General features: G+C 52.8%; 54 protein-coding genes (1 of these 54 running past the window's edge). 22 read left to right on the top strand and 32 right to left on the bottom strand.

Going from position 1 to position 57,671, the window contains the following annotated elements; genetic code table 11:
* The coding region (locus tag AB1N33_RS12265; protein WP_411271847.1) for an IS3 family transposase at positions 1-657 on the top strand (657 nt) is incomplete at its 5' end.
* A 60-nt stretch (positions 658-717) separates the two neighbouring features.
* Here AB1N33_RS12265 and guaA read toward each other — a convergent pair.
* Both guaA and guaB read right to left on the bottom strand, forming a co-directional pair.
* Positions 718-2,292, bottom strand: coding sequence for a glutamine-hydrolyzing GMP synthase (gene guaA / locus AB1N33_RS12270; RefSeq protein WP_411271848.1), 1,575 nt, complete (start codon positions 2,290-2,292; stop codon positions 718-720).
* Positions 2,293-2,367: 75 nt separating this feature from the next.
* Entirely contained in the window at positions 2,368-3,837 is a 1,470-nt protein-coding gene (gene guaB, locus AB1N33_RS12275; protein WP_411271849.1) for an IMP dehydrogenase, read from the bottom strand.
* Positions 3,838-3,940: 103 nt separating this feature from the next.
* Here guaB and xseA point away from each other — a divergent pair, with 103 nt between their 5' ends.
* Complete coding sequence (gene xseA / locus AB1N33_RS12280) at positions 3,941-5,302, top strand: exodeoxyribonuclease VII large subunit (RefSeq protein WP_411271850.1); 1,362 nt, start codon at positions 3,941-3,943, stop codon at positions 5,300-5,302.
* A 210-nt stretch (positions 5,303-5,512) separates the two neighbouring features.
* Entirely contained in the window at positions 5,513-6,592 is a 1,080-nt protein-coding gene (locus AB1N33_RS12285) for a hypothetical protein (RefSeq protein WP_411271851.1), read from the top strand.
* Between the two features lie 27 nt (positions 6,593-6,619).
* On the opposite strand, the gene der is transcribed toward AB1N33_RS12285, so the two are convergent.
* The 18 genes from der to iscR form a co-directional block, all read right to left on the bottom strand.
* Positions 6,620-8,068, bottom strand: coding sequence for a ribosome biogenesis GTPase Der (der, locus tag AB1N33_RS12290; RefSeq protein WP_411271852.1), 1,449 nt, complete (start codon positions 8,066-8,068; stop codon positions 6,620-6,622).
* 112 nt (positions 8,069-8,180) lie between these two features.
* Positions 8,181-9,422, bottom strand: coding sequence for an outer membrane protein assembly factor BamB (bamB, locus tag AB1N33_RS12295; RefSeq protein WP_411271932.1), 1,242 nt, complete (start codon positions 9,420-9,422; stop codon positions 8,181-8,183).
* A gap of 45 nt (positions 9,423-9,467) precedes the next feature.
* Positions 9,468-10,088, bottom strand: a complete 621-nt coding sequence (locus tag AB1N33_RS12300; RefSeq protein WP_411271853.1) for a YfgM family protein — start codon at positions 10,086-10,088, stop codon at positions 9,468-9,470.
* 79 nt (positions 10,089-10,167) lie between these two features.
* Complete coding sequence (gene hisS / locus AB1N33_RS12305) at positions 10,168-11,436, bottom strand: histidine--tRNA ligase (RefSeq protein ID WP_411271854.1); 1,269 nt, start codon at positions 11,434-11,436, stop codon at positions 10,168-10,170.
* An 85-nt stretch (positions 11,437-11,521) separates the two neighbouring features.
* On the bottom strand, positions 11,522-12,643 hold the full coding sequence (gene ispG, locus AB1N33_RS12310; protein ID WP_411271855.1) for a flavodoxin-dependent (E)-4-hydroxy-3-methylbut-2-enyl-diphosphate synthase: 1,122 nt from the start codon (positions 12,641-12,643) through the stop codon (positions 11,522-11,524).
* 3 nt (positions 12,644-12,646) lie between these two features.
* On the bottom strand, positions 12,647-13,687 hold the full coding sequence (locus AB1N33_RS12315) for a RodZ domain-containing protein (protein WP_411271856.1): 1,041 nt from the start codon (positions 13,685-13,687) through the stop codon (positions 12,647-12,649).
* Between the two features lie 8 nt (positions 13,688-13,695).
* Entirely contained in the window at positions 13,696-14,901 is a 1,206-nt protein-coding gene (gene pilW / locus AB1N33_RS12320) for a type IV pilus biogenesis/stability protein PilW (RefSeq protein WP_411271857.1), read from the bottom strand.
* Positions 14,902-14,928: 27 nt separating this feature from the next.
* Positions 14,929-16,047, bottom strand: a complete 1,119-nt coding sequence (rlmN, locus tag AB1N33_RS12325; protein ID WP_411271858.1) for a dual-specificity RNA methyltransferase RlmN — start codon at positions 16,045-16,047, stop codon at positions 14,929-14,931.
* A gap of 306 nt (positions 16,048-16,353) precedes the next feature.
* Positions 16,354-16,785, bottom strand: a complete 432-nt coding sequence (gene ndk, locus AB1N33_RS12330) for a nucleoside-diphosphate kinase (protein WP_411271859.1) — start codon at positions 16,783-16,785, stop codon at positions 16,354-16,356.
* Positions 16,786-16,910: 125 nt separating this feature from the next.
* Complete coding sequence (locus AB1N33_RS12335; RefSeq protein WP_411271860.1) at positions 16,911-17,321, bottom strand: SufE family protein; 411 nt, start codon at positions 17,319-17,321, stop codon at positions 16,911-16,913.
* A gap of 20 nt (positions 17,322-17,341) precedes the next feature.
* A complete protein-coding gene (gene sufT / locus AB1N33_RS12340) occupies positions 17,342-17,875 on the bottom strand; it encodes a putative Fe-S cluster assembly protein SufT (RefSeq protein ID WP_411271861.1) in 534 nt (177 codons plus the stop codon).
* 12 nt (positions 17,876-17,887) lie between these two features.
* On the bottom strand, positions 17,888-18,244 hold the full coding sequence (locus AB1N33_RS12345; RefSeq protein WP_411271862.1) for a HesB/IscA family protein: 357 nt from the start codon (positions 18,242-18,244) through the stop codon (positions 17,888-17,890).
* Positions 18,245-18,253: 9 nt separating this feature from the next.
* Positions 18,254-19,471 (bottom strand): aminotransferase class V-fold PLP-dependent enzyme, encoded by a 1,218-nt coding sequence (locus tag AB1N33_RS12350; protein WP_411271863.1) that lies wholly within the window; start codon positions 19,469-19,471, stop codon positions 18,254-18,256.
* The gene (sufD, locus tag AB1N33_RS12355; protein WP_411271864.1) at positions 19,468-20,727 is read right to left on the bottom strand and encodes a Fe-S cluster assembly protein SufD; all 1,260 of its coding nucleotides are present in this window, start codon (positions 20,725-20,727) and stop codon (positions 19,468-19,470) included. The genes AB1N33_RS12350 and sufD overlap by 4 nt, the downstream gene beginning before the upstream one ends.
* Positions 20,724-21,476 (bottom strand): Fe-S cluster assembly ATPase SufC, encoded by a 753-nt coding sequence (gene sufC / locus AB1N33_RS12360; protein ID WP_411271933.1) that lies wholly within the window; start codon positions 21,474-21,476, stop codon positions 20,724-20,726. The genes sufD and sufC overlap by 4 nt, the downstream gene beginning before the upstream one ends.
* An 11-nt stretch (positions 21,477-21,487) precedes the next feature.
* A complete protein-coding gene (gene sufB / locus AB1N33_RS12365; RefSeq protein ID WP_411271865.1) occupies positions 21,488-22,924 on the bottom strand; it encodes a Fe-S cluster assembly protein SufB in 1,437 nt (478 codons plus the stop codon).
* 286 nt (positions 22,925-23,210) lie between these two features.
* Positions 23,211-24,371: an IscS subfamily cysteine desulfurase gene (locus tag AB1N33_RS12370; RefSeq protein ID WP_411271866.1), complete on the bottom strand. Its 1,161-nt coding sequence runs from the start codon at positions 24,369-24,371 to the stop codon at positions 23,211-23,213.
* A 6-nt stretch (positions 24,372-24,377) separates the two neighbouring features.
* The gene (gene iscR, locus AB1N33_RS12375) at positions 24,378-24,854 is read right to left on the bottom strand and encodes a Fe-S cluster assembly transcriptional regulator IscR (protein ID WP_411271867.1); all 477 of its coding nucleotides are present in this window, start codon (positions 24,852-24,854) and stop codon (positions 24,378-24,380) included.
* Between the two features lie 185 nt (positions 24,855-25,039).
* On the opposite strand from iscR, the gene AB1N33_RS12380 reads away from it, so the two are divergent.
* A complete protein-coding gene (locus AB1N33_RS12380; protein WP_411271868.1) occupies positions 25,040-26,173 on the top strand; it encodes a DmpA family aminopeptidase in 1,134 nt (377 codons plus the stop codon).
* Positions 26,174-26,230: 57 nt separating this feature from the next.
* Here the strand turns inward: AB1N33_RS12380 and AB1N33_RS12385 are convergent, their stop codons facing one another.
* From AB1N33_RS12385 to trmJ, 3 genes are all read right to left on the bottom strand, one after another.
* The gene (locus AB1N33_RS12385; protein ID WP_411271869.1) at positions 26,231-27,367 is read right to left on the bottom strand and encodes a GGDEF domain-containing protein; all 1,137 of its coding nucleotides are present in this window, start codon (positions 27,365-27,367) and stop codon (positions 26,231-26,233) included.
* A 91-nt stretch (positions 27,368-27,458) separates the two neighbouring features.
* Complete coding sequence (gene cysE, locus AB1N33_RS12390) at positions 27,459-28,277, bottom strand: serine O-acetyltransferase (RefSeq protein WP_411271870.1); 819 nt, start codon at positions 28,275-28,277, stop codon at positions 27,459-27,461.
* Between the two features lie 2 nt (positions 28,278-28,279).
* The gene (trmJ, locus tag AB1N33_RS12395; protein ID WP_411271934.1) at positions 28,280-29,011 is read right to left on the bottom strand and encodes a tRNA (cytosine(32)/uridine(32)-2'-O)-methyltransferase TrmJ; all 732 of its coding nucleotides are present in this window, start codon (positions 29,009-29,011) and stop codon (positions 28,280-28,282) included.
* A 262-nt stretch (positions 29,012-29,273) separates the two neighbouring features.
* Here trmJ and AB1N33_RS12400 point away from each other — a divergent pair, with 262 nt between their 5' ends.
* Together AB1N33_RS12400 and suhB are read left to right on the top strand one after the other, a co-directional pair.
* Positions 29,274-30,266 (top strand): proline iminopeptidase-family hydrolase, encoded by a 993-nt coding sequence (locus AB1N33_RS12400; RefSeq protein WP_411271871.1) that lies wholly within the window; start codon positions 29,274-29,276, stop codon positions 30,264-30,266.
* Between the two features lie 123 nt (positions 30,267-30,389).
* Positions 30,390-31,166 (top strand): inositol-1-monophosphatase, encoded by a 777-nt coding sequence (gene suhB, locus AB1N33_RS12405; RefSeq protein WP_411271935.1) that lies wholly within the window; start codon positions 30,390-30,392, stop codon positions 31,164-31,166.
* A gap of 57 nt (positions 31,167-31,223) precedes the next feature.
* Here the strand turns inward: suhB and secF are convergent, their stop codons facing one another.
* The 6 genes from secF to AB1N33_RS12435 all read right to left on the bottom strand — a co-directional run bounded on the left by secF (position 31,224) and on the right by AB1N33_RS12435 (position 37,741).
* Positions 31,224-32,165, bottom strand: a complete 942-nt coding sequence (gene secF / locus AB1N33_RS12410) for a protein translocase subunit SecF (protein WP_411271872.1) — start codon at positions 32,163-32,165, stop codon at positions 31,224-31,226.
* A gap of 10 nt (positions 32,166-32,175) precedes the next feature.
* Entirely contained in the window at positions 32,176-34,020 is a 1,845-nt protein-coding gene (gene secD / locus AB1N33_RS12415) for a protein translocase subunit SecD (protein WP_411271873.1), read from the bottom strand.
* Positions 34,021-34,071: 51 nt separating this feature from the next.
* Entirely contained in the window at positions 34,072-34,407 is a 336-nt protein-coding gene (gene yajC / locus AB1N33_RS12420; RefSeq protein WP_411271874.1) for a preprotein translocase subunit YajC, read from the bottom strand.
* A 23-nt stretch (positions 34,408-34,430) separates the two neighbouring features.
* Positions 34,431-35,543: a tRNA guanosine(34) transglycosylase Tgt gene (gene tgt / locus AB1N33_RS12425; protein WP_411271875.1), complete on the bottom strand. Its 1,113-nt coding sequence runs from the start codon at positions 35,541-35,543 to the stop codon at positions 34,431-34,433.
* Between the two features lie 561 nt (positions 35,544-36,104).
* Positions 36,105-37,148: a tRNA preQ1(34) S-adenosylmethionine ribosyltransferase-isomerase QueA gene (gene queA, locus AB1N33_RS12430; protein ID WP_411271876.1), complete on the bottom strand. Its 1,044-nt coding sequence runs from the start codon at positions 37,146-37,148 to the stop codon at positions 36,105-36,107.
* Between the two features lie 320 nt (positions 37,149-37,468).
* Complete coding sequence (locus AB1N33_RS12435; protein WP_411271877.1) at positions 37,469-37,741, bottom strand: DUF6471 domain-containing protein; 273 nt, start codon at positions 37,739-37,741, stop codon at positions 37,469-37,471.
* 178 nt (positions 37,742-37,919) lie between these two features.
* Here AB1N33_RS12435 and AB1N33_RS12440 point away from each other — a divergent pair, with 178 nt between their 5' ends.
* From AB1N33_RS12440 to AB1N33_RS12495, 12 genes are all read left to right on the top strand, one after another.
* Positions 37,920-38,309 carry a DUF2170 family protein gene (locus tag AB1N33_RS12440; RefSeq protein WP_411271878.1) on the top strand — a complete coding sequence of 130 codons (390 nt, stop codon included), beginning with the start codon at positions 37,920-37,922 and terminating at the stop codon, positions 38,307-38,309.
* Between the two features lie 23 nt (positions 38,310-38,332).
* A complete protein-coding gene (locus AB1N33_RS12445; RefSeq protein ID WP_411271879.1) occupies positions 38,333-39,013 on the top strand; it encodes a PspA/IM30 family protein in 681 nt (226 codons plus the stop codon).
* 63 nt (positions 39,014-39,076) lie between these two features.
* Complete coding sequence (locus AB1N33_RS12450) at positions 39,077-40,129, top strand: potassium channel family protein (RefSeq protein WP_411271880.1); 1,053 nt, start codon at positions 39,077-39,079, stop codon at positions 40,127-40,129.
* A gap of 11 nt (positions 40,130-40,140) precedes the next feature.
* Positions 40,141-40,785 carry a YjfK family protein gene (locus tag AB1N33_RS12455; RefSeq protein WP_411271881.1) on the top strand — a complete coding sequence of 215 codons (645 nt, stop codon included), beginning with the start codon at positions 40,141-40,143 and terminating at the stop codon, positions 40,783-40,785.
* 16 nt (positions 40,786-40,801) lie between these two features.
* Complete coding sequence (locus AB1N33_RS12460; RefSeq protein ID WP_411271882.1) at positions 40,802-41,218, top strand: DUF350 domain-containing protein; 417 nt, start codon at positions 40,802-40,804, stop codon at positions 41,216-41,218.
* Between the two features lie 8 nt (positions 41,219-41,226).
* Complete coding sequence (locus AB1N33_RS12465; protein ID WP_411271883.1) at positions 41,227-41,835, top strand: DUF1190 family protein; 609 nt, start codon at positions 41,227-41,229, stop codon at positions 41,833-41,835.
* Between the two features lie 3 nt (positions 41,836-41,838).
* Complete coding sequence (locus AB1N33_RS12470; RefSeq protein ID WP_411271884.1) at positions 41,839-43,005, top strand: glutathionylspermidine synthase family protein; 1,167 nt, start codon at positions 41,839-41,841, stop codon at positions 43,003-43,005.
* Positions 43,006-43,014: 9 nt separating this feature from the next.
* Positions 43,015-43,581 (top strand): rhomboid family intramembrane serine protease, encoded by a 567-nt coding sequence (locus tag AB1N33_RS12475; protein ID WP_411271885.1) that lies wholly within the window; start codon positions 43,015-43,017, stop codon positions 43,579-43,581.
* Between the two features lie 29 nt (positions 43,582-43,610).
* Positions 43,611-44,309 (top strand): VC0807 family protein, encoded by a 699-nt coding sequence (locus AB1N33_RS12480; RefSeq protein ID WP_411271886.1) that lies wholly within the window; start codon positions 43,611-43,613, stop codon positions 44,307-44,309.
* A 61-nt stretch (positions 44,310-44,370) separates the two neighbouring features.
* Positions 44,371-45,036 carry an ABC transporter ATP-binding protein gene (locus tag AB1N33_RS12485; RefSeq protein WP_411271887.1) on the top strand — a complete coding sequence of 222 codons (666 nt, stop codon included), beginning with the start codon at positions 44,371-44,373 and terminating at the stop codon, positions 45,034-45,036.
* Positions 45,037-45,112: 76 nt separating this feature from the next.
* Positions 45,113-47,464, top strand: a complete 2,352-nt coding sequence (locus AB1N33_RS12490) for an ABC transporter permease (protein WP_411271888.1) — start codon at positions 45,113-45,115, stop codon at positions 47,462-47,464.
* Positions 47,461-48,528: a lipocalin-like domain-containing protein gene (locus AB1N33_RS12495; protein ID WP_411271889.1), complete on the top strand. Its 1,068-nt coding sequence runs from the start codon at positions 47,461-47,463 to the stop codon at positions 48,526-48,528. Before AB1N33_RS12490 ends, AB1N33_RS12495 begins: the two co-directional genes overlap by 4 nt.
* 34 nt (positions 48,529-48,562) lie before the next feature.
* On the opposite strand, the gene glsB is transcribed toward AB1N33_RS12495, so the two are convergent.
* From glsB to AB1N33_RS12510, 3 genes are all read right to left on the bottom strand, one after another.
* A complete protein-coding gene (gene glsB / locus AB1N33_RS12500; protein WP_411271890.1) occupies positions 48,563-49,471 on the bottom strand; it encodes a glutaminase B in 909 nt (302 codons plus the stop codon).
* 81 nt (positions 49,472-49,552) lie between these two features.
* On the bottom strand, positions 49,553-51,010 hold the full coding sequence (locus tag AB1N33_RS12505) for an alkaline phosphatase (protein WP_411271891.1): 1,458 nt from the start codon (positions 51,008-51,010) through the stop codon (positions 49,553-49,555).
* Positions 51,011-51,099: 89 nt separating this feature from the next.
* On the bottom strand, positions 51,100-52,056 hold the full coding sequence (locus AB1N33_RS12510; protein WP_411271892.1) for a chemotaxis protein CheV: 957 nt from the start codon (positions 52,054-52,056) through the stop codon (positions 51,100-51,102).
* A 242-nt stretch (positions 52,057-52,298) separates the two neighbouring features.
* Here AB1N33_RS12510 and AB1N33_RS12515 point away from each other — a divergent pair, with 242 nt between their 5' ends.
* From AB1N33_RS12515 to AB1N33_RS12530, 4 genes are all read left to right on the top strand, one after another.
* Positions 52,299-53,894 carry an isocitrate lyase gene (locus AB1N33_RS12515; RefSeq protein ID WP_411271893.1) on the top strand — a complete coding sequence of 532 codons (1,596 nt, stop codon included), beginning with the start codon at positions 52,299-52,301 and terminating at the stop codon, positions 53,892-53,894.
* A 282-nt stretch (positions 53,895-54,176) separates the two neighbouring features.
* On the top strand, positions 54,177-55,121 hold the full coding sequence (locus AB1N33_RS12520; RefSeq protein ID WP_411271894.1) for a LysR family transcriptional regulator: 945 nt from the start codon (positions 54,177-54,179) through the stop codon (positions 55,119-55,121).
* A 247-nt stretch (positions 55,122-55,368) separates the two neighbouring features.
* Positions 55,369-57,549, top strand: coding sequence for a malate synthase G (locus tag AB1N33_RS12525; RefSeq protein WP_411271895.1), 2,181 nt, complete (start codon positions 55,369-55,371; stop codon positions 57,547-57,549).
* 101 nt (positions 57,550-57,650) lie between these two features.
* Positions 57,651-57,671, top strand: the beginning of a protein-coding gene (locus tag AB1N33_RS12530; RefSeq protein ID WP_411271896.1) for a patatin-like phospholipase family protein. 867 nt of this gene lie beyond the right edge of the window; the window shows 21 of its 888 coding nt (coding positions 1-21); it begins with the start codon at positions 57,651-57,653; its stop codon lies off the right edge, out of view.

Raw genomic sequence — 57,671 nt, forward strand, 5'->3', positions numbered from 1 at the left:
TACGCACTGAGGGCGATGGGGATGCTTATCAACCATAAACGCGTGCAGCGCCTGATGGCGGTCTTAGGTCTCAAATCGAAGGTAAGGCCGAAACGTTACAGGTCTTACAGAGGCGATGTCGGAAGCATCGCAGAGAATGTGCTTAATCGCGATTTTACTGCAAAAAGACCCAACCAAAAATGGGTCACTGATGTGACAGAATTCAAGGTGAATAATCAGAAGGTCTATTTATCGCCGGTGATTGACTTGTTCAACCAGGAGGTTGTGAGTTACGAGGTGCGTAAGTCTGTCGCATTACCCCTGGTAACCGATATGCTGAGACGTGCAACATGCAAGCTGAAGCCACATGAGAAACCCGTCGTTCACTCTGACCAGGGGTGGCAGTACCAAAATAAGCGGTACCAGCGTCACCTTAACGAAAACGGTTTACAACAGAGCATGTCGAGAAAAGGAAACTGTTTAGACAATGCCGTTGCAGAGAACTTCTTTGGCATATTAAAAAGCGAGATGTATCACGGAGAAGTCTTCAACAGCGCAGACGAACTGATTGAAAGCATTAAGGAATACATCGACTATTACAACAACGAACGTATTAAGCTGAAACTAAAAGGCCTGAGTCCGATACAATATCGAAATCAGGCCTTGGTCGCCGCTTAGAAATGAGTCCAACTTTATGGGGTCACTTCAATTATCCTGCCTTTTTTGTCCAAAAAACGATTATTCCCACTCAATCGTGGCAGGCGGTTTGCCCGAAATGTCATAAACGACACGGGAGATGCCATCCACTTCATTGATGATGCGGTTAGACACCTTACCAAGGAAATCATAAGGCAGATGTGCCCAGTGTGCTGTCATAAAGTCTATGGTTTCCACCGCTCGCAGTGACACAACCCAGTCATATTTACGCGCATCGCCCATCACACCAACCGAGCGAACCGGCAGGAACACCGTGAAGGCCTGCGATACTTTATGGTACAAGCCTGCCGCATGCAGTTCTTCAATAAAGATGGCATCGGCACGACGCAGCAGGTCGCAGTATTCCTTTTTAATTTCGCCCAGCACGCGCACACCCAGGCCAGGACCCGGGAACGGGTGGCGGTACAGCATGTCGTACGGCAGGCCCAGTTCGAGGCCAATTTTACGCACTTCATCCTTGAACAGTTCGCGCAGCGGTTCTACCAGACCCAGCTCCATATCTTCAGGCAGGCCGCCAACGTTGTGATGCGATTTAATCACATGTGCCTTACCGGTGGCTGATCCCGCAGACTCGATCACGTCAGGATAAATGGTGCCCTGAGCAAGCCACTTGGCATTGGACAACAATGCTGCCTGTTCATCGAACACGCGTACAAACTCATTACCGATGACTTTGCGTTTGGCTTCAGGGTCTTCCACACCGGCCAGTTTCTCAAGGAAGCGCGCTTCGGCATCAATCTTCAGGATATTCAGACCGAAATGGTCACCAAACATTTCCATCACCTGGCTGCCTTCGTTCAGACGCAGCAGACCGTTGTCCACAAATACACAGGTAAGTTTGTCACCAATAGCACGGTGCAGGAGCATCGCCGTCACCGACGAGTCAACACCACCAGACAGCCCAAGAATGACCTCGTCATCGCCGACCTGCGCCTTAATTTTTTCAACCGCATCCTCGATGATAGCGTCCGGTGTCCACAACTTTTCACACCCACAAATGTCCATCACAAAGTGGCTGAGCAGGCGCATGCCCTGGCGGGTATGGGTCACTTCCGGATGGAACTGAACGCCGTAGAACTGTTTGTCGGCATTGTACATCGCAGCATGGGGACATGATGCCGTCTGCGCAATGGTTTCAAAGCCATCAGGAATAGCCGACACCTTATCACCATGACTCATCCAGACATCCAGCAGCGCGTTGCCGTGGTCGCTGATGGCATCTTCAATCTTAGACAGCAGCGGACTGGGCTTGATCACCTCAACCTGCGCATAGCCAAACTCCCGCACATCTGAACCAAGAACACCGCCACCCAGCTGCTCTGCCATGGTTTGCATACCATAGCAAATACCCAGCACCGGCACGCCGGCCTCAAATACATACTGCGGTGCGCGTGGCGATCCGGCTTCAGTGACCGACTCCGGGCCACCTGACAGAATAATGCCCTGCGGATTAAATTCACGAATTTGCGCTTCGGTGACATCCCACGCCCACAACTCACAGTACACACCGATTTCACGCACACGGCGGGCGATAAGCTGGGTGTATTGAGAGCCGAAATCAAGAATGAGAATGCGTTGATCATGGATATTGGTCATGCTGGTACCTGTCAATCAGAAAATACAAAGGCTGGTGAATCACCAGCCTGTCGTAGTAAATGCTTACCGTGGGCGTTAGCCTAAACGGTAGTTAGGCGCTTCTTTAGTGATGCTGACATCATGCACGTGCGACTCGCCCATACCGGCAGCAGTAACACGAACAAACTGTGCTTTGGTGCGCATTTCTTCAATGGTTGCACAGCCGGTCAGCCCCATGGCTGAACGCAGACCGCCCATTTGCTGGTGAATGATGTTCGCAATCGGTCCCTTGTACGCGACACGCCCCTCAATGCCTTCCGGCACCAGTTTCTCGGCATTGCTGCTGTCCTGGAAGTAACGGTCTGATGAACCATGACTTTGGTTCATCGCCCCCAGCGAGCCCATACCACGATAAGACTTATAATAACGTCCCTGGTACAGTTCGACTTCGCCAGGCGCTTCCTCAGTACCTGCCAGCATGCTGCCTACCATTACACAGCTTGCACCGGCCGCGATGGCTTTTGCGATATCACCTGAGAAGCGAATGCCGCCATCTGCAATCACTGGCACGTCGGTGTCTTTCAGCGCTTCTACTGCGTCAGCCACGGCAGAGATTTGTGGTACACCGCAGCCGGTAACGATGCGTGTTGTACAGATTGAGCCCGGACCAATACCGACTTTTACCGCATCGACACCAGCCTCAACCAGCGCCAGTGCGCCAGCCGCGGTTGCCACATTACCGGCAATCAGTTGCAAATCAGGGTAAGTCTTACGCACCGCTTTAACGCGGTCAATCACACCTTGCGAATGGCCATGAGACGTGTCAATCAGCAGCACGTCGACACCGGCCTCAACCAGCATCGCAATGCGTTCGTCAGTCCCGGGACCCACTCCGACTGCAGCGCCAACCCGCAGGCGACCCAACGAGTCTTTACAGGCGTTTGGTTTGTTTTCCGCTTTCTGGAAGTCTTTTACCGTGATCAACCCTTTCAGTTTAAAGTCGTTGTCGGTAACCAGAATTTTTTCGATACGGTGCTCATGCATAAGCTCAAGCACTTCATCTGAGCTTGCCCCTTCTTTCACCGTGACCAGGTCATCCTTCCCGGTCATCACATTACTGATGGGCAGCTCAAGACGCTTTTCAAATCGCAGATCCCGACCGGTAACGATACCGATCAGGTTACTGTCTGCATCGGTGACCGGAAAGCCGGAGTAGCCAAGACGTTTTGACAGCGCGATAACATCGCCGATGGTGGTTTCCTGATTAACCGTCACCGGATCTGACACCACGCCGCTCTCATATTTCTTAACTTCACGTACGTGCTTTGCCTGCTCTTCAGGACGCATATTCTTGTGGATGAAGCCCATGCCGCCTTCCTGCGCCAGCGCAATTGCCAGACGAGCCTCAGACACGGTATCCATAGCTGCAGAAACCATAGGAATATTCAGCGTCACGCCGCGGGTCAGACGGGTTTGAAGATTGGCAGTATGAGGAAGGACATTCGAGTAGCCGGGAACCAGCAACACATCGTCAAATGTCAGCGCTTCTTGGATGATTCGGAGCATGCAACAACACCTATTCAGTTGAGGGTTAATTGCGGCGCAATTGTAGTGTTTTTTGGTTTTCAGGTAAACTCTATTCGTAGTAAACCTGATGAATTTTTGTTGTATGTATCAAACACCGCCTGCAAACCCGCGCCAAATCCTGACTGTGACCAAACTCAACCGGCTTGCCCGTACCCTTTTAGAGAGCGAAATGGGACTGGTCTGGTTGTCTGCGGAGGTGTCGAATTTTGTCAGTGCGTCGTCCGGTCACTGGTACTTTACATTAAAAGACAATAAAGCCCAGGTGCGAGCAGCCATGTTCCGTAATGCGAACCGGCTGGTACGTCAGCGCCCGAAAGAAGGCGACAAAATTCTGGTGCGCGCCTCGGTTGGTCTGTATGAGGCGCGAGGAGATTATCAGCTGATTGTTGAGCACCTTGAGGATGATGGTGAAGGACGGTTAAAGCAGGCATTTGATGCGCTAAAAGCAAAACTGCTGGCGGAGGGGTTGTTTGATACCGCGCGAAAATGCCCTTTGCCTGCCTCGGTGTCCAGACTCGGGGTGATTACCTCAGCTACCGGAGCGGCCCTGCATGATGTACTGAGCGTGCTGGCGAGGCGCAGTCCATCGACCCAGGTCATCGTGTACCCGTCGATGGTACAGGGCGAATCAGCCCCGGCCCAACTTATCCGGGCTATTGAAACCGCAAACCGTCGAAATGAAGTAGACGCGCTGCTGCTGACCCGTGGTGGCGGCTCAATGGAAGATCTCTGGTGCTTTAATGATGAAACGCTGGCCAGAACCATTGCATCATCTGACCTGCCCATTGTCAGTGCCGTCGGGCACGAAGTGGATATCACGATTGCCGACTTTGTCGCTGACCTGAGAGCACCCACCCCTTCCGCCGCAGCCGAACTGCTGAGCCGCGATACACAGGCATTGATGCAACAGGTCGATAATCTGGTTGCACGACTGAACCGCGCAGTTTCGCAGCAGATTGTCTCTGCCAGACAGCAATTACAGGCCCGTTTCCAGCACCTGCGGGCATTGCATCCTGCGTTACAGATCAAGACGCAGGTTCAGCGTCTTGGTCACATGACGCAATCGCTGAAATCCGCAATCACGCAGCGACTGCGCGAACAATACCGTTACCAAGAGCAACTGAGCAGACAACTGATGCGCAACAATCCGGCGCAAACGCTGACTGAGAAAAAGGTGGCATTGCAGCGTGCGCAGCAACGGCTTGAGCGCGCCATGCAAAGAACCCTGTCCTCAGCACGCGAAAATCTGGCGAACCAGGCACAGCTGCTGAACTCCGTGAGCCCGCTCGCTACCATGGCCCGCGGCTATTCGATCACGTTTGATAATGAGACCACCATTACGTCGGTCGCTCAGGTGTCCGAAGGCGATACCCTGACCACCCGCATCAGCGACGGTGAAATCAGCAGTACCGTGACCCGCGTTACGCGCCGTGCCGGCTCCTGATCCTGCCTGTGCCCGACACCGTCCTGTCGGGCCATAAACGGGGTTACCGTCTACGACTAATTAACCGACACACAGTTATTGACAGGCAACCTCTGTCTGAGCGATCCTGAACAACATTTGAACGGTATAGCGGATACCGTTGTCGGGTTAAAGGAACGTGTTACTGTGTTGTTGAGCAAAGCCAGAATAACGGCGCTAGCAGGAAGTATTGTGGCTTCTCTGTGGTTAAGCGGTTGCGCTGTCAACGCCCCCTCTCAGGTAAGTGCCGTTTCAGAAACCCCGTCCCTGCCGGTTACCGGTCTGGCGTTGTACTCGACCTATCCGAGTGACAACATGACGCTGCAGTGTCGTGAGAACCCGACACCATGCGTAGAGGATATGATTGCGCCCGAAGCATTTCTTAAAGCGATAAAGAATGCACCGAATGCCGCGTCAATGCTGGCCAGCGACACCCACCGGTCTGATTATGAGCTGTTGATTGCAAATCTCGGTCAGCAGCATCCAAAAACCTTCTGGCAATCTGTCTCTGCCACTCTGTCAGGCAATGGGAATACGGCAGTACAATCCACCCAGTTTGCGGAATTTACCGTGGTCTGGCGGGGTGTTGAACTCAGCAGTACCGTGGTGAAGCAACAGTTCACCGGCAGCGATTCCGATGAAGACATGGCGGCATCACTGATTAACCAGTGGTGGGATTCCGTGTCATCCAGTGATGTCTTCTCATCGCACTTCCTCTACCAGTCACTGAAAGCCAGCAACTACCGCGACGATATGTTGGTGCCACAAAAAATCGACGCCTTCGACCGCATTACGACAGAATGGTACCCCGACCCGATGGAAGGTGTTATCAGCCGTTATGTTCACCCGGATTATCAGGAGGCCATGCTGGACATCAACGTGTTTCCTATCCGCCAATCGCTGGCATCTGACACAACCAGCATCCTGGCGCAGGAAATCCACCGCGACTATTCGCAGGCCCGGCAGGTCGCACAGGCACGCAACCTGACGCTGCGCGAAGTCCAGCCTGTCAGCCAGTTTCCTTTGACAGGACAACGCGAGGGCGGTCTGCGACTCAGCCTGATGGCGGAGTCAGAGACAACCGACAAAATTTACGCCAGCATTTATGTGTTCAGGCAGGAAGACAAAATTGTCAAAATTACCACCACCCTGCCATCGCGGTTTTCAGACAGTTTGGTCGCAGAGGCGATGACCTCTATCAAAGTACCCTCGGAGTCCGTGCTGATGGCTACGCTGAGAGAACAGGCCGACAGTGCGTCGGCCATTCAGTAGAAACGGCAGCATGTTGCTGCCAGACATTTATTTTTTCTTGCTGTGGAACGCCATCATACGACGACGCTTACGCTGTTGTGACAGGGTGAGCTGATTCTTTTTACCCTCAAACGGGTTACTACCTTCCCGGAATTCAATCTTAATCGGCGTTCCCATTACATTCAGCGCTTTTCTGAAATAGTTCATCAGGTAGCGTTTATAAGCACTCGGCAGGTCATCAACCTGATTACCATGAATGACTATCACGGGCGGGTTGTAGCCCCCGGCGTGGGCATATTTCATTTTGACCCGACGGCCACGCACCAGCGGTGGCTGATGATCTTCCTGCGCCATTTCCATAATTTGGGTCAGCGTCGCCGTATTCACCCGACGCGTCGCACTTTCATACGCTTCCTGAACCGATTCAAACAGGTTACCCACTCCACTGCCATGCAGCGCAGAAATAAAGTGCAGTCTGGCAAAGTCGATAAAGCCCAGTCGGCGATCGAGCTCCCGTTTGATGTCGTCTTTCACATCCGTATTCAGCCCGTCCCATTTGTTCACGGCAATCACCAGAGAACGTCCGGAATTCAGCACGAAACCCAACAGACTGAGATCCTGATCTGAAATGCCTTCTCGGGCGTCAATGACCAGTAACACCACATTCGATTCTTCAATCGCCTGAAGGGTTTTGACAATAGAAAACTTTTCAACCGCCTCGGTAATCCGGGCACGTTTTCTTACGCCCGCCGTGTCAATCAGAATGTATTCACGCTCATCACGTGACATAGGAATATACACGCTATCACGGGTGGTGCCCGGCAGGTCATATACCACAACCCGCTCCTCACCCAGAATACGGTTAGTCAGTGTGGACTTACCGACATTCGGCTTACCGACAATTGCCAGCTTGATCGGCAGGCTTTGCAGACGCTCACGCTGTGCTTCGGCATCCTCTGCTTCGTCGGAGATAACCTCTTCCGCGGCCAGCATGTCCGGGAATTGCGCGGACAACGGCCCCAGGCCGGTCTGCATCAACTGGCTGACGCCGCGCCCATGGGCTGCCGCGATCTGATGCACGCTTCCCAGGCCTAATGAGTAAAACTCCGCACTTTCGCTGTCACCGTCAATGCCATCCACTTTGTTGGCAACCAGCAGCACGTTTTTATTCAGCTTACGCAGATGATCGGCAATGCCCTGGTCGGCAGGCAGCAGGCCAGCTCTCGCGTCCACCAGAAACATCACCACATCAGCTTCTTCTATGGCCATTAACGACTGCTGCGCCATATGCGCATCGATACCCTCTTCGTCACCGGTGATCCCTCCGGTGTCTACCACGATAAACTGACGCCCCTCAAACTTCGCCTGACCATATTTTCGGTCTCGGGTCAGTCCGGGATAATCTGCGACCAGTGCATCGCGGGAATTGGTAAGGCGGTTAAACAATGTGGACTTACCGACATTGGGTCGGCCTACCAAGGCAACAACAGGCAACATGCTTGCAATCCTAAGGTTTATAGAAACAAATCGGGCCGCGAGGTTTCGCGGCCACAAGACAGGCTAATTATAACGGCTAAGCGCGTCCGCGTCAGCCATCATGGGTGTACGCTTAATTTGCGTCGCGTCGACGTACCGCCGCTACCGTGCCGGAACGGGTAACCACGACGATGTCGTCGCCAACTTTTAGTGGCTCAACGTAGATGGCGTCGTCTTCATCGTCGCCGCCGACATCAAGACGGGCAACGATTTTTCCGGTTTCAGCGTTAATCCAGTGCACAAAGCCCCAGTTGTCGCCAACGACCAGGTGATCGCCCACCGGTAATGCTGCCGTCAGCGAACGCTTCTTGAGTGAGCTTTGCGACCACAGTTCTACCCCGTTACGACGATCCAGTGCATACACATGTGACTCAGTGTCGACAACAAACAAACGGTTGCCCTGCATGGTCAGGTTTTGGTACGCACCATATTCACGCTGCCAGATGACCCGTCCACTGCGAAGTTCAACAGCGGCAAGCGTTCCGTTATACGAAATCGCATATACCGTACCACCGTACAGGATAGGTGTCGTATCAATATCAACAATACGTTCGAGCTCCGTTGCACCGGAAGGTTTAGCAATCGCCGTTTCCCAGGCCAGTACACCGCTGTCGAGGATATTCACCTGAAGCTTACCGGTTGCCGTGCCAACCATTGCACCACCGTTTGACGCGATGGGCGCAGAAATGCCACGTAATGTCAGCGGCGGCGTGTCACTTTCATGACGCCAGAGCTCTTCACCCGTCTCGGCATTGAAGCCAAATAGCGTACCGGCGCCCGTATTGACGACCAGAATACCTTCATCCAGTGCAGGAGGAGCCAGCACTTCACCCGGAATAGATGCCTGCCATAACAGTTCACCGTTCTCCTGGGACAGCGCAATCACCGCACCGTTTTCTGACCCAAGAAACACTTTACCATCGCCGGCAGCAAGTCCGGCCAGACGTGCCGATTCACCACTACGCCACAGGCGGGAAACCGAGTCCATGTAACCTTCGTCCCGGAAGATGGCAAAATTCTGTGACCAAATCACGTCACCATTAGTTGGATCCAGCGCACGCACGTCACCGTGGCGGTCAGCAACAAACAGCTTTTCGTAGGCGTACACAGGACGCAGACGTGAAAAGTAACCTTCAACACCGTCGTCGAGGTCGGTTTCCCAGCGGACTTCGGCCTCAAATTCAGCATCAATCGGTTTTAAACGCCGAATTTCCAGTTCTTCTTCATCACCAAACCAGTCTTCAATGGTCGTGCAGGCCGACAGTGTGAAAGACAGAGTCAGCGCCAGTCCCAGTGTGCGGGCAACCCGCCCCATATGTTCGCTCAGAGTGAGAGACAAATCGCGTACCTCGTATTATTGTTATGCGCCTGCTGCAACAGCAAGGTTATCCAGCTTCATCCGTAACAGCGGATTATTGGCATTTTTTTCCAGCGCGAGTGTGTATGCCTGACGGGCTTCGTCAAACTTTTCCTGACGCACGTAGACGTCGCCTTTCACCTCGGCAATCTGCGCTTCGAAGGCAGGGTTGCTGAGGCTGTCAAGCGTAGACAACGCACCATCAAGCTGGTTCATTTCCATTTGTACACGCGCCAGACGAACGCCTGCCATGGTTTTCAGGTTGCTGTCTGCAGCGTTTGTCATCACGCGGTTCAGATGGTTAGCCGCGGTATCAAAATCGCCCTTATCGGCTGCCACTTTTGCAGCCACCAGGCTGGCGATGGACGTGTAACCGGTATCAGGATTTGCTTCGATGAATGCATTCAGAGCCTGGTCATCGTTGGCATTTTCGAGTGACTCAACGGCAGTCTGGTAGTTGACCGATGCCGCTTCGCGCTCTGCAAGCTGAGCATCGGAATAATAACGCCAGCCGTAAAGGCCACCTAATCCAAGTAAGGCACCGACAACAATTGCCATACCATGTTCTTTCCAGAACTTTTTAATTGCTTCTACCTGTTGTTCTTCTGTTGCGAACTGTTCCATCGCCTGACCTCTTATCGCGTTATGCGTCAGTACGCGCCTGATGGCAACGCACTCCCTTCTCGCTTTTACTTTTTAATTATTACCTGTGCGCTGCCAGCGTTTCGGCCAGTGCGTCGAGGGCAACAGTATATTGCTCCCCCCCATCCAGTGGCTTCACGGTGACGTTTCGCTCGTTCATTTCTTCGCTGCCGAGCAGCAGTGCTGTCTGCGCGCCGGTTTTATCAGCACGCTTAAGTTGTTTTTTCAGGTTTCCGCCACCGCAATGCATCACTATACGCAGGTCGGGCAGCGCATCGCGCAGGCATTCTGCCACTTCCGTTGCATAGCCGGCAACCTCTTCACCGAGTGCGGTGACGTAAACATCGGCGGACGACTGGTCCGGGTTATCCTGCAACGCTGACAGCATCAGCACCAGACGTTCCATGCCCATTGCAAAACCAACAGCCGGCGACGGCTTACCGCCAAGTTGTTCCACCAGACCATCATAACGGCCACCCGCACACACCGTCCCCTGGGCACCCAGACTGTCAGTGACCCACTCAAACACGGTTCGGTTGTAGTAATCAAGACCACGCACCAGGCGCGGATTCACCTGATAAGCGACCCCTGCCGCATCCAGACGCGCACACAGCGTGTCAAAATGCGCTTTGGATTCATCATCAAGATAATCGAGCAATGATGGCGCGTCTGCAATTGCTGCCTGTACATCCGGATTTTTGCTGTCCAGCACTCGCAGTGGGTTCGACTCAAGACGGCGACGTGAGTCTTCGTCCAGTTTATCTTCACGCGCCTTCAGGTAATCAACCAGTGCATCGCGATAACGCTGACGGGCTTCATTTGAGCCAAGAGAATTCAGCTCCAGGCGCACATGCTGATCAATCCCAAAGGCTTTCCACAGACGGGCGCTAAGCAGGATAACCTCAACATCAATGTCAGGCCCTGGCAGGCCAAAGGCTTCAACGCCAAACTGATGAAACTGGCGATAGCGTCCTTTCTGAGGACGTTCGTGACGGAACATCGGGCCCATGTACCACAGGCGCTGTTGCTGGTTATACAGCAGACCATGTTCATTGCCGGCCCGCACACAGCTTGCAGTCCCTTCCGGACGCAATGTAAGACTGTCACCGTTACGGTCTTCAAACGTGTACATCTCTTTTTCGACGATGTCTGTCACTTCGCCGATTGAACGCTTAAACAGATCGGTGCTTTCAACGATTGGCGTGCGGATCTCCTGATAGCCATAGCTGGCCACCACCTGCCGGATAACGGATTCTACTTTCTGCCAGCTTCCCGATACGTCGGGAAGACAGTCGTTCATACCACGAATAGCCTGAATTGTTTTAGCCACCTGAAATACTCATAACCGCTTAATAATGAAAAGCCCCGCATTATAGGGGCTTCTGACACAAACAACAACGCTGGAAGGGACGAAGTTACTCGTCTTTCATGGTAACCGGAATGGCGTTAGCACTGTCGATTTGCGCGGCTTTGGCACGGATGCGTGCCTCCAGTCTGTCGACCAGGTCGTCGTTGGGCAAACGTTCTTTCTGACGCTTGCCGTCAACGTAAAAACCGCTCATATTGCGGGCACCGGTCAGGCCAAGATCAGACACCTCTGCTTCACCAGGTCCGTTGACCACACAGCCTATAATAGAGACATCCATCGGCGTCAGTACGTCTTCAAGACGCTGTTCCAGCGCGTTTACTGTGCCAATCACATCAAATTCCTGGCGTGAACAGCTCGGGCAGGCAATAAAATTAATTCCGCGCGAACGGATACGCAGTGACTTCAGAATATCAAAGCCCACTTTTATCTCTTCTACCGGGTCGGCGGCCAGCGAAACGCGCAGCGTATCGCCGATTCCCTCAGCCAGCAACATGCCCAGACCAACCGCACTTTTCACCGCACCCGCTCGCTGTCCGCCCGCCTCGGTAATGCCAAGGTGTAATGGCTGGTCAATTTTACTCGCCAGCAGGCGGTAAGCCCCAACCGCCAGGAATACATCAGACGCCTTGACGCTGACCTTGAACTGGTCAAAATTCAGCTTGTCGAGAATGTCGACGTGGCGCATGGCGGATTCCACCAGGGCTTCAGGTGTCGGCTCGCCGTATTTTTCCTGTAAATCGCGCTCAAGCGAGCCACCGTTCACACCAATACGGATTGGAATATTCTTGTCTTTTGCACAATCGACGACCGCGCGTACGCGCTCCATATTGCCGATATTGCCCGGATTAATCCGCAGGCAGTCTACGCCGTATTCCGCGACTTTAAGGGCAATACGATAGTCAAAATGAATATCAGCCACCAGCGGCACGGTGACCTGCTGGCGAATTTCTTTGAACGCTTCAGCCGCGTCCATAGTAGGCACAGACACACGCACGATTTCCCCGCCGACAGCTTGAATTCGGCGTATTTGCGCCACTGTGGCATCGACGTCGGTAGTCGGCGTATTCGTCATGGATTGCACGGCAATGGGGGCACCATCACCAATTGGCACGTTACCCACATAAATCCGGGTCGATTTTCTGCGTGTAATGGGACTTGTCGAAAACATCAATTAATCCTGAATAGGAAGCGAGAACCTTGCGGTGCGGCCAGTCTGGTATACCGACATATCAACGGCCTCACCGTTCACTGTAATAGCGACATTATCCGGTGCACCGAGCGTAACTTCAACCGGTGGAATACCACTGATTTCCATTACCCTGCCCGCCTGTTTGATGCCATATGCGATGGCTTCGCCGGTGCCGTCTTCAATATTCACCCAGCAATCGTCGCTGAATGTAAATACCATTGCGATAGGTTCCGTCTGAACAGATTCGGCGGTCTGAAGAGACTCGGTCTGAAGAGACTCGGTCTGCGAGTCAGTCGTTGTCGCTGGCACATCCACAGATGCGGTACTGGTAAACACCCCGCCGTTTTCCGGTTCTGAGGTATCTTCTGACAACGTTGCTGCATCATCCACTGCGTCGTCACCTTCCGAACTATCCGGCACTGAATCAGTTGATGGCTGCTGCATCTGCGACTCAGCAGTCGCATCCACCGCATCGCTTGCCTCTGCCGTCACCGGCGGCGCACTTTGGGTGTCATCAGAAAACTCACCGGACGATACATCCTGCGTTTCTGTCAGTTCACTGGTTGTGCCAGGCAGGGCCTGATTATTACTTTGCTGATACCACCAGACCACTACGCCAGCAATCAGCATAAGCAGGATCACATAGGTGACCATCATCCAGCGATCATCATGGGTTTGCTTGGCAACACGTTTAGAGAAGCTTTGTAGTCTTGCAGGCTGCTTGGGAGCCGTGTGGAGTTTATCGAACTCGGCAATCACCACATCCTGACTAAGCCCAAGTTGCTTTGCGTAGTTTCTGATGTAGCCACGGGTAAACGTAATGGATGTTTTATCATCAATTCGGTCATTTTCCAGATCATCAATCTGGCTGACTTTCAAAAACAGCTTTTCAGCCACCTGTTGCTGCGATAAGCCCTGTTTTTCGCGCCCTTCCCGTAACAATTTACCGGGGCTGGCTACGCGCTCTGCATCAGGTGAATCCTGCGTGTCCTCAATGTTATTTATATTCTCGTCTGACACCATCCGACTTCCTAATTCTCCTGCATTTCGGGTGGAACTAACCAAAGCTTTTTACCGGCAAAAATCGCGCCATTATCTTTGATATCATTCCACTCCTGCAGTGTAGCCATCTTAATGTTGTATTTTAACGAGATACGATAAAGGTTTTCACTGGCTTTTACTATATGAAAACGCGGGACCGCGTTTTCATCATCGCCTTCACTGCCGTCATCCGGCACTGTTTCTGCAACATCGGCCGTGACGGTGTCACTTTCTGGCGACACAGGCTCGTCAGGTTGTGATGTTACTACAACTGGCGGAGACTCGGGTTCAGGCGCAGCGGCCTCGCTGGTGTCTTCCTGCTGAGCCCGCGGCGCTGAGACCTCGGCAACCGGCTGCTGCACAACCGGATCCTCGCTTACCACCAGCGCAGCAGCTGGCTCAGCTGTGTTTTTCGTTTTTCGGCTGACAGACACCTGTGGCCAGCTACGGGCTTTCTGTCGGTATTGCGCCGATAACGGATGAGTCGGGTAAACGGCCATCAGCATCTCGCCGTATTCCTTCGCAGTCATAATATCACCCTGCGCTTCGGCAATACTCACCGCCAGCCACAAATAATCCGGTGTAACCTGCCCCACCCGTTCAAATTTTTTCAGTGTCGCGTTAGCGTTTTCCCACTGGTTTTCCTTGGCATAGAGCTCGGCCAGCAGGATCAGACTTTTGGCGCGTGCAGGCTGATGATTGAGCGCATCCTGCAGGTAACCAATCGCGACGTCGTTGCGTCCTTCCTGCTGCGCACACAAGGCCATGTTTTCGTAGGTTTCTGCCGAATTGGCGTAGAGCTTATTATTGATCGCCTTCTGAAAATAATTCAGCGCAGCGTTGTAATTGCCGGTCTGGCATAAAAATGCGCCGTAGCTGTTGGCAATATCCGCATTGCGGGGCGCCAGCTTAATCGCGGTGTTGTAGGATTCGTCAGCACGCTCATTCTCACCCACCAGCTGATAATAATACGCCAGTGAATAATGTACGTCAGCCGAACGCGGGGCATATTCCAGGGCACGGTCCAGGTTTGCTTTTGCCTGCGAGTAATTTCCGTTCTTTAAATACGTGAGCCCTAAAGAAACACGGGTTTTCGCCGCGTTCTCTTTATCAAACTCTTCCTTGAACGTGCCTGTCTGTGGCTGACTCACACAGCCGCCAAGCAATGCCACCAGTGCCAGTGTGGTAATTCGCATTGCACCTTGCTCCTGTCTTCTTATTGATTACTGAGCCATTTTTACCGATATTGCCTCGCCCTTCATCTGTTTTTTCAACATTCTTTTTGTTCTGTCGACAACATCACCCACTAATTGCCCACAGGCGGCGTCAATATCATCGCCACGGGTTTTGCGAACCACCACAGTAAACCCATACTCCATCAGTACCTTGGCAAAGCGGTCGATACGGGAATTGCTCGAACAGGTATATGGCGAGCCCGGATAGGGGTTAAACGGGATGAGGTTAATTTTTGACGGCGTATCTTTCAGCACTTTCGCCAGTTGATGCGCCTGTTCGGTGCTGTCATTAATGTGTGACAACATAACGTATTCTACCGTCACTTTGCCCTGATTAGCGCGTGATTTATCGAGATAGCGACGTACGGCGGCCAGAAACGTTTCGATATTGTACTTTTTATTGATAGGCACAATCTCGTTACGCAGTTCATCGGTAGGCGCATGCAGTGAAATCGCCAGCGCCACATCAATCTCGTCACCCAGTTTGTCCAGGGCTGGGACTACCCCTGACGTACTCAGGGTTACCCGGCGCTTCGACAGGCCAAAGCCGTAATCATCCAGCATGATTTCCATTGCCGGCACCACGTGCTTCAGGTTAAGCAACGGCTCGCCCATTCCCATCATAACCACGTTAGTAATGGGTCGCTTGCCGGAGTCATTGGACAGCCCCAGGTGGGTAGCTACGCGCCAGACCTGGCCAATGATTTCGCTGACAGTGAGGTTGCGGTTAAAGCCCTGCTGGGCAGTAGAGCAGAATGTACACTCCAGCGCACAACCAACCTGAGAGGAAACACACAGGGTGGCGCGATCACCATCCGGGATCCATACCGTTTCTACTTCCTGACCACCTTCCAGTGCCAGCGCAAACTTAATTGTGCCGTCGCTCGCTTCCTGAAAATACGCAATCTCGGGCGCTTTGATTTCGCAGTGTTCAATCAAATTCGCACGCAGTTGTTTGTTGAGGTTGGTCATCTGCTCGAAGTCTGACACGCCATGATGGTAAATCCACTTCATCACCTGATCGGCCCGGAAAGGTTTTTCACCGATCTCTTTGAAGAAACTGCGAAGCCCTTCGCGATTGAGATTTAACAGATTTGTTTTTGCCATAATAAGGATGACCTGCCTGACTGAACGAAAATGAATTTACCCATGCCGTTACCGTCTCCGACGGCACAAGACTAAACCGCTTCCCTGGATATAGTGTTGCATGAAATGCACGGTATGCCATGTTTTCTCACTCTGCCGGGTTGAACCGCAACAGCAGCGACATTGAGAAACAGACTGTGTAAAAATTGGGCGCGAAGTGTACCACATCCGCTGTCATGACGAAAATACTGCAGCGGATAATAAAAAACCCAGCCAGTGCCGGGTTTTCGAATATTGCTTGCTGCGCAGGCAGCCTGCCAGTAACGATTAACGGGTACGCGGGCAGATTTCTTCTTCAGAGAAGAAGTACGCAATTTCACGTGCCGCTGACTCAGGCGCATCAGAGCCGTGAACCGCGTTTTCGTCGATTGACTCTGCATAATCAGAACGCAGAGTTCCCGCCGCGGCGTCAGCAGGATTCGTTGCGCCCATGATTTCACGGTTTTTCACAACCGCATTTTCACCTTCCAGTACCTGCACCATCACAGGGCCAGATGTCATGAAGTCAACCAGTGCACCAAAGAAAGGACGCTCTTTGTGCTCAGCGTAGAAACCTTCAGCCTGTTCTTTGCTCATGTGCAGCATTTTTGATGCAACGATGCGCAGACCAGCAGTTTCAAAGCGGTTGTAGATGGCGCCAATTACATTCTTGGCAACCGCGTCAGGCTTGATAATAGAAAAAGTACGCTCTAGCGCCATTTTTTCAGTCTCCATTAAAGGGTTTAAAATTTGGTCGCGAATTATAGGCAATAATCACCGGCTTGACCAGCGACGATTCCTGTTCTTTGTGAAGAGCGCGCCAGCCCTGGACTGACGCGGGATAATCAGGCCGCGCTGGCAGCCAGTTCGCGAATTTTGCCGACAATGGCGCGAAGGCCATTTCCACGGGTAGGGGTAATGTGACGTTCGAGATCAAGTTCGCTGAAGTAACCATCGATATCAAAAGCCAGGATCTCGTTTGCCGACTTATTGTTATAAGCCGCCATTACCAGGGCAAGCAGCCCCTGTACAATCACGGCATCACTGTCGACCTCAAAACGGAAGACGCCGTCTTGCTGATGAGGAAGCAACCAGACGTTGCTCTGACACCCCTTCACCAGCCTGTCAGGTGTGCGCGCCTCTTCAGGCAGCCCCGGTAAGTGTTTACCCAGATCGATGATGTACTGGTAGCGTTGTTCCCAGTCATCAAAAAACGCCAAATCGTCGATAATCTCTTCGGTAGCGGGCAGAGCCATTGTTCGTCCTGTCAGTCGCGTTAAAAAAATAAGCCGGCTTCAAGCTGGGCTTCTTCACTCATCATGTCCCTGGACCAGGGCGGGTCAAAGACCAGTTCCACATTGACGTGTTCGACAAACGGTACCATACCTATACGATACTCCACATCGCCCACCAGTACAGGTCCCATGCCGCAGCCCGGCGCCGTCAGCGTCATGTCAATAGACACGGTGTTGCTGTCCTGATCGATGCTGACACGGTAAATCAGCCCTAATGATACCAGGTTAATCGGTATCTCCGGGTCATACACCGTCTCCAGCGCATCCCAAACCTGCTGTTCGCTGATTGTACCGTCCTCGGGAGGCGTAAATGTCAGCTCAAGTGGCTTGCGCCCTATCGCGCCGGCATCTGTACCATCAATACGGTACATATTGCCACGCCAGGTGACCGTAAAATTGCCGCCTAAATCCTGGGTGATATTAACAAACTCACCTTCCGGAATGGTCACAGGGTTTCCGGCCGGTACCAGACGTGCCTTACAGTCACGCTCTGTGACAACCATCTTTTGTTTCATCAGTCTTCCGTATCAGCCGACGTTAAAGCTTTCGCCACAGCCGCACTCATCCACTACATTCGGGTTGTAGTACTTGATGACACCGTTCACGCCCTCCTGGACGTAATCAATCTCTGTGTTGCGCACCAGCTCCACCGCATCTGCAGCAACTGCCACCGTGAGAGCTGGCGTCACACTGATAATCTCGTCACCCTGCTCAGGCGCATCAGCAAAGTCCAGCACGTACGCATAACCGGTACAGCCACTGACTTTTGTAGACAAACGAATGACCTTATCAGGATGGTTTTTCAGTTTACCTTCAAAATGACGAATTGCACTGTCACTCAGGCTGATAATTTGTGTACTGGGAACAAAGGTTTCTACACTCATAATGCCTCCTCAGGCCAACATCATTTTCGCTTTCTTCAGCGCAGAAAACAGCACGTCGATCTCTTCGAGCGTATTATACACCGAGAACGAGGCGCGGGCCGTTCCGGGGATCCCAAGACGCTTCATCAGGGGCTGTGCGCAGTTATCGCCGGTACGAATTGCCACGCCCTGTTTGTCGAGGATAAAGCCGACATCGGCGGGGTGTGTCCCCTCAAGCAGAAAACTCATAACGCCCACTTTCTCAGGCGCCGTACCAATCAGGCGCAACCCGTCAAACTCACGTCCCAGTGTCATAGCGTAGGACAGCAACTTCTGTTCATGCGCCTGTATGGCCGGTATGTCCAGCGCACTGAACCAGTTAACTGCGGCCCCAAGGCCAATGGCTCCGGCAATGTTCGGTGTGCCGGCTTCCAGACGATTGGGCAACGCGCCCCAGGTTGCTTCATGGTAAGTCACATCAGCGATCATTTCGCCGCCAACCTGCCAGACCGGCCAGTCTTCAAGCACGGACTTACGTCCCCACAGCACGCCGATACCGGTTGGGCCGAATAACTTGTGTCCGGAAAAAGCATAGAAGTCACAGCCGATGTCCTGCACATTGACGCCACCATGGGCAATTCCCTGGGCGCCATCGATCAGAACCAGCGCACCACGGGCCTTCGCCTTTGCGGTCAGCTCGCGAACAGGATTGACCGTTCCCAGCGCGTTGGAGACATGCGGCATCGCGACCATTTTTGTGCTGTCAGTCAGCAGCGCATCAAAGGCCGCTACGTCCAGTTCACCGGAATCAAACACCGGCGCAATATTCAGTGTGGCTCCGGATCGCCGGCACGCCTGCTGCCACGTGATTAGGTTGGCATGGTGCTCAAGCTCGGTCACCAGTACCTCATCACCTGGCTTAAGCAGTTGCCCCAGACCATTGGCAACCAGGTTTATTGCCTCGGTTGTACCACTGGTCCAGATGACTTCTTCGCGATGCGTGGCACCAACAAATGCGGCAACGCTGTCACGCGCCTGTTCATAACGACGTGTGGCTTCATCCGACAACGTGTGGGCACCACGGTGAACATTCGCATTACACTGGGTATAAAAATCGACCAGTGCATCAATGACCACCTGGGGCTTTTGCGTTGTTGCAGCGTTATCCAGATAGACCAGTGGTTTACCGTCAACGGTACGCTTCAGGATCGGAAACTGTTCGCGCAGCGCGGCTACGTCCAGGCTCATTTGACCTCCATGCTGACAAACCGCTCACTCAGCAGCGGCAGCAACCAGTCGCGCAGCGCCTCGTTTGGCATCGCGTTAACCAGCTCCTGAATAAAGCCGAAATTCAGCATCACCAGCGCTCTGGAACGGCTGATACCACGCGACAACAGGTAGTACAGCGACGCTTCGTCAATCTCAGCCACGGTAGCGCCATGCGCACACTGCACATCGTCGGCATATATTTCCAGTTCCGGCTTGGTATTGACCATTGAACGACGGGATAGCAACAGGTTACGGTTATTCAGCTCAGCCAGCGTTTTCTGGGCATCACGATGAATATGAATACGGCCGTTAAACACGGCGCGGGCACGCTCACCGATAATGCCTCGGGCATTTTCTTCGGTTGTCCCGTTAGGCACCGCATGCTCAATGGTGGAGTGCAGATCGAACAGTTCCCCCTCGGCCAGCAGATAAATCGCATTCATCTTCGCGTTGGCATGCTCGCCGGCATGCACAATATCCACATCAAGGCGCGACAGTTCACTGCCATAGCCTACCAGCGTGCTGTTTAGTTTCGCTTCGGTGTCCAGACGGAAATGGCTGCCACCAACCTGCTTGGCACTGCCGGTAAACATCGAAAAGCGATAATGCTCCAGTCGCGCCGTCTCGCCGATAGCATATTCCGCAAAGGCTGTGGTAAAGCTGTCGCTTGTTCCTGTCCCGTGCTCAATAATCGTTGCGTCTGCACCGTTGCCAAGGTTCACCAGCACCCGCGTATGCGCATCAGCCTGCCCTGCCGCGATATTAACGATACGGATTGGGGTCGTCACCTTCGTGCCGTCAGCAACGTCAATAAAGACGCCGTCCCGGGTCAGCACATCATTAACCAGCCCGAACAGGTGGCGCTGAGGCTTAACGCTGGCAAACAGCGCTTTGATGTTGTCCTGCTGTGTCGCATCGGCGGCATCAAGCGCAGTAATCTGTACGCCTTCTGGTAGTGTCATTGACGTCAGGTCAGTAACCAGTTTGCCGTCGACGAACACAATATCCAGCGCGTTAAGACCGTCAATCGCTGGCGCGCTCTCGCTTTTAGCACCAGTCGCTTCTGACATATCGCGGTTTTCGATGGCTGTCAGCGGCGTGAAACGCCAGGTTTCCTGTTTACGGCCGGGCCAGCCCTCGGCTTTTAACTGGATCAGGGCCTGTTGACGAACCGGAGCGAGATAATCGTTTACCGACGTCGCCGCGTCAATGACCTTGTCTAGCCATTGACTCATGCTTCCGCCTCCTCGAACGCCTTACCCAAAAAGGCATAGCCTTCTTTTTCAACCTGCAGCGCCAGTGACGCATCACCGCTTTTCACAATTTCGCCGTTGGCCAGAATATGCACAAAGTCAGGCTTGATATAGTCAAGCAGGCGCTGATAGTGGGTCACCACGATAAAACTGCGCTCACCGTCACGCTGACTGTTCACACCGTCAGCCACAACCTGCAGGGCGTCAACGTCCAGCCCAGAGTCTGACTCGTCGAGAATGCACAACTTTGGCTCAAGCAGAATCATCTGCATGATTTCATTGCGCTTTTTCTCACCGCCAGAAAACCCTTCGTTGACACCACGTTTGAGGAAATCAAGAGGAAGCTGTACCTGCTTGCACGCTTCCTTGGCTTTCTTCAGGAAGTCTGCCGCAGACAGCGGCTCTTCACCACGCTGTTCACGAATGGCATTCACAGACTCTTTCATAAATTCCATGTTGCTGACGCCAGGAATTTCCACGGGATACTGAAACGCCAGGAACAGACCGTTACCGGCACGCTCCTCAACTTCCATTTCCAGCAGATCTTTATCATCCAGCGTTACGCTGCCATCGGTCACTTCATAACCTTCCCGACCCGACAGCACATAGCCCAGGGTACTTTTGCCGGCGCCGTTCGGGCCCATGATAGCGTGAACTTCACCTGGATTAATTTCCAGGTTCAGCCCTTTAAGGATGGCTTTTTCTTCCACGCTGGCATGTAAATTTTTAATCTTAAGCATTGTTACCCCACTGAACCTTCAAGACTGATTTCGAGCAGTTTGCCGGCTTCCACCGCAAACTCCATCGGTAATTCTTTAAACACTTCCTTACAGAAGCCATTTACGATCATTGATACTGCTTTTTCAGGATCGAGCCCGCGCTGCTGACATAAGAACAGCTGGTCGTCACTGACTTTTGAGGTTGTCGCCTCATGCTCCACAATGGCCGTCGGATTACGGCTCTCAATATACGGGAACGTATGCGCACCGCACTGATCGCCAATGAGAAGCGAATCACATTCGGTAAAGTTGCGTGCGCCATCGGCTTTCGGGCCCATTTGTACCAGACCACGGTACGCGTTATTACTCTTACCGGCAGATATGCCTTTGGAAATAATGGTTGAGCGGGTGTTTTTACCCAGGTGAATCATCTTAGTACCGGTATCGGCCTGCTGACGACCACGGGTCAGTGCCACAGAGTAGAACTCACCAACGCTGTTATCACCTTTCAGCACACAACTTGGGTACTTCCAGGTTACCGCAGACCCTGTTTCGACCTGGGTCCAGGAAATCTTCGCGTTGGTATGGCATACACCGCGTTTGGTCACAAAGTTGTAGATCCCGCCCTTGCCATCTTCATCGCCGGGGTACCAGTTCTGGACCGTTGAATACTTGATTTTCGCGTTATCCATGGCCACCAGCTCGACCACGGCGGCGTGCAGCTGGTTTTCATCCCGCTGCGGTGCAGTACACCCTTCAAGGTAGCTTACGTAACTGCCTTCATCTGCGACAATCAGAGTACGCTCGAACTGCCCGGTGTTCATTTCATTGATGCGGAAGTAGGTAGACAGTTCCATTGGACAGCGCACGCCTTTTGGAATGTAAACAAACGAACCATCAGTAAACACAGCGCTGTTCAGCGCTGCAAAATAATTGTCGGTACGCGGCACAACAGAGCCAATGTACTTCTTAACCAGATCCGGGTATTTGTGCACGGCCTCAGAGATGGGGCAGAATATCACGCCGGCTTCTTCCAGCTTTTCGCGGAAGGTGGTGACCACCGAGACAGAGTCAAATACCGCATCGACTGCGACCCCAGCCAGCATTTCCTGTTCGTGCAGAGGAATACCCAGCTTTTCATAGGTGCGCAGCAGTTCAGGATCGACCTCATCGAGCGACTTCGGTTTGTCCTTCATGCTTTTTGGCGCGGAATAATAAGAAATGGCCTGGTAATCGATTTTAGGATAATCGACATGCGCCCAGTCCGGCTCTTCCATTTTCAGCCACGCGTTATAGGCCTTAAGACGCCACTCAAGCATCCACTCTGGTTCGCCCTTCATTTCTGAAATACGTCGAATAACGGACTCGTCCAGGCCTGCTTCAAAAGTCTCCGACTCGATTTCAGAATAAAAACCGGCCTCGTACTTCCTTTCTAACGCCTGATCGATCTGTTCACTCATGTTGGGATCTCACTTGTTTGCCTGCATGTGCTGATGCTACCTGCCGGGCCATCACGGTCTTGCCCGGTCAGTATGACCGGCAGGCACTCTGTGAGGCCGGTCACCATCAGCGAAGAAACTTTCCTAATTTTATAATACCTGACTAATTCACTCAAGAATTAGCCGGCTGAATGCGTACATGGGAAAACGTCATAACGGGTACCGCTTACGGGTCCGCAGCGCGCGCGGATCATGCCCGAAAGCCGTCGCCGTTGCAACGCAAAGCCGGCCGTAACCGCCTTATGCCCTACGCCTGACGTAAACGGGTCACCACATTCGCGACCTTTTCAATCACATAGTCAATGTCGGATGACTGGGTAAAACGGCCAACGCTAAATCTTAACCCCGCGTGGGCCAGCGCATCACTTCTGCCAATCGCCTTAAGTACATACGAAGGTTCCAGGCTTGCGGATGTACAGGCTGAACCCGATGACACCGCAATGTCATTCAGCCCCATCATCAGGCTTTCGCCATCCACGCCCTCAAAACTGATATTGGCAATGCCCGCCACACGCTGTGTCGGATGGCCGTTGAGAAACACGCCCGGCAGTGTACTGATGCCTTCCCACAGACGACGTCGTAACGCCTCGAGACGCGCCGCTTCCGCCACCTGTTCACGCTCGGCAATCGCACAGGCTTCGCCCAGACCCACAATCTGATGGGTCGGCAGTGTGCCGGAGCGCATGCCCCGTTCATGACCACCGCCATGCATCTGTGCAACCAGGTGTATCTTCGGTCGCCGGCGCACATACAGTGCACCGATGCCCTTTGGTCCATACAGCTTATGTGCCGATAACGACAGCATGTCGACCGGCAAAACCGATAAATCAATCGGCAGTTTGCCGGTACTCTGCGCAGCATCAACGTGGAAAAGTACGTCATGCTCGCGGCACAGTGCGCCGATGCCCTCAATGTCCTGGATAACGCCCAGCTCATTATTAACATGCATGACGCTCACCAGAATGGTGTCATCGCGCAGTGCCTCACGCACCTGCTCGACGTTTATCAGTCCGTTCTCGTCAACAGCGAGGTACGTGATCTCATAGCCCCGCTGGCTAAGCGCTGCACAGGTGTCGAGTACCGCTTTGTGCTCGGTATTCACGGTAATAATGTGTTTGCCTTTGGCGCCGTAGCCTTCAGCCACGCCTTTAATGGCCAGATTATTGGCTTCCGTGGCCCCTGAGGTGAAAACAATCTCACGCGGGTCCGCCTGCAACAGGTCTGCCACCTGATTGCGCGCAATATCTACCGCTTCCTCTGCCATCCAGCCGTAACGGTAACTGCGTGATGCAGGATTACCGAAATTGCCGTCCATGGTCAGGCAGGCAGTCAGGGCGCTGGCGACACGCGGGTCAACCGGCGTCGTCGCAGCGTAATCCAGATAAATTGGCTTTTGTGGTGCTTGCATGGTCATTTACAACTGAATACTGACTTCAATATCACTGTTTCGGGTCTGGCACTTATCCTGCCGCCCTGCCACCTCTTTCACATCGCGTTTCGCCATCAGTTCGCCCAACGTGATGTCATCCAGGAAATGGCTGATACGATCGCTCAGGTCCTGCCACAGGCTGTGGGTAAGACAGCGTTCTCCGCCCTGGCAGTCTGACTGGCCCTGACACCGTGTCGCATCCACCGACTCATCTACAGCACGGATAACTTCGCCGACCGCAATATCACAGGCATCGCGGCCAAGACGGTAACCGCCACCCGGCCCACGCACGCTGTCGACCAGTTTTTCTTTTCTTAAACGGGAAAACAGTTGCTCAAGGTACGACAGCGAAATTTCCTGTCGCTCTGAAATATCGGCCAGTGGCACAGGTCCACGGGTTGAGTGCAGCGCTACGTCAAGCATCGCCGTCACCGCATAGCGTCCTTTAGAGGTGAGTTTCATTGTGGCCCCCTTTAAAAAGTGGGGGAATTTTTCCATAACCTACTAAATTGGTCAAGTATTTAACCCTATTGTTTGGTCAGGTATTCAGCCGGCGTTGCAGCGCCTCTGTAGCACAGGCCAACGTGGCAATACCCCATCAATACAGGTAGTGTAGGCTAAAAGCCCGAAGATAGTCCGGTACGTCTATGATGCGATACAGCCTGTGCGTTGCCCTCCTGGTATTTTCTGTTTTCTGTGTTGCGGATGACACGACACGTGTCCGCGCCCGCGAACTCGGCATTACGCCCGGGATCCTGCCACCAGGCCCGCTCAATGCGATAACCGATGTCAGCAACGTAAAAGTCGGTCAGGTGACGCTGCACGAGGGAAAATCGCTGCATACCGGCGTCACGGCGATTATTCCTGCAGACGGTAACCTCAGAAAAAACAAAGTTCCCGCCGCTATTTATGTGGCCAATGGTTATGGCAAGCTGGCAGGGCTCAGTCAGGTCAGAGAATTAGGTGAACTGGAAACCCCTATTGTCCTGACCAACACACTGAATGTTGCAGAAGGGATCGCCGGTGTTGTCACCTGGACACTGGCACAACCTGGTAACGAAGACATTGTCTCGGTTAACGCGGTGGTCGGCGAAACCAATGATGCCCGGCTTAATGACATCCGGGCCCGCAGCGTCACCATTAAACATGTCACAGACGCTATTGCCCTTGCTCAGTCCGGTCCGGTTGCCGAAGGTAATGTGGGGGCCGGAGCTGGCACGGTCGCGTTTATGTGGAAAGGTGGCATCGGCACCTCATCGCGCGTTCTGCCGCACTCACTCGGCAGCTGGACAGTAGGCGTACTGGTACAGGCAAACTTTGGTGGCGTGCTGACCATAGATGGCGTGCGTATCGGCGAGGCGCTTGGTCAGTACTATCTGAAAGATGAGGTAACCGGACCTGCAGCTGACGGCTCCATCATGATTGTGGTCGCAACCGATGCCCCGTTGTCGTCGCGTAATCTGGAGCGACTGGCAAAACGCGCGATAGTCGGACTGGCCAGAACCGGAGCGACAGTAAGTAACGGATCAGGTGATTACGTGATTGCGTTCAGCAATCACCCGCAGGTACGGCGTGATGCAAACGCACCAACGCTGGACACCCGCGTGCTGAAAAACAGTGACATGTCGCCACTGTTTCAGGCAGTGGCGGAAGCCACCGAAGAGGCAATCTACAATGCCCTGCTGATGGCAGAAGATGTTGATGGTCACACCCGTTCGGTTAAGGCGCTACCCATTGATGAGTTACAGACACTACTTGATGTCAGAAAAAACGAGGAGTAATTACAGCATCATCAAAGAGATGCGGCCGTCTCGGGAGACCGGCCTGTGACCGTGTCTCTATGCCAGCACGACTTTGTTGCGGCCACTGTTTTTTGCTGTATAAAGCGCCTGATCTGCTTTATTGATTAATGACGCTAAACTGTCTGTACCCGTATTGTCTGCCAGGCCAATGCTCGCCGTAAACGACAGTGTATTTCCGTCATGATGAACATTGAACAATGCTATTTGCTCCCTGATTCGCTCTGCCAGTTGCAAGGCATCCTCTGTGGTTATATCGGCAAGACACACGACAAATTCCTCGCCTCCAAGGCGACAGCATACATCAGAGCTTCTGACCAGTGACACGAGCAGGTCGGCAAATTTTTCCAGCACCACGTCACCGGCTTCGTGCCCATAGGTATCATTGATTGACTTAAAGAAATCAATATCAATTGCCATAAGGTGTAGCGTAGTATTCGGTCCGGCATTGCCTGAAAAAAAGTTTTCTACCTTTTTCGACATTCCCCGACGATTGAACAAGCGGGTTAAGGGATCGGTGAAGGCCATTTCCGTCATGTTTTGTTTCTCGTCGACCAGCATTTGTGTAACCAGGCCCATTCCAACGAGCGAGAACGACACCGCCTGAATAAAAAACGTAGTGTGGACAACATGCGCGACGCTGGTTTGAAAAAAAAGCCAGTAAAGCTGATAAATGCCGCTCAGCAAACCCAATAAACACGCAAGAAAAAGTAGCAAACTTCCAATATTGTTTGTGGCTCGCCACCTTTTAAAAATACTGAACACGGCAAGAGGCATTAACACCACCGTGACAGCCCCTTCGATAAGAACCTGAGAGACAATGGAATCTGCAAAAAATGCGAGCACAACGAACAGTGCCGAGACACTCCAGATTGTCCGGTTAAACCGGAAAATGGAACAGTTATTGAGAATCGCAATGGCCAGTGCGGCGAGCGTAATACAATATAAAATTACCGATATGGCGAAACTGGTGGGTATCACCTGCCTGACTACTGCCCAGGCAGCCAGCCAGGCAAGTACACTGGTAAAAAAATAAAGCAGAAAGTAACGAAGGGAAGAGGTACGGCTATCACTGGCAGCCAGATGCTGAACGACGAAGACTGATGCGGTGATGGAACTCAATAAAAGGATAAAGAAACCATCAACAAATCCTGAAACAAAATGTAGGTTTTCCACGCTTGCTCCCGCAACATCGCAACTTAAAGAGTATATGCTAAGGCGGGCAGCAACTCATTATCCTAGAGCCCGCTAACGCGTTAACTCTCATTTAGATTTGTGGGTCAAACGCATCCTGCGCTTCTTTTGAGCCGGCCGGTGCGACCGGATCGATGCCGGTATCGGCAAAGTCTTCTGCTGACAGGCTGTGCAGGCTCTCGCTGCAGACATTCCCGCCAAGTGACTGAATGACCTTACACATTTCTTCCACTTTGGTGTCCATCAGCGCCATATGCTCAAGCATAATGCCCATGGCGTTTGCCACCGGATCAGGGTTATCTTCTGCCACCGCATAGGCGTCAAATCCATATTTTCTGGCAATGTGTGCACGTTTATCCTGGTTCTCGCTCACGGCTTTCTGCCCCAGCACAACCCGGCCGGGAATGCCTACCACCGTGGCGCCTGCAGGAGCATCTTTTACCACCACCGAATTAGAGCCGATTTTGGCCCCCTCACCGATGGTAATAGGACCGAGCACTTTGGCACCTGCGCCAATCACGACGTTATTTTCCAGCGTTGGGTGGCGTTTTCCTGCTTTCCAGCTGGTACCACCGAGCGTGACACCGTGATATAGCGTTACGTCATCACCAACGACCGCGGTTTCACCAATCACCACGCCCATACCATGATCAATGAAAAAGCGGCGCCCGAGCGTTGCACCGGGATGAATTTCAACACCGGTCAGCCAGCGGCTGAAGGTGGATAAACTGCGCGCCAGCCATTTAAACCCGCGTTTCCAGAGCCGGTGACTTATCCGGTGCAGCCAGATGGCATGCAGCCCCGGGTAGTTTGTCAGCACCTCAAAAGTATTCCGCGCCGCCGGATCACGGTGGAATACGCCATTAATGTCTTCTTTTATTCGTGAAAACATCGCTATCTCTTCGCTGATTTCTCGACAGAAGCCAGGATCCCTCGCAGAATGTTCAGCTCCAGTGATTCTGGCCGTGCCCGGTTAAACAGGCGGCGCAGCTTGTTCATTACCTGACCGGGATGGTTTGGCACAATAAACCCGGTCGTCCATAGCGTTCTCTCAAGGTGTTCATAGAAACGCTCAAGATCTTCATGAAGCGGGTATTCGTTCACTGCCTCACGGGGCTCCGACGGTTTATAGGCGGTTTTAGCGAGGTACGCCATTCGAATTTCGTAAGCAAAGATCTGCACCGCCTGCGACAGGTTCAGGCTGCCGTACTCCTCACTGGTCGGGATCGCGACATTAAAGTGACACTGTTCCAGCTCTTCGTTGCTCAGGCCGTTATTCTCACGACCGAATACCAGCGCTACCGGATATTGCGTTACTTCCTCAACCAGTTTATGGCCACATTCTCTTGGTTCCAGTGTAGACCAGGCGCTGTCACGCGTGCGCATGGTGGTACCCACTACCAGTCCGCAATCTGAAATCGCGTCTTTTAAGGTTGGAACGATTTTGGCACCGGCAAGTACATCTCCTGCCCCCGCAGCCAGTGCGCTTGCCTTGCCATCAGGTTCGCTGACCGGATCCACCAGATACAGGTTGCTCAGCCCCATGGTTTTCATGGCCCGGGCCGTCGAACCAATATTGCCGGTATGTGACGTGTTCACCAGCACTATGCGAATATTCTCAAGCATCGTTTCCACTGCATCTGTCGTTTAAAAAGGGCGCGAAGTGTAACACAATAGCAGTATAGATGGCTATCTTTGGCACAAGGACAGAGATAAAACAGAGGATGCAGGGGCACGCCGTGACCCCATCCATGGCGGGTCATGGAGGTTTGCTCCTGCCTTTTCATCTGAATTAGTCACTCCATTATAAAAAATGTGATTGATTGGCTCTGCTGCTTGCCGGTAACGTAACCGTGTTCTTCCTCTAATCAATAAAGCGATGATTCAAATGCATAAAGCTCTCCCCCGGATTACGTTGTTCTGGGCACTCTCACTACTGACAATATGTTCACTTATCACTACCGTTAAGGCCGCAACGGCGCCCTTTGGCGAACCAGAAAAAGAAATGATGGTAGAGGTTGAAGGCGGCAAAGTATATGTGCGGCTAAATGGCCTGGCGCACAACGACAAAGCGCCTGTGATTTTTATACATGGTGGGCCGGGCGGCACACACAATTACTTTGCCGGCATGCTGCCCCTTGCCAATGCGCGCACCGTGATCATGTACGATCAGCTCGACAGTGGTAAATCGGAGCAGCCAAACGATCCGAAAAACTGGCGGGTGGCACGGTTTGTCGCGTCGCTCGAAACGATCCGCAAGGCGGTAGGCGCACAGCGCTGGCATGTGGTTGGGCATAGCTGGGGGTCTGCACTGGCGCTGGAATACACTGCCCGCTACCCTGACCGCGTCGTGTCGACGGTACTTGGCGGCACGTTCATCTCGGCACCGCAATGGGTCATGGATGCCAACATTCTGGTTAAGCAGGCGCCAGCAGCGGTGCAGCAAACGCTGATGCAGTGTGAATCCGAAACTCCGCCTGCGGATGATGTCTGTGAAAAGGCCTATATCACGCTGTATTCTCAGCACTATGAACGCCCGGCAAAATCTGAAGCACGCAAAGCCTATGATAAGCGCATGGGCGGTAATGGCTTCAATCCGGTTATCTATACCTCCATGTGGGGACCCAGTGAATTTTCCTCTACCGGCATTCTTAAAACCTACGACGCCACTGCATTGTTAAAGCAAATCAATCCCGGAACCACGCTGTTTATGATTGGCCAGTATGATTCGGCCCGCATTGACACCGTACAAAATTATCTCACGCTGACGCCGGGCGCCGAACTGGCAGTCATCCCTGGTGCCAGTCATGGACTGTACTCAGACCGGCCGGTTGCCGTAGAAGGGGTGTTACGGGGCTGGCTGGCACGACATGACAGGTAGACAACGCTGCGACGTATCGCAGTGTTTTTCCATTGCATCGCAGGTTAATTCTGCTACACTTCGCGCGTTTTGAATTCCGGCCAGTGCCGGAACATGATCTTTTACAATTGGTGGGGTTATCTGATGCATCCGATGCTAAACATTGCGGTGCGCGCTGCGCGCGTGGCCGGTACAATCATTGTTCGTGGTTTTGAAAACCGTGGCGATCTGACAACATCGAGCAAAGGCGCAAACGACTTTGTCACACAAATCGATATGGAAGCTGAAAAAGCCATTATCCATAAGATCCAGCAATCTTACCCCACCCATACCTTCCTTGGTGAAGAAGGCGGCGAAGTTGGCGGTGAAGACACTGACTTCCAGTGGATCATCGACCCGCTCGATGGCACAACCAACTTCATTAAGGGAATTCCACATTTCGCTGTATCCATCGCACTTCGTGTAAAAGGCCGCCTTGAGCTTGGCCTGGTGTTTGATCCTATCCGTGGCGAACTGTTTACTGCGACGCGTGGTCAGGGTGCACAGCTCAATGGATATCGGATCCGGGCGTCAAAGCCTCGTGATCTGACGCAAACCATTCTGGCAACCGGCCTGCCATTCAAAGACAAAACACAATTCAGCAGTTACGCATTGTCACTCAACAAAATTTTCCACGAGTGTGGTGATATCCGCCGTGCCGGCTCGGCCGCACTGGATCTGGCGTATGTTGCTGCCGGTCGCCACGATGGTTACTGGGAACGCGGTGTCAAAGCCTGGGATATCGCCGCCGGTGAACTGCTGGTACGTGAAGCAGGCGGCCTGGTTACCGACTTTAAAGGCAGTAACGACCCTCTGTTTAAAGGCGAAATTGTCGCGGGCAGTGCCAAGGTCGTTCAGGGGCTGGTTAAACACCTGAAGTAAGCCGGATAAAAACAAAAAAGCCGCACAGATGTGCGGCTTTTTTTATCCCTGAGGGTTTTATGGCATGGGGTCTAAATCTGCCCCTTCCTTTTCCACCTGTGGCGGCATCAGATCTTCTTTACTGATACCCAGTGCCAGCGCCACTGAGCTGGCAATGTAGATAGACGAATAGGTTCCTACCACAACACCAAACAGCAATGCCGTAGCAAAGCCATGAATAAGCGCACCGCCCTTGTAGAACAGTGCAACCAGCACCAGAATGGTGGTCAGTGAAGTAATAATGGTACGGTTCAGTGTCTGTGTCAGTGACGTGTTCACAATCTCAACCGGTTCACCCTTACGGATTTTACGGAAGTTTTCGCGAATACGGTCAGACACAACGATGGTGTCGTTCAGTGAATAACCGATAACCGCCAGCACGGCCGCCAGAACGGTCAGGTCAAATTCCAGTTGCAGGAACGAGAACAGACCCAGCGTCAGGATCACGTCATGCACCAGTGCAGATACCGAACCCAGCGCAAAGCGCCACTCAAACCGCATCGCCACATAAACCAGAATACAGATCAGCGCGACCAGCATGGCCAGGCCACCCTGTTCAGTGAGCTCTTCACCCACATTCGGGCCCACAAACTCAATACGGCGCATCTCAACACCGGTACCGTCACTGCGCAGGGCGGAAAGCACCTGTTCACCAATGGTTGCGGCCTTTACGCCATCACGCGGTGCAATACGAATTAACACATCCTGACTGCTGCCGAAGTTCTGCACAATCGCATCTTCAAAATCGGCTGCATTAAGCTGCGCACGGATTTGCTCCAGGTTAGCCGCATCCTCGTAGCCCACTTCAATCAGCGTACCGCCGGTGAAGTCCAGCCCCCAGTTCAGCGAATTCATAACCAGCGAACCGATAGACGCAAAAATCAGCAACGTCGACAGTACCAGCGCAGGAATGCGCAGACGCATGAAGTTGATATCATCTGATAACTTTAATAATTGCATGCGCTACTCCTTAAATCGCCAGTTTATTCAAACGTTTACCACCCCAAATCGCATTTACGATCACACGGGTAACCAGAATGGCGGTAAACATTGACGTGGCTATACCAATCATCAGCGTGATAGAGAAGCCTTTAATTGGCCCCGTTCCCACTGCAAACAGAATCAGGCCTGCGATGAAAGTTGTGATGTTGGCATCAAGAATGGTGGAAAATGCACTGTCGTAGCCATGATGAATCGCCTGTTGCGGACTGCGTCCGTCACGAAGCTCTTCACGGATCCGCTCGTAAATCAGTACATTGGCGTCTACGGCCATCCCCACGGTCAGAACGATACCTGCCATACCAGGCAGCGTCAGTGTTGCTCCCGGAATCATAGACATGATGCCGACGATCATAATGAGGTTAGTGGCCAGCGCGATGTTTGCCACAAAGCCAAACGCTTTGTAGTACACCAGCATAAACACCAGCACCGCAATCAGACCATAAATGATGGCCTGCATACCCAGTTCGATGTTTTCTTTACCCAGGCTTGGACCAACAGTCCGCTCCTCAACAATCTGGATAGGCGCAATCAGCGCACCCGCGCGCAGTAGCAGTGCAAGGTCGCGGGCTTCTTTTGGCGAGTCCAGGCCAGTGATCTGGAACTTGCTGCCTAACTGAGCCCGAATGGTCGCGACATTAATGACTTCCTGGCTTTTCTCGAAAATCAGTTTACCGTTGGCATTACGCTCGCCGGTAGAGTTGTATTCGATAAAGACCGTGGCCATTGGCTTGCCGATGTTGCCTCGCGTGGCACGCGACATTTTGCTGCCGCCTTCGGAGTCGAGTGAAATATTGACATTTGGCAGGCCATATTCATCCACACCCGCCGAGGCATCAACAATGTGACTGCCGGTCAGCATCACGCGCTTTTCAAGCAACTGTGGGATACCCTGCTGGTCTTCAATAACCATCGAGCCCGGTGGCACACGTCCATCGAGCGCATCACGAATATCGTTAGCCTGGTCAACCATACGGAATTCCAGGGTTGCCGTCGCATTCAGAATTTCTTTCGCGCGTGCGGTGTCCTGAATACCCGGAAGCTGGACCACAATACGGTCAGCACCCTGTTTCTGAACAACCGGCTCAGCCACACCCAGCTGGTTCACCCGGTTACGGATAATCGTGATGTTCTGCTTAACCGCATTATCACGAATTTCCTGCAGCTTGGATTCGGCAAAAGCCGCACGCAGTACCAGATCATCCACCTGATTAAATGTCAGGTCACGGAACTGGTTGCGCAGGAAAAACTCTGCACTTTCCAGGGTCTCTTCATCACGGAACGTGATATCGACATAGTTTTCGCGCTGATCGACCGTGCGATAGCGCAGATTCTCTTCACGTAATGACGTACGGAAACTGCTTTCCGCGTCCTGCAGGGACTTTTCCATGACTTCGGTCATGTCCACTTCCATCAGGAAGTGCACACCACCACGCAGGTCCAGTCCCAGTTTCATCGGCGTGCCGCCCAGCTCTTCAAGCCAGTCCGGGGTATCCGGTGCCAGGTTCATGGCAACGTAGTAATCACCTGCCAGCGCCTGCTCCAATGTCTCGCGCGCAATCAGCTGTGCATCAGCATCATTGACCCGCACCAGGATCTGGTCGTTGGCAAACTCGATGCGCTTTGGCGTGATATTCTTTTCAGCCAGCGCCTGCTCAACGTCAGCCACCATCGATTCGGTGACCTGCGCATCGCGCCCGGCAGAAATCTGTATAGCGTGGTCTTCCCCATAAATATTGGGAAGCGCATACAACGCGCACATGCCAACGATGAAAATCACCGTCAGCACTTTCCAGATAGAATTCTTATTTAACACAATACAATCCTTTTTACCGGCGCCCGATACGGGTGCCGGTATGTCAGCGAATTACAGCGACTTCATTGTGCCCTTAGGCAGTACAGCTGTGACAGAGTTCTTCTGAACAACGATGTTGTTGCTGTCATTCAGCGCAATCTCAATGAAATCCTTTTCTTCAGACACTTTGGTGATACGTCCTACCAGACCGCCCTGAGTCAGAACCTCATCACCTTTGCTCAGTGACGACACCAGCGCTTTGTGCTCTTTTACACGCTTCGCCTGAGGGCGATACAGCAGGAAGTAAAAGATAAGGCCGAAAACGGCCAGCATGATCAGCATTTCCATGCCGCCGCCCTGCTGAGCGCCGCTGGTTTGTGCATAAGCGTTAGAAATAAATAAACTCATAATATTCCCCAGTTTTCTCGTTGTTATCGTGCCGGAACCGGCATCCCTTTTTGTTCATAAAATGTGGCGACGAACTCATCCAGCGTATTTTCCGCAATAGCGTCCCGCAGCCCCTGCATAACCCGCTGGTAATAGCGCAGGTTATGGATGGTATTTAGTCTTGCCCCCAGGATCTCATTACATTTATCCAGGTGATGCAGATACGAACGTGAATAGTTCTGACAGGTGTAACAGTCACAGCTTTCGTCCAGTGGCGATGTATCGTTACGATGTTTCGCGTTACGAATTTTAATCACCCCCTCGGTGACGAACAGATGCCCGTTACGCGCATTGCGGGTAGGCATCACGCAGTCAAACATATCAACACCGCGACGCACTGCCTCAACGATGTCTTCCGGCTTACCTACCCCCATCAGATAACGCGGTTTGTTCGCCGGGATCTTCGGCGCAGTATGTTCAATGATGCGGATCATGTCCTCTTTCGGCTCGCCGACGGACAGGCCGCCAATGGCATAGCCGTCAAACCCAATCTCTTCAAGACCGGCCAGCGAGATATCCCGCAATGCCTCATACATACCGCCCTGAATAATACCAAACAGCGCAGCAGGGTTGTCGCCGTGTGCTTCTTTGCTGCGTTTTGCCCAGCGCAGAGACATTTCCATCGACAGCCTTGCCTCCTGCTCCGTGGCTGGGAACGGCGTGCACTCGTCAAATATCATCACAATGTCAGAGCCCAGATCGCGCTGCACTTCCATCGACCTTTCCGGTGTCAGCAGGATCTTCTCACCATTAATAGGCGAGCGGAACGTCACACCCTCTTCAGTAATTTTGCGCAGATCGCCCAGACTGAATACCTGAAAGCCACCCGAATCAGTGAGAATAGGCTTATCCCAGTGCATAAAGTCATGCAGATCGCCATGCTGGCGGATAATGCTGGTACCCGGACGCAGCATCAGGTGAAAGGTATTGCCCAGGCAAATATGTGCGCCGCTGTCTTTCAGCTCTTCCGGCGTCATGCCTTTAACGGTACCGTAAGTACCTACCGGCATAAATGCGGGGGTCTCAACCACACCCCGCTCAAACACGAGGCGCCCGCGTCTGGCATCCCCGTCGGTATGTAACAACTCAAATTGCATTCACTGCATCCTGTCTCTTCAGCCCGCAGGCTGAAACCTTATTCAAACTGGCGGCGATTATACCAGCATTATCACTGAGATCATGCCCTCTCATCGCGAGATCCCCAACTACCAGCGACGGTCCGCTTCGGAATCAGGAGAGAAATCAAATAGCGAACACGCCGTTAACCCATCCGTGGGGGCTCGACTGCCGCATCCTTGCGGCAGACGGTTCGTTATCTGATTTCTCTCCTGCTCCCTCGCCAAGCCGCACCTGATATTGTAAATCGATGTAAGTGCAACTCCTTACAGCACATGCCGTACATTCATCCATGGGGCTCGGCTACCGAATACCTGCGACAAACGGTTCGTTATTCGACGCCACTCTCCAGCTTCCCCACCAAGCCGCACCTGACATTGCAAATCGGTGCATGAGTGTCACTGGGGCGAGTTTGGCAGAGCGGGGCCTCCACCTGCGACCCTCCGCAGCATGGATGCTGCGGCGGAGTCCCCAGGGATGGGTTCACGACGCGTCGTTGGTGGGGGGCCCCGCTCTGGCGAATTCGCGCCGCTGCTAATTCCCTACTCCGCTTTTTCAATAAACATGCTGTCGCCGTAGCTGAAGAAACGGTATTCGTTTTCTATCGCCTGCTGATAGGCATTCATCACGTTATCCCTGCCGGCAAAAGCGCTAATCAGCATCATCAGTGTCGATTCCGGCAGGTGGAAGTTGGTAAACATGGCGTCTACGACTTTAAAATTAAAGCCCGGGTAGATAAAAATATCGGTGTCGGCGTAAAACGGCATGATCAGTTTTCCGGTAGCTTCAGCCGCCACTGCCGCAGACTCCAGAGAACGTACCGAGGTGGTACCAACCGCAATTACCCGCTTACCCGCCGCTTTCGTTTCGAGCACCGCATCCGCGACGCCCTGAGGAACTTCGGCATATTCTGCGTGCATCTTGTGTTCGGTAATATTATCAACCCGCACTGGCTGGAACGTTCCTGCGCCGACGTGCAGCGTAATAAACTCTACGCGCACGCCCTTTTCACGCAGCGCCTCCATGATCTTTTCATCAAAGTGCAGACCCGCTGTCGGTGCCGCAACCGCACCGGGCTTCTCATTGTAGACCGTCTGATAGCGTTCCTTATCGCTGTTTTCGTCCGGACGATCGATATACGGAGGCAACGGCATGTGCCCATACGTTTCGAGTAATTCCAGCACACTGCGCTCATTGTCAAAATGCAGTTCAAACAGGGCATCCTGTCTGCCCGTGACAGTCGCTACAACCGCGCCTTCCAGAATTAACCGGGTACCGGGTTTAGGTGCCTTACTGGCACGAACATGCGCCAGTGCATCATGATCACCCACCAGGCGTTCCACCAGCACTTCAACATTACCACCGGTTTCCTTTTTACCCAGCATACGTGCTGGTATGACCCGCGTGTTGTTGAAAATAAGTAAATCACCCGGCTCGACCAGTGACAGCATATCGCTGAACATATAGTGTCCGGTGTTACCGGTTTTACCGTCCAGATGCAAAAGACGACTTGCCGTGCGGTCTGGGGTTGGATATTTGGCAATCAGGTGCTCGGGTAAAGTAAAACTAAAATCTTCTCGTTTCATTCCGGACAGTGCTCTCTTCAGAAGACACAACGTATAAAAAAGAATACTTATATATCACCAGCTATACGCGTTGTGCTTAAAAATTCGTCGTTCCCAACCTCTTAATCGGTTAAGATCCGCCCCAGATGTGATGATGTTCTCCCAAACAATCATTCCTGTTGTGTGGTTGCCCGGTTATTAGCCGGGCTTTTTTTTGCCCGAATACCGCATGTAAGCTGCGAATACTCTGCAGACATCACGCCTGAAAGCGCGCGATAGTGTACCTGTGATCACAGGAAATTTCAGTATAAGAAAGGGTGCAAAACGGGGTTTTATGTGGTTTATTCCGACGATTTGTCGGTCGATGAATAACTTAAGATCTCAGCAATCAGTTCAGTTGACACTGGCCTCGCATTAATCACCAGCAAGATCTGCAGCAACAAATCTGCGCCCATAATGCCTTTATTCACTTTGTTACGCAGATTGTCCGCGCTCTGTTCCACCCCTTGCCTGGCCAGCCTCTCACTCAATTCCTGATATTTAATGCCACGGACAGACATCTCAGACTTAACCAGACGCTGTACTGCCAGTCTCCACTGTTCTTTTGCCCCCAAGTGGCACCCCTTTTGTGAATTATTTTTTACGAAAACACACTTTTTTACACATAAAGCGCATATATGTTATTGACGATTATGACATGCTTTGCCTACACTGCAAGCATCAATATTGGCGAGTCACGATGTAAACCGTTACAGTACCTGAGTTTACATCGCTTCAATCAAGGAGACTGGTATGAGTTGGGATTTGGATGGCATTGAATCCTTGTTAAGTCAACATGAGGACTTCGTGGTTACCCGCGAAGAGAACTGCCTGCTCATCGCGAATCAGGATGGTATTGATGCCTGGCTGGCGATCAGCGGTGAACAGATCCTGGTGGAAAGTTTGTTGTTCTCTGCCTCGCAGGTTACCGACAAAGCTGCGCTGGACCATGAAATTCTGTCTACCCACATGATTTTTCCACTGACCACAGTGGGGATTACTACGGTCGGGGAAGAAGAATATTACACTGCATTTGGTGCGCTCAGTGCACAGTCCAAAGCAGAGAGCATTGTTATTGAGGTAGAAACCCTGTTTCAGAATGTCGCGTCATTTCTTGACGCCTATGAAACCCACCTTAAGTAATACCGGCACTACAGGAGAAGCGTATGTCAGTCTGGAAAAAATTAATCACAGCCGTAAAAGGCGGCGCGACAGAAGCAGCCCAGTCGGTTGTTGACAGTCAGGCTATCCGTATCCTTGAACAGGAAATTCGTGAAGCCAAAGAAGAATTGCGAAAGTCAGATCATGCCCGCACGCAAATTCTGGCGAAATGCAAATTGTCCCAGCAGAAAATTGATGGCTTTAATGCGTCAATTGCAGAGTATGAAGCCCACGCCAGAAAAGCGGTTGATACTGACCGTCAGCTGGCGCTGGATTGCGCACAAAAAGTCGCAGATCTGAAAGAAGAGCGTGATCAGGAGCAAAGCTATCTTGACCAGTTCACGCAGTCAGAAAAGCAACTGGCACAAAACATTCAGCAGGCAAAAGCCAATCTACGCCGTCTGGAGCAACAGGTAGACATGGTAAAAGCGACGGAGAGCGTACAAAAAGCGCAGGTTGCGGTGTCTTCACGCCACACCGGCGCTAACAGTAAAATGAAGACCGCCACAGAATCGCTCAGCCGTATTCAGGAGAAACAAAAGCTGCGTAGTGCCGAACTGCAGGCGGCAGAAGAGCTGGCTGCGAGCGAAAGCAGCAGTGATCTTGAGAAACGGCTTGCAGAGGCAGGCATCAAGGGTGGAAAAACCTCCGCTGACGATGAACTGAGCCGGATCCTCGGTAAGTAAGTGCACACACGGTGGCCCCATGCGGGCCATCGTTTTTTATGACACCGGGAATGAACATCAGCCATGCCTCCGTGGATTAAAATCAAAAAACTCATGGTGCGGTATTTTGCCGAATCGCGCTGGTATACCATCGCAGGGGGAACCCTGTTCTACGGTGTCAGCAGCTGGGCTCTGCTGACACTGGCAAATGAGTCCGCACTGACCCAACGTACTGACTTTATTTACTGGCTCGCTGTTACGGCGTCTACCGTAGGCTATGGCGATTTGTCGCCGGTCACACCCACAGGCAAGCTGCTTGTGGCGTTTTATGTTATTCCGGTCGGCCTGACGCTGTTCGCGATGGTAATTGGACGCGTCGCAGCCTGGGTATCGGAACAATGGAAAAAGGGGCTGAGAGGCATGACAAGTTTACATGTGCAGCAGCACATTCTGGTCATCGGCTGGAATGAACACCGTACCATGCTGTTACTCGACTTATTGCGTAAAGAGCGGGACGCCATTCCCGGCAAACCGGACATCGTGTTGTGCGTAAAAGCCGACATCGAAAATCCGCTGCCAGGCCATATTGAATTCGTCAGGGTAGAATCCTTCAATAAAGACAGTGATATGGATCGCGCCTGCATCGCTACCGCGGCAACGATCCTTATCGACAATCCGCAGGATGATGTCACCATGACCACGGCCCTGTATTGCTCGAAGCGTAACCCCGACGCCCATAAAGTCGCTTACTTCACCGACGATTCCCTGGTGTCGCTGCTGCAGCAACACTGTCCGGAAGTGGAATGTACCCCGAGCGTGGCCGTTGAGATGCTGGCAAAAGCGGCATTTGACCCTGGTTCAAGTATGCTTCACCACGACCTGCTCAGCGTTGATGAGGGGCAGGCGCAGTTTTCAGCCACGCTGCCTGAGGACAGTCGTCCGCTGACGGTTGAAACCGTGTTTAGCGCACTCAAAAAACAGTATGACGCCATTTTTATCGGCTATGCTCCCGGCGGCTCATACAAAGACATGGTGGTCAATCCATCGCTGTCCACATTACTTAACCCGCGCGACCGTATTTTTTACATTGCGTCCCGCCGCATCGCCCATATTGACTGGGAAGCACTTGAAAAATAGCGGAGACAATCATGTTCAGTAAACTGTTTGGTAAATCATCACCGAAAAAGCCAGTGGCACCGGAAATCATGGGGCTGTATCTTGGCGGCTCGTTTGAACTGGACGATCTGAAGCTGTCACTGCTTGAAAAGGAGCTGGTCATTGAGGGCGCTGCACGCTCGCATATTATTCAGGCTGTCGGCCGTGCCCCGCTCGATTCCGGTGGTACACTGCTGCGCTACTATACCGACGACGATGCGTTTTTACAGGTTGTCTGTGATGGTGGCGAAACCGAAAATCATATTACCGACGTCAAGCTGTGGTATTTCTATGACACCCGCACCATTGGCAGTCAGACGCAATGGGACGACACGCTGGCAAACCTGATATCACAGCCTTCATACAGCCTGGAAGGCCACACCTATCAGCGTGTCTGGGAAGCTGTGGGAGAACAGTCTCCCCCGGTCGCCGTGACCGAAACCACTTATGAAGAAGACGGCGATGTCAGTACCACCGATCAGTTTATGATGCTCTATGAGCGCCCCATCGAACATGGTCGCACAGAATCATTACTGGTTGTGGGAGAGGAAAAAATCATTGGCAATAACGCCGATCGCTGTCTGGTAATCAGCACGGGTTTTGATATAACCCCTGCAGATATCACCATTAACGGTTAACAATAAGGATTATACGATGGACATGGTAACGCACTCTCTGGCAGGACTCGGTAACTTCGCCCTGTACTTTGCCGTTTCAATTGTGTTTATTTTCATTTTTAAAGTGGTCTATGCCCTGGTTACTCCCCATGACGAGTGGAAACTGGTCAAGGACGAGAAAAACGTCGCGGCGGCAATTGGCTTCGGCGGGGCGCTGATAGGCTTTGCTATTGCTTTGTCCGGCGCCGCGGCCAACTCGATTGCACTGGCTGACTTTGCCATCTGGGGAGCGGTTGCCATCATCGCACAGTCGCTGGCGTTTGCCCTGCTGCGCTTCACCTTTATGCCCAAGATTGCCGAGCGCATTAACAATAATGAAGTCTCCGCCGGTGTTATGCTGGCCTGCATGTCAGTGGCTGTTGGTCTGCTGAACGCCGCCTGCATGAGCTACTAGGAGGCGTTATGAGTGTTCAGAAACGCAGTAAAAGTATCAACCTGGCGCACATGCGCAAAGCCTTTGCGCTCAAACCGCTGGCGGTTGGCGTGGCGGGAGTACTGCTCAGTGCCTGTGGCGGCGATCGCCAGCCTGCCACCATTTATACGTCACTGGATGACTGCAAAAACGACTACCCCGATGCGCCCGAACGTTGCGATGCGGCCTATCAGCGCGCGGTAGAAGAGGCCCAGCGCACTGCCCCGCGGTTTAACAGTGAATATGACTGTGAATATGAGTTCGGCCCGAATCAGTGCCAGTATGTACAGACCAATAGCGGCGGGGTCTTTATGCCGTTCATGGCTGGCTTTATGGTCAGCCAGCTGTTGTCACCAAGCCGCTACTATTCGCAGCCGCTGTATACCTCTTTTTCTCCGTATTCGTCATTCCGCTCGCGCTGGATAACCGCAGATGGCTATGTCTTCGATGGTGATATCCGCAAGCGCAATTACCGGGTGAGTCCGGACCGCTTCAAGCCCAAACCAACGGTAACCCGGACGATGAGTCGCGGCGGCTTTGGCAGCAGCGTCCGTGCTAAATCGAGCTGGGGCAGCTCACGGTCAGGCTGGGGCGGCTAGTTTATGCTGAGACTGCCCTGCCCGGTCAGACCGGACTGGCAAAAACAGGCGGCAGAGTTTGGTTTTCATTTTCACACCCTGTACGGCGAGCCTTACTGGGACGAGTCAGCCTGCTATCAGTTCACTCTCAGGCAGATTGAAGAGGATCTGGAAGCGCCAACCGAAGCGCTGCATCAGATGTGTTGCCACGTCATTGATAAGGTGGTGGAGAGCGACGCGCTGATGGCGCGATTTTGTATTCCTGAGCCTCACTGGGATCTGGTCAGGCAAAGCTGGCAGCAACGCGCGCCGAGCCTCTACTCTCGCCTTGACCTGGTGTATGACGGGGTTGGCCCTGCCAAATTACTGGAGAATAATGCAGATACCCCCACCAGTCTGTATGAAACCGGCTTCTGGCAATGGTTATGGCTGGAGCAACAGGTCGACCGGGGGCATCTGCCGCGTCACGCCGATCAGTTTAACAGTCTGCAGGAAAAGCTGATCCACCGGTTTGCGCATATTGCGCAGCACTACCGCTTTTCACACATGCACTTTGCCTGTTGTAAGGATACCGAAGAGGACCGCGGAACGGTGCAGTATCTGCAGGATTGTGCCAAAGCAGCGGGGATCCAGTCCGACTTTGTTTACATTGAAGACATTGGCCTGTCACCGGAAGGCCTGTTCACTGATCTGCGCGACCAGGCGATCACCGACTGCTTCAAGCTGTACCCGTGGGAATTCATGTTACGCGAGGAGTATGGCGACGCACTTGAATCCGGTGGCGTTAACTGGATAGAGCCGCCCTACAAGGCCATTACCTCTAACAAAGCACTGTTGCCACTGCTTTGGCAGACGTTTCCCAATCACCCGAACCTGCTGCCAGCCTATTTTGGCGATGACAGACATGCACCGACATCGTCAGGAAAGTGGATTAAGAAGCCGGTATTTTCCCGTGAAGGTGCGAATATTTCCCTGCTCGACAACGGCAAAGAGTCCAAACTCAGTGACGGACCGTACGGAGAAGAAGGTTTTGTTATTCAGGCCTGTCATCCATTGCCTGTGTTTGACGGCAACCACACCCTGATAGGAAGCTGGCTGGTGGGTGATGAGGCCGCAGGCATTTCGGTACGAGAAGACCGCAGCGCCATCACACAGGATCTGTCCCGTTACCTGCCGCATATCATTATCTGAGGGAAAACCATGAATGAGCCATCGCTGACATTAAAACAACAGGCGACGACGCTGACCGTCGTCGCTGTGCTGTTAATCGTCTGTGAAATACTGAATATCTTCACTGGCAACGCCCTTAATCAGTTTGGCGTGTTGCCCCGGCACCTTTTCAGTTTATGGCATGTGGTCACCGCGCCCTTTTTGCATGCCTCACCGACGCACCTGATGATGAACCTGCTGCCTCTGCTGCTGTTTATGTGGCTGACCATGCAGTGGGGACGCCGCATTTTTATTCTCACTACGCTGTGCGTGATGCTGATGGGCGGGCTCGGCGTCTGGACGTTTGGCCGCAGCGCAATGCATATTGGCGCCAGCGGCATGGTATATGGCTACTTCGGTTTTTTACTACTGGGCGGATTCGTTTCCCGTCGGCTCGTGTACCTGCTGATTTCGCTGCTGGTCATAGCCCTTTATGGCGGTATGGTGTTTGGCGTGCTGCCTGGCAAGCAATTTATTTCGTTTGAATATCATTTGTTTGGCTTCGCTGCCGGTTTATTCAGCGCATGGACTTGGGCACGCAGACGCAATCCCGTATAATGCCGTTAACGTATTTTTGAGTTGTTGTCATGCCGCAGGATCAGCCACAAAAGCAAAATCAGGGGTTCTTTGCCAACCTCGCGTTTAATATCATTATTCCGGTTGTCATTATGAGTTATGGCAGCGATGAAGCTTACCTTGGTCCGGCATGGAGTATCGTCGCAGCACTCATCTTCCCTATTGGTTATGGCTTCTGGGACCTGAAAGAGTCCGGCAAGGTGAACATGTTTTCGGTGCTGGGCATCATCAGCGTGGTGCTCACCGGCGGAATAAGCCTGCTGGAGCTGCCTGCACAATACATTGCCATCAAGGAAGCGGCGATCCCTGCACTGATTGGGATTGCAGTGCTAATTACCCAATACACCGACAAGCCGCTGGTTAAAGCGCTGATCCTGAATGACCAGCTAATCAACTGGGCACGTCTGAATGAAGCGCTGGATGAAGACCACAAGCGCGAGTCATTTCAGCGTAAGGTAGCGGTCAGTTCCTATATTGTTGCCAGCTCATTTTTCCTGTCATCGGTACTGAACTACGTGCTGGCAAAAGTGATCCTGGTCAGCGAACCAGGTACAACAGCCTATACCGAGGAACTCGGACGCATGACAGCACTGAGTTATCCGGTCATTGTTATCCCCAGTATGATCCTGCTGATGACCGCGCTGTGGTACCTGTTTGCCCAAATTAAAAAAATCACCGGCGAAGATCTCGAACACTTTATCAACCAGTGAGCCAAAGCGGCAGCTGAGTTCGTAGTGATTACTGACGACTTCAGATATACCCTGGCCGGCCATGATAGTTATTCAGAACCTTCGCAAACACTACCCGGGCACCGCAACGCCACAGCTTGATGGCGCCAGTCTGTCGGTGAAGCCGGGTGAAAGCATCAGCATTCGCGGTGCATCAGGTTGCGGCAAATCCACCCTGCTGTCGCTGTTAGCCGGTTTCGATTCCCCCGACGCAGGCTCAATTCAGATTAACAATGTCAGACTGCCCTTTGTCAGCGCCAGCCAGGCGGATTCCTTCCGTCGGGAGCACTTAGGCTTCGTTTATCAGAATTTCAATTTGCTGGACTGCCTGTCAGTATTCGACAACATTGCCTTTACCGCCCGCCTCAAAGGTAACCTTGATACACAGTACCAGCAGCAACTGATGCAGGCGCTCGGTATTGAAAAACTGGCAGCGCAGCCTATTGCTCACCTCTCGGGCGGCGAGCAGCAGCGCGTTGCGATTGCACGCGCACTGAATCACCGGCCTTCACTGCTACTGGCAGACGAGCCCACAGGTAACCTGGATGAAAAGACCAGTATGAAGGTGGCGCGCCTTCTCTTTGACCTGTGCAAACAAACCGGTACAACCGTCATCGTGGTTACCCACGCCAGTGAAGTTGCGGAAATGGCGAACAAGCCTTACCTGCTGCATGAGGGTAAGGTATTACCACAAACAACCGGAACCTAAGCCGGTGTACTGGCCCGCTTACCGTTTGAGCCTCGGCGTTTTTGCCCGCTCAGCCCGTCGCCGGTGGTGGGAAGTAATGCTGATCGTCTTCTCAGTCGCGGTTGCGTGTGGCGGTCTGACGGCTGTGTCACTCATTAACCAGGCGGCGGATCGCAGCCAGCAGGCAAGCCAGTCACCATGGGTTAACCCGGCCTATACCATCACCGCTGGGGCCGATACCGCGCCGCTGACGAAACAGGATTACGCCATGCTCAGACAGCGTGGCATTACCCAGGCCGTGGCGTTCGCCTCAAAGGCGAGTACCGTAACCTGCTCCGGATCGGCAACGGCGCATGACATTACCGTAAGCGGCATAGACACACTGGCAGCCGTCCCGCTTGCTGACAACGACAGGCATGCATCATTACCGGTCACGACCAGCGCGGGCCCGATTGCCCTGGTCAGTGAGGCAACCCTGGCTGCGCTAAACTGTAATACCGTGCAGCCCGCCAGTAACACTCGTCATACATCCCCGCTAACACTGGTTGCCGGCCCCTTGCCCGACGGTGTGCTCCTGACCGACCTGACGGTGTTTTATCACTGGTTTTCAGTCACACAGGCACCACTTAACACGATCCTCATTCCGTTTCAGCTTAACGCGGATGAGGAATCTGCACTGCGGGCCATGTTACCCGCCCATCTGTCACTCAAACGCTCGCCACTGGGGAGCGACGGCACCCTTACCGACAGTTTTCAGCTTAACCTCTGGGCTATGAGTGCCATGATGGCGATGGTCAGTGTGTTTATTGTGGTGAATGCACTCAATCTGATGTACCGAAGCCGGCTTCACCTGCTTCGTCAGTTACGGCAACTGGGCGTGGGGGCCTTGATACTACTGCTGGCCTTACAAACCGAAGTGCTGCTGTACACGGCCATCGGCGCCCTTGGCGGCGTGCTCGGTGGTGCCTGGCTGACCACAACGCTGACACCCGCACTACAGACAACGTTCACAGCGCTGTTTGATCTCTCGTTTGCGGGGGCCGATGCGCCCATCACAGGGCTTTTCCTGACAGCATGGGGACTCAGCATGCTGGCTGTCGGGCTGTTCGTCGCTATCCCCGCCCGTCAGCTTTCCAGCCTGTCAGAAAGGCTAACGGCGAGTTCGCCCGGGTACCTGCCATACTGGCCAGGACTGGCTGCGTTAATTGTTATTGTTGTTGTGCCGGTTATCGCGTCATCCACATTGAGCGCGCTGCTGACCGTGGGCGCGGTGTTGCTGGCGGGCTGTGTAATGATTCTGGTCTGGCTGCCACCGCTATTGCGCCTGGTGCATCGTATGTTACCTGCACGGTTTGTACTGCTTCACTACGCCTCAGCCAGCGCAGTGAAATTATCCACACGTACCCGGCTGGCTGTCTGCGCTTTTTTCATCGCCCTGACCGCAAATACGGGTATGAACGTGATGACGGACAGCTTTCGTAATGCTACCTCTGACTGGCTGTTGCAGCGGCTGAATGCCGAGGGCTATGTGTATACCCACAACCAGCATGCGCCCGCAGAGGTGCCTGATAGCGTGACTGTCGTCACGGTTTATCGTGCCGATGCCATGCTCAGTGAACGGCCGGTAAAAGTACGCAGTTACCCGTTTAGCCGCCGCGCCAGGGAAAGCCTGGTACTTGATACCGCACTTCCCGATGCCTGGCAGACCTACGCTGACTATCAGGGCGTATTTGTTAATCAGCAACTGGCATTCCGGCATCAGCTGGATACCGGCGATGTACTGACATTGCGCCTTGCCAGCGGCGAAGCACTGCGTCGCACGGTGGTGGGTATTTATCCGGATTACGGTAATCCGGATGCGCAGCTCATGATGCCCCCGGACACCGTCGCACGCTATGGACAATACGGCGGTCTCAGCGCAGTGTATCTCGATTCCCCCGCGGCCAGCGACTCGCTCACCAACTGGCTGGCGTCATTACCGTCTGACTATGAGTATTATGACGCCAATACCCTCTATTCACTGTCGATGAAGACCTTCGATCGCACTTTTGTTGTTACGGATGCGCTGAATATCGCCACCCTGCTGGTCGCAGCCCTGTCATTTCTGGTGTCGGTATTTCTGGTCAGTCTCGACAGCCGGCCACAATACGCGGTACTTCGGATGCTCGGTGTATCAGGCGCCCGCTTGAAAATACTGATTGCCGGACAGTATCTGCTCCTTTGTGCAATGACTGCCGCACTGGCGCTGCCTGCAGGAATAGGACTTGCCTGGGTGTTCATCGATAAGGTCAACCGTTATGCGTTCAGCTGGATTTATCCTCTGAGTGTCGACGCAGGCGTCTTGCTGCAAAGTGCCGCCTTAAGCCTCGTATCCATCATGCTGGTGCTGGTGCTGCCACTGACCCGGTTGTCATCGCGTGTTGATCTCAGACAGGAGACCCGCACATGAAGCCTTTTCTGATGCTAGCGTTACTGCTCTTGCTGGCAGCCTGCAATAAAGCACCTCAGGCCCCCGCCGACAGCCTGTTTAAGGGACTGTCTGATGACAACCCGTCTGCCTCGCTGTACCGCTCGCCGCTGACGCTGCCCGATGATTATCGCAGTCATGACAACTATCAGCTGGAATGGTGGTACCTGACGGTGGTCGCTGAAGATGAAGAGGCTAATCCTTTCGGATTTCAGTTCACGCTGTTTCGCCTTAAGCAGGATGATGTACCGGAAAATGTCTGGGCGGACAATCAGTTATGGATGGCGCACGCCTCGCTGCATAGCAGTGAACAGCACTGGTTTGAAGAACGACTCGCTCGTGGTGGCGTCGGTAATGCCGGGGTTGCTACCCCCCCGTTCAGAGCGTGGCTGGATAACTGGGAATGGCAGGCAATGACGGGCACAACCCCGTTTCCGTCTGACCTGACCGTTGCCTTTAAGGACGGTACTTCTGTGACATTGACCCTGACCGCGGCCGGACCACCGGTTCGCCACGGCCATCAGGGGATAAGCCATAAATCCGCTAATGGCGACCTGCGCTCGTACTACTACAGCCAGCCCTTTATTACTGTTACCGGGCAGATTGATAGTAAAGAAAAGCCTGCCCGGCTTACGGGTAAAGGCTGGTTTGATCATGAATGGACCAGTGAGCTGGCGCGCGATGAAGCCCTGGGCTGGGACTGGCTGTCTTTGCATCTGGACGATGAACGCAAAGTCATGGTGTTCAGAATGCACACGGCGGGCGCGTCACCGTTTGTCACCGGTACGCTGATTAACGCGGCGGGGGATTATCGAACGCTGGATGCCGACGAGGTAACATTCTTACCTGACGGCTACGAAACCATTAACGGACACACGATGCCAGTCCGCTGGCAACTTTCGTTGCCTCGCGAAGGGATTGACGTACAGATTGCCCCGTTTAAACCGGGGCAGTATAACACCGGTCAGTTTCCCTACTATGAGGGCCGTGTGGAGGTGAGCGGTACCCACACCGGCAGTGGTTTTCTTGAGCTGACCGGTTATTAGGGCAACAACCCACGCCGGTCTGTCTGTCGCTGTATCAATACACCGACCAGTTTATGCGGCGGGTCAGCGATTCGAGTGCGGCGACGCCGGCCAGTGAGTTGCCCATATCGTTCAGTTCCGGAGACCAGACACAAACCGAGAAACGTCCCGGCACCACCGCAATAATCCCGCCACCGACGCCACTCTTGCCGGGCAAGCCCACGCGAAAAGCAAAGCGCCCCGCTTCATCATACAGACCACTGGTGGCCAGCAGCGCATTAACCTGCCGCGTTTCATCGATATCCAGCACCTGCTGACAGGAAAACTGGCAATAGCCCCGGTTGGCCAGAAAGTTCACTGCCCTTGCCAGATCCTGACAGGTCATCTCCAGTGCACAGTTATAAAAATAGTGATGGAGCACGTCCTCCACCTCATTTTCAAAATTATTGAATGCCTTCATCAGATACGCCATGGCAGCATTGCGCGAGCGGTGCTGATACTCCGAGTCGGCCACGACCGCATTGGCAACCAGTGCCGGATTGCCGCACAGCTTTCTGACGAAATCACGCATGGCAATGTGCGGCGACACAAAGCGCGTCTGATTCATATCACTGATAACCAGTGCACCGGCGTTAATAAACGGGTTTCGTGGGATCCCTTTTTCGTATTCCAGTTGCACCAGCGAATTAAACGGCAGCCCTGACGGCTCACACCCCACGCGCTGCCACAGGCCCTCGCCATAATGCTTCACCGCCAGTACCAGATTGAACAGCTTGGAAATGCTCTGGATAGAAAACGGCGTGGTGTCATCACCCACACTCATCATTTTGCCACTGACGCCACATACTGCGATGCCCAGTTGATCGGGGCGAACAGAGGCGAGCGCAGGGATATAGTCGGCCACCTTTCCCTGCCCTATCAGCGGCAGCACTTCCTGATAAATTTCTTCGAGTAACGCCTGCATACCTTTTACCGTTTTTTTATTTCTCTGTTTATTCAAAAAACCCGGCAATGTGCCGGGCTTTTTGACAAAAGAACATCAGCACTACTGACAATGCCAGTCTTCAGCCAAATCACAGGTCTCAAGCTCACTGGTCTCGTCTTCTGCCTCTGAAGCCTGTACTTTTGGCGTGCTTTTTACCGCCGGACTGTTCTCCAGCATACCGAAGATACGCTTGGCGATATCCGTGTTGTCAATCTGACCGGCAAAGGCTTCTGCACCACGGCCAAAGGCAAACACTTCCACATCGACACCTGTATGACCACCTGTTGTCCAGCCGGTATTGGTTTTATTGTCGAGGAAGGTTTTGATAGCAACTTCACGGGCTTTGACATCCGGATTTTGCGCGACATTATCGAACATTGCACGCTCTTCCCCTGTCAGGGCGAATCCAAGCTGCTGCGCAACGTAATCGCCAGGAGAGGTGGCCTGTGCCATAGCATCGGCGATAGTTTCGGCGGCCGCTTTCATGCTGCGAATATACTCAGGGCTCCAGCGATAATCGCCACGGGCACCAATGGTGAGCCCGCCGGTGCTGTGGTCAGCCGTCAGCACTACCAGGGTGTCAGGATGCTGCTTAACATACTTTCGCAGCATGTCCATTGTCAGTGCCAGGTCATGCATTTCAGCCATGGCAGAGGCAATATCATTGTCATGGCCTGCCCAGTCAACCTGGCTGGCTTCGACAAGCAGGAAGTAGCCGTTGTCATTTTCCAGGTGTTTGATGGCATGACGGGTCAGATAGGCCAGACGATTCTTACGGGTATCATCCAGCGCCGCTGGCAGTGCAACTTCAGCAAACAGCCCAATCACATTTGAGCCGGCCGGGATCGCTGCCAGCCGGTTATAACTGTCCGCGTACTGATAGCCCGCATCAATAAATTGTGCCAGTACATCCCGATCCTGACGTTCGAAGTAGCGGGTACCACCGCCAAGCATAACATCGGCGACAAACGCGCCGTTCACGCGGTTATCAAAAAAGTCATCCGCAATCGCATCGTAGTTTTTCCGGCTCTCATCGTGGGCAATGTAGGCTGCCGGCGTGGCATGAACAATCTGCGAGGTCACAGCCAGACCTGTGCGTTTCCCCTTCGCCTTGGCGCGGGCCATCACTGATTCAAGCGGCGCTTTGTTCACATCAACGCCAATTGCCCCGTTATAGGTTTTAACCCCAGAGGCCAGCGCGGTGGCGGCGGCGGCAGAGTCGGTTACATAACCGGTGTTGTGCTCAGGGTAGGTAGAAGCGTTGCCAACCAGAATGTCATCAAACACCACGGTTTCTACCTGTGGTGTGGCGGGATCATCCCGAAAATTGCGATACGCAGTGGTGTAGGCCGGGCCCATACCATCGGCAACGATCATAATAATATTACGCGGAACCTTGCCGGAAGTTGCGTCACCGGCAGTGCGACTGGACGACGTTTCTGTGGCTGGCGTCATCTGCATACAACCAGTCAGTACAAAAGACGCCGCAAGCGACGCAGTGATTACTTTCTTAAACATGAATGCTTTCCTTAAGAATCAACGTTCCAAGTGTAAAACACCCTGTTTAATAGAACAATTTTAATCCGTTCAATGCTGGTTTCTGTGCGTTAGGATCGATCAGACCCAAGCACTTCACGCAGACGCTGCTGGGCGACATCCACCAGCATATCTGGCTGAAATTTCGAGATGAAACGGTCACAGCCCACCTTTTCTACCATCGCATCATTAAAGCTGCCGCTGAGTGACGTGTTCAGTGTGATAAACAAATCTGACATACGCGGGTCGTTTCTGACTTCTGCAGTAAGACGATACCCGTCAATTTCCGGCATCTCCGCATCGGTAAACATCATCAGTATTTTGTCACTCGGCCGGGTCCCCAGATCTGCCCATTCACGCAGCAGCGCCAGCGCCTCTGCACCATTACGGCATTCGAGTACGGTCAGGCCAAGCTGGGTCAGTGTGTCTGACATCTGTTTACGGGCGGTTCCCGAATCATCAACAATCAGTACCTTCCGCCCCTGGAAGTGCGGTAGCAGGTCTTCGTCGAGCAACTCTTCTGAAATACTGACGTCATAATCGACGATTTCCGCGAGCACTTTCTCAACATCAATGATCTCTACTAACTCACGTTTGTTATCAATATCAATCTGAGTGATAGCGGTAAGGTAATTTGACTTACCGATACTTTTTGGGGGCGGCTGTATGTCCTGCCACGAGGTGTTTACGATGTTAAGTACCTTGCCAATCAGGAACCCCTGCACGCTACGGTTATATTCGGTGATGATGACATTTTCTGCCTGCTCACCAATAGCACCGCCCTGCATCCGGATTGCCTGACGCAAATCGACAATAGGAATGGCCTTCCCACGGTAATTCATGACACCGCGTAAATTCTGATGCGAGCCGGGCATGCTGCTTAAACGCGGCACGCCAATCACTTCTTTTACTTTAAAAACGTTGATCGCAAAAACATGTCGGGAGCCTAATCTGAACAACAGCAACTCTAGCCGGTTCTCGCCCACCAGTCGGGTTCGCTGATCAACCGATGCCAGTACGCCTGTCATGAAGCTCCTCCGAAAAACCGCACTGTACCCTGTTTGCTGCGCTTCCGCTATTCATCTTAAGCAGCATCTGTTCGCACAAGAATCATTCACATAATGAATGGCCGAGATGCTGATTATATATTTCTGTTATTGCTGGTTACGCTCTAGGATGAAATGGAATCGATTGAGAAGGTCAGCCACAGCAGAACGCCTCGCAATCAACACATAATTATTTGCAACAAGTATAGTCGGGAGAAACGCTCATGTCGCAATATCAACAGGACATCGACAATTTCGCAACGTTGAAATCATCTAAAAACGGTACCTGGGATGCTATTAATCCAGAGTTCGCTGCACGAATGAAGGTGCAGAACCGATTCAAAACCGGGCTTGATATTGCTCGTTACACTGCGGCAATCATGCGTAAAGACATGGCTGAATATGATGCAGACAGCAGTCAGTACACTCAGTCACTGGGTTGCTGGCACGGCTTTGTCGGTCAGCAAAAAATGCTGTCAGTGAAAAAGCATCAGGGCACGACCAACAAGAGCTACCTCTATCTGTCTGGCTGGATGGTGGCTGCACTGCGTTCTGAGTTTGGCCCTCTGCCAGACCAGTCAATGCATGAAAAAACCTCTGTCCCGGCGCTGATTGAAGAGCTCTACACTTTCCTGCGTCAGGCTGACGCGCGTGAACTGGGTGATTTGTTCAAACAACTTGATGCAGCCAAGGCGTCAGGTGGCGATATTGCTGCTATTCAGGCACAGATCGACAACTATGAAACCCACATTGTGCCAATTATTGCGGATATTGACGCGGGCTTTGGTAACGAAGAAGCCACGTACCTGCTGGCTAAGAAAATGATTGAAGCCGGTGCGTGCTGTATCCAGATTGAAAACCAGGTGTCTGACGCGAAACAGTGCGGTCACCAGGACGGTAAGGTTACCGTACCTCATGAAGACTTCCTGGCAAAAATTAACGCTGTCCGGTACGCCTTCCTGGAACTGGGTGTGGATGACGGTGTTATTGTTGCCCGTACCGACTCACTGGGTGCCGGTCTGACCCAGAAAATTCCGGTATCACAGAAAGAAGGTGATCTGGCCTCACAATACAATGCCTTCCTCAAAACTACGCCGGTGAACAGCGTTGCGGATCTTGACGAAGGCGACCTGGTACTGAAGCAGAACGGACAGCTGGTAAAACCTGAGCGTCTGCCAAATGGCCTGTTCCGCTTTAAAGATAACACCGGTGTTGACCGTGTTGTGCTGGATTGTGTCACGTCACTGAAAAACGGTGCCGACCTGCTGTGGATTGAAACCGAGAAGCCGCACGTTGGTCAGATTGCAGAAATGGTTAATGCCATTCGTGAGCAGGTACCAAATGCGAAGCTGGTTTATAACAATTCTCCATCGTTCAACTGGACGCTCAACTTCCGTCAGCAGGTATTTGATGCATGGCAGGAAGCGGGTAAAGACGTCTCTAGCTACGACCGTGCCAAGCTGATGTCGGAAGAGTACGACAGCAGCGAACTGGCGCAGGAGGCGGATGCGAAGATCCGCAGCTTCCAGGCTGATGCCGCGCGTGAAGCAGGTATCTTCCACCACCTCATTACCCTGCCAACGTATCATACAGCAGCGCTGTCTACTGATACCCTGGCAAAAGGTTACTTTGGTGATGACGGTATGCTGGCTTACGTTCGTGGCGTACAGCGTCAGGAAATCCGTCAGGGGCTGGCATGCGTTAAGCACCAGGCAATGGCAGGTTCAGATCTCGGCGACACACATAAAGAGTACTTCTCTGGCGAAGCCGCACTGAAAGCGGCAGGTGAAGACAACACGATGAACCAGTTCGACGTATAATCGAAACAGGTCAGTACACAGCCCGGCATACGCCGGGCTTTTTTATTCCTGTGTGGTAACCGGGCTGGTTTCGCGCTATTCATCCTGTTTATCTGTTACTGCACCCTGAAAAAACGGCACTTTGCCTCACCCGGCATTCATCCAAAAATATAACCCACTATTTTTATTATACTTTTTACTTTCACTCCTGAATCGCATAAGACTAAAGGCCTATCTGACACCCTTCTAAAAACCCTTTATACTCGTCCCCCGTAAATCGAACGAATAAAGGCTATTAACACTATGAATATTGCGAAGGTAGACCTAAACCTGCTGGTCTATTTAGATGTGCTGCTACGGGAAGGCAGTGTCACCCGTGCTGCGAATCAGCTGAGTATTACGCAACCGGCGATGAGTAATGGTCTTAAACGCCTTCGTGATTTGTTCAAGGACCCATTGCTGGTTAGAACCAGTGACGGTATGACACCGACCAAGCGTGCGCTTGAACTGCAACCGGTGATCCGTGATGTCCTGAGTAAACTGGAAAGCTCTATTCAGCCTGAAACCGACTTCGATCCACTTACCAGTGACAGAACATTCCGCATTATGACCAGTGACTACGCAGAGAGTACGCTGCTACTGGAGCTGGTAGGCAAACTGGCCCGCCTTGCGCCAAACATTACCCTGGACCTGATTACCCCGAGTGATGTGACTTTTCACGACGTTGAGCAGGGCAAAGTGGACATGGCCATTAACCGTTTTGACGAGTTACCGTTGTCATTCCATCAGAAGGTAATTTGGTATGACACCTTCAGTTGTGTCATGAGTGCCGACCATCCCCTGGCCGAAAAATGCGACCTGCAAAGCTACCTTAATGCCCAGCACATCTGGGTAAGCAAAACCGGCTTTGGCGTTGGTGTCGGTATCGACCCGAATGAGGTGCAGAAACTGGGCTGGGTTGACGCTGAACTGACCAAGCTGGGTAAACAGCGCGCTATCAGAGTCTTTACCCGTCACTACCACGCTGCGCTGCAAATAGCCAAAAAACAGCATTTGATTGCCACATTGCCAAGCAAAGCCGCGAAGCTGTTTAAAGACGATCCGTCAGTCGTTGTCAGAGAACCGCCGTTCGATATTCCACCAATTGCATTGAAGATGGCCTGGAGCGCATTGCTGCATCATGATGCTGGTCACATCTGGCTGCGACGTCTGATCAGCGACGTTGCAGAGGAAATGGGTAACCTGTAACCACCTCTCATTCACTTTATTTATGGCAAAGATACAAACCATAAATCAAAAAAGAGAGTAAAGTAGGAAACTACACAGCGCCGGGCCACTGCTTCGCGAAGCGGGGGAACCGTCTTTTAACAACACGCCGTAAACCCATCCATGGGGGCTCTCCAATCGCATCCCTGCGATTGGAAGGTTGTGAAAAGACGGTTCCCCCACTCCACGCGCGTTGCCCGGCAGAATCAATCTTTATTTTGAGGTGGGTATGTCTGACTATGCTCAGTATGGCCGGCTAAAAGTGGCTGCCGTCTTGGATGACTTCATTAATCAACAGGCATTGCCTGACTCAGGCGTCTCGCCAAAGGCTTTTTGGCAGGGTGCAGAGGGCCTGTTTGCCCGCTTTGTCGATAAAAATGCGGCCTTGCTGGCCGAGCGTGATCGCCTTCAGCAGCTGATTGATGACTATCACAAAGCAGGCAAACCGGTTGACACTGACCAGTACAAACCGTTTTTGAAAGAAATCGGCTATCTGGTCGATCCGCCTGCACCGTTCACTGTGGATACGACCAACGTCGATAAGGAAATTGCGCAACTTGCCGGTCCGCAACTGGTTGTGCCCATCAACAATGCACGGTATGCACTAAATGCCGTCAACGCCCGCTGGGGAAGTTTGTACGATGCCCTGTACGGCACAGATATTATCAGTGACGACGGTGGTGCAGAGCCTGGCAGCAGTTATAACCCGGTACGCGGTCAGAAAGTGGTGAAACAGGCGCGCGAATACCTCGACACCATTATTCCTTTGGCAACGTCCAGTCATGTGAACGCCACAGGCTATACCATTGAGTCGGGCAAGCTCTCGGTGACCCTGGCGAATGGTGACATTACCACGCTGGTGGAGCCGGAGCAGTGGCGCGGCTATCAGGGCGATATCGATCAGCCAACCGCCCTGCTCTTCCAACATAATGGCCTGCACATTGAGTTACAGTTTGATGCTACTCATCCTGTTGGCAAAGCCGATCCGGCAGGCATTAAAGATGTGCTGGTTGAAGCGGCGCTCACTACCATAATGGATTGTGAGGACTCGGTTGCCGCGGTGGATGCCGAAGATAAAACGCTGGTATACGCTAACTGGCTTGGCCTGATGCGTGGTGATCTTAAAATCACCATGGAAAAAGGTGGTAAAACACTGACCCGTGAAATGCAGTCTGACCGCTCGTATCATCCTTCCAAACATGCCTCAGGGAACGGTGAACTGGTCCTGCCGGGACGCAGCCTGATGTTCGTCAGAAATGTCGGGCACCTGATGACCAATGATGCCATGCTGTTTGATGACAAACCGGTGCCAGAGGGCATGATGGACGCCCTGGTAACGGCATTGATTGGTAAGCATGACCTGCTGAATAACGGGCGTTTCCGTAACAGCCGGGAAGGCAGCATCTACATTGTAAAACCCAAAATGCACGGACCTGACGAAGTTGCATTCACCAACGCTCTGTTCGGTGAAGTAGAAAACATCATTGGTTTGCCTGCCAATACGCTGAAAATGGGTATCATGGATGAAGAGCGCCGCACAACGGTTAACCTTGAAGCCTGTATTGCCGCCGCAAAAGATCGTGTGGTGTTTATTAACACCGGATTCCTCGATCGCACAGGTGACGAAATACATACTTCCATGCTGGCGGGACCGTTTGCCGACAAAGCAGCACTGAAAACCATGCCATGGATTAAAGCGTATGAGCAGGCTAACGTGGCCATTGGTTTGCGCTGTGGCCTCTCTGGCAAGGCCCAGATTGGTAAGGGCATGTGGCCCATCCCTGACCAGATGGCCAATATGATGGAGGCGAAGATCGGGCATCCGAAGTCGGGCGCGAACACCGCGTGGGTTCCCTCACCTACCGCGGCCACCCTGCACGCGCTGCATTATCACAAAATCAATGTGTTCAAGGTGCAGAGCACGCTCGACAGTCAGTATGACGGACTGGATGATATTCTGAGTATCCCGCTACTGGATGACGCATCGTCATTAACACCGGACACTATCCAAAACGAGCTGGATAATAATGTCCAGGGTATTCTTGGCTACGTGGTTCGTTGGGTTCATCAGGGTATCGGCTGCTCCAAGGTGCCGGACATTAACAATGTCGGCCTGATGGAAGACCGTGCCACGCTGCGGATCTCTTCCCAGCATATTGCTAACTGGCTTGAACATGGCATCGTGACCGAACAGCAGGTACGCGAGTCGCTGGCGCGTCTGGCTGTGCTGGTTGACGAACAAAACGCGGGCGACAAGGAATACATCCCAATGACGCCGGACCTCGACAACGCCATTGGTTTCCAGGCAGCCTGCGACCTGATTTTCGAAGGTAAGTCGCAGCCGAGTGGCTACACCGAGCCCCTGCTCCATCAGCGGCGGCGTGAAATGAAAGCCCGCCTGTCTCAGTAATGCTTTGAAGGCCGCACGTTATTTGCGGCCTTTTTTATTTTCTGGCATCCGTTGCAGGCTCAGCTAAGCTGATGATAGAAGCATGTGACAGTGAATTACAGATGCACACAACCACCTCAGCC

The organism is Alteromonas nitratireducens (assembly GCF_040812025.1).
GTDB lineage: Bacteria > Pseudomonadota > Gammaproteobacteria > Enterobacterales > Alteromonadaceae > Alteromonas > Alteromonas nitratireducens.

Bases quoted from the DNA above. Each gene is read 5' to 3' on its own strand.
- guaA (WP_411271848.1), bottom strand. From the start codon at position 2,292: ATGACCAATATCCATGATCAACGCATTCTCATTCTTGATTTCGGCTCT.
- guaB (WP_411271849.1), bottom strand. From the start codon at position 3,837: ATGCTCCGAATCATCCAAGAAGCGCTGACATTTGACGATGTGTTGCTG.
- xseA (WP_411271850.1), top strand. From the start codon at position 3,941: ATGTATCAAACACCGCCTGCAAACCCGCGCCAAATCCTGACTGTGACC.
- der (WP_411271852.1), bottom strand. From the start codon at position 8,068: ATGTTGCCTGTTGTTGCCTTGGTAGGCCGACCCAATGTCGGTAAGTCC.
- bamB (WP_411271932.1), bottom strand. From the start codon at position 9,422: ATGGGGCGGGTTGCCCGCACACTGGGACTGGCGCTGACTCTGTCTTTC.
- AB1N33_RS12300 (WP_411271853.1), bottom strand. From the start codon at position 10,088: ATGGAACAGTTCGCAACAGAAGAACAACAGGTAGAAGCAATTAAAAAG.
- ispG (WP_411271855.1), bottom strand. From the start codon at position 12,643: ATGTTTTCGACAAGTCCCATTACACGCAGAAAATCGACCCGGATTTAT.
- AB1N33_RS12315 (WP_411271856.1), bottom strand. From the start codon at position 13,687: ATGGTGTCAGACGAGAATATAAATAACATTGAGGACACGCAGGATTCA.
- pilW (WP_411271857.1), bottom strand. From the start codon at position 14,901: ATGCGAATTACCACACTGGCACTGGTGGCATTGCTTGGCGGCTGTGTG.
- rlmN (WP_411271858.1), bottom strand. From the start codon at position 16,047: ATGGCAAAAACAAATCTGTTAAATCTCAATCGCGAAGGGCTTCGCAGT.
- ndk (WP_411271859.1), bottom strand. From the start codon at position 16,785: ATGGCGCTAGAGCGTACTTTTTCTATTATCAAGCCTGACGCGGTTGCC.
- AB1N33_RS12335 (WP_411271860.1), bottom strand. From the start codon at position 17,321: ATGGCTCTGCCCGCTACCGAAGAGATTATCGACGATTTGGCGTTTTTT.
- sufT (WP_411271861.1), bottom strand. From the start codon at position 17,875: ATGAAACAAAAGATGGTTGTCACAGAGCGTGACTGTAAGGCACGTCTG.
- AB1N33_RS12345 (WP_411271862.1), bottom strand. From the start codon at position 18,244: ATGAGTGTAGAAACCTTTGTTCCCAGTACACAAATTATCAGCCTGAGT.
- AB1N33_RS12350 (WP_411271863.1), bottom strand. From the start codon at position 19,471: ATGAGCCTGGACGTAGCCGCGCTGCGCGAACAGTTTCCGATCCTGAAG.
- sufD (WP_411271864.1), bottom strand. From the start codon at position 20,727: ATGAGTCAATGGCTAGACAAGGTCATTGACGCGGCGACGTCGGTAAAC.
- sufB (WP_411271865.1), bottom strand. From the start codon at position 22,924: ATGAGTGAACAGATCGATCAGGCGTTAGAAAGGAAGTACGAGGCCGGT.
- AB1N33_RS12370 (WP_411271866.1), bottom strand. From the start codon at position 24,371: ATGCAAGCACCACAAAAGCCAATTTATCTGGATTACGCTGCGACGACG.
- iscR (WP_411271867.1), bottom strand. From the start codon at position 24,854: ATGAAACTCACCTCTAAAGGACGCTATGCGGTGACGGCGATGCTTGAC.
- AB1N33_RS12380 (WP_411271868.1), top strand. From the start codon at position 25,040: ATGATGCGATACAGCCTGTGCGTTGCCCTCCTGGTATTTTCTGTTTTC.
- cysE (WP_411271870.1), bottom strand. From the start codon at position 28,277: ATGTTTTCACGAATAAAAGAAGACATTAATGGCGTATTCCACCGTGAT.
- trmJ (WP_411271934.1), bottom strand. From the start codon at position 29,011: ATGCTTGAGAATATTCGCATAGTGCTGGTGAACACGTCACATACCGGC.
- AB1N33_RS12400 (WP_411271871.1), top strand. From the start codon at position 29,274: ATGCATAAAGCTCTCCCCCGGATTACGTTGTTCTGGGCACTCTCACTA.
- suhB (WP_411271935.1), top strand. From the start codon at position 30,390: ATGCATCCGATGCTAAACATTGCGGTGCGCGCTGCGCGCGTGGCCGGT.
- secF (WP_411271872.1), bottom strand. From the start codon at position 32,165: ATGCAATTATTAAAGTTATCAGATGATATCAACTTCATGCGTCTGCGC.
- yajC (WP_411271874.1), bottom strand. From the start codon at position 34,407: ATGAGTTTATTTATTTCTAACGCTTATGCACAAACCAGCGGCGCTCAG.
- tgt (WP_411271875.1), bottom strand. From the start codon at position 35,543: ATGCAATTTGAGTTGTTACATACCGACGGGGATGCCAGACGCGGGCGC.
- queA (WP_411271876.1), bottom strand. From the start codon at position 37,148: ATGAAACGAGAAGATTTTAGTTTTACTTTACCCGAGCACCTGATTGCC.
- AB1N33_RS12440 (WP_411271878.1), top strand. From the start codon at position 37,920: ATGAGTTGGGATTTGGATGGCATTGAATCCTTGTTAAGTCAACATGAG.
- AB1N33_RS12445 (WP_411271879.1), top strand. From the start codon at position 38,333: ATGTCAGTCTGGAAAAAATTAATCACAGCCGTAAAAGGCGGCGCGACA.
- AB1N33_RS12450 (WP_411271880.1), top strand. From the start codon at position 39,077: ATGCCTCCGTGGATTAAAATCAAAAAACTCATGGTGCGGTATTTTGCC.
- AB1N33_RS12455 (WP_411271881.1), top strand. From the start codon at position 40,141: ATGTTCAGTAAACTGTTTGGTAAATCATCACCGAAAAAGCCAGTGGCA.
- AB1N33_RS12460 (WP_411271882.1), top strand. From the start codon at position 40,802: ATGGACATGGTAACGCACTCTCTGGCAGGACTCGGTAACTTCGCCCTG.
- AB1N33_RS12465 (WP_411271883.1), top strand. From the start codon at position 41,227: ATGAGTGTTCAGAAACGCAGTAAAAGTATCAACCTGGCGCACATGCGC.
- AB1N33_RS12470 (WP_411271884.1), top strand. From the start codon at position 41,839: ATGCTGAGACTGCCCTGCCCGGTCAGACCGGACTGGCAAAAACAGGCG.
- AB1N33_RS12475 (WP_411271885.1), top strand. From the start codon at position 43,015: ATGAATGAGCCATCGCTGACATTAAAACAACAGGCGACGACGCTGACC.
- AB1N33_RS12480 (WP_411271886.1), top strand. From the start codon at position 43,611: ATGCCGCAGGATCAGCCACAAAAGCAAAATCAGGGGTTCTTTGCCAAC.
- AB1N33_RS12485 (WP_411271887.1), top strand. From the start codon at position 44,371: ATGATAGTTATTCAGAACCTTCGCAAACACTACCCGGGCACCGCAACG.
- AB1N33_RS12490 (WP_411271888.1), top strand. From the start codon at position 45,113: ATGCTGATCGTCTTCTCAGTCGCGGTTGCGTGTGGCGGTCTGACGGCT.
- AB1N33_RS12495 (WP_411271889.1), top strand. From the start codon at position 47,461: ATGAAGCCTTTTCTGATGCTAGCGTTACTGCTCTTGCTGGCAGCCTGC.
- glsB (WP_411271890.1), bottom strand. From the start codon at position 49,471: ATGCAGGCGTTACTCGAAGAAATTTATCAGGAAGTGCTGCCGCTGATA.
- AB1N33_RS12505 (WP_411271891.1), bottom strand. From the start codon at position 51,010: ATGTTTAAGAAAGTAATCACTGCGTCGCTTGCGGCGTCTTTTGTACTG.
- AB1N33_RS12510 (WP_411271892.1), bottom strand. From the start codon at position 52,056: ATGACAGGCGTACTGGCATCGGTTGATCAGCGAACCCGACTGGTGGGC.
- AB1N33_RS12515 (WP_411271893.1), top strand. From the start codon at position 52,299: ATGTCGCAATATCAACAGGACATCGACAATTTCGCAACGTTGAAATCA.
- AB1N33_RS12520 (WP_411271894.1), top strand. From the start codon at position 54,177: ATGAATATTGCGAAGGTAGACCTAAACCTGCTGGTCTATTTAGATGTG.
- AB1N33_RS12525 (WP_411271895.1), top strand. From the start codon at position 55,369: ATGTCTGACTATGCTCAGTATGGCCGGCTAAAAGTGGCTGCCGTCTTG.